This window comes from Paraburkholderia atlantica (assembly GCF_009362785.1).
Classification (GTDB): Bacteria; Pseudomonadota; Gammaproteobacteria; order Burkholderiales; family Burkholderiaceae; genus Paraburkholderia; species Paraburkholderia atlantica.
On the sequence record NZ_WHNQ01000002.1, the window covers coordinates 57,168 to 113,758 of the forward strand.

Below are 56,591 nucleotides of genomic sequence, written 5' to 3' on the forward strand. Positions count from 1 at the left end.
AGCGTGACGCCGTCCTTGGCTTGCACCGTCCTTTCGACGCGGGACGGCACAGGGTTTGCTCGATTGTCAGCGCCGCATGAGCTTTAGGAGGTCGGGCGATGAAAACCTCGACACTGTTAATCATGGTGACGCTGTCAGCCTCGTGCTTCGCCGCGCCGGTTCATACCGCGCCGGACAGCAAGGATTCCATTACGCTTGCGCAACGCGTGGACGCCGCACCGGTCGCGCCTCCTGCGCCGGACGTGGCGAGCGCCGATGCGGGCCGTCCGCAGCACTGGGAGCATATTGCGCTGCCGAAGTCCCGACATCTGGAACGCAGCCTGACCGGGCAGCACGAGCATCTGACCACGTGAGCGCGGCTGCAACGGCGGGCGATGGCGCGGCCGCGACGGCGCGCTCGCCCGGGTTGCGCCGGCTGTCATGAAGATGGGGTGGCGATGCGCGCGGGATTGCGACACACTGCGAGAAACTCATCGCGGCGAGGCGCTGGCTTTTCGCGGCGGCAATAACAACGTGACTAACTCGAGCTCGACAGGAGCATGCGCATGACCGCCTCGGACATCCCCGGCGAATCGATCGATCTGCAGATCGCCGATCTTCTCAGCGAAGTCAAATTTCCGACCAACAAGGACGCGCTCGTCGACGCGGCGCGCGAAGCCGGCGCGAGCAACGAGGTGCTGGCGATGCTCGATAGCATGCCGGAGCAGGATTATGTGGACATCGAGTCGGTCACGCGTCTGATCGGCGGCAATTATGGTCCGGGCTTAGGCATCTGAAGCCGGATTCACACACGCGTCACTTCACCCCTCAGAACTGCGACGACGCCGCGATCCGCGTGCGCGGCACCCGTGTCACACGGCGTGTCGTGCCGGTGCTTTCGAGCGCGTCTTCGGCCATGTCGCGCGCGGCGTGATCGTCGGACCCGCTCACCTGCGCTACCGCCCGCACCAGCGCCGCGCTACGCGAATCTCGCGCATGCGCGCTTTCCGGCTGAAAATGCTCGACCAGATGATCGATGAACGTCCGTACCTTCGCCGGCAGATGCAGCCGGCTTGGATACGCAATCGTGATTTCGATGGGCGGCAGGCTGTACTGGTCGAGCAGACGCACGAGCCGCCCGGCGGCCAGATCCCGCCCGATCAGGTAGCTCGGCAGAATCGCCACGCCCATGCCCAGCAGCGCGAACTGCCGCAGCATCTCGGCGTTGTTCGCCGCGATCGCGTTGGTCGGCCGCACCCGCACTTCGCCGTCCGGCCCGCTGAACACGCGCTCCTCGCCGCCGCCCTGATCGGTCGGCCGGCTTAGGCACGAATGGCTGAGCAGATCCTCGGGGCGTTTCGGCGTGCCGTGCTGCGCCAGATACTCGGGCGTCGCGCACACCGTCATGTAGCCGGTCGTGAGCCGCCGCGTGACGATGCTCGCGCTGCGCATCTGCCGCGCAACCAGGATACCGACGTCGAAGCCCTCTTCGACGAGATCGACGTGGCGGTCCGCGAGCGTGACGTCGGGCACCACGTCCGGGTAGCGCGCCGCGTACGACTGCACGACCGGCGCGAGACTATGCAGTCCGAACACGACCGGCGCGACGATGCGCAGCGTGCCGACTGGCTCGTGATTGCGCGCCACCACCATCTGCTCGACGCCTTCCAGATCGGCAAGGATGTGACGTACGCGCTCCAGATAGGTCGCGCCGGATTCGGTCAGCGACAGACGGCGGGTCGTGCGGTTCAGCAAGCGGGTGCCGAGCCGCGCTTCGAGATCCGCGACGTGCCGCGTGACGACCGCGGTGGACAAATCCAGCGCGCCCGCCGCGCCAACGAAACTGCCGAGGTCCGCCACCTTGACGAACACGCGCATCGACTGCAGTTGATTCATGGGACCACTCCTGCCTCGGTAAAGCCGGGCCGGCGCAATTGTTGCCGCCTGTATCGACCCACGCCGCATGGGCGCGGGCCTGCCCAACCCAACCGATTCTAGCTATCGGACATGTCCCAACCCTGACCCAGACATGACATTCCGGTCAGATTCGACGTGGCGTGTCGATCTCGCCACTATTGCCGCGTCTATTGTGGCTTTTATCTAGGTATAAACCCTAGTCTACTGGTAAGATAGCGGCCGAAGGAAATTACCGCCACATCGCCATGCCACATCGTTTTCATCTGCTCGAAAAAATCGCGTTTTCGCTGGTTTGCTGGTCGGCCGCCGCCAGCTCGGCGTATATCGCTTACGAGCGCTGCCCGGATATCAAGGTCGCGCTGCACGCCGGGGCAAATTTCCTCGACGCCAGCGGCCAATACGCGTTCGCGTGCACGGCGCCCGCCGCCGAAGCCTGCGCGCAACTGCCGGTCGACTGATCTTTGCGGTTTTAGCCGTATCCGACGCGCGATCCGCCGGAGTCGCGCGTTTTCACATCCGCTCCTGCGGGCTCGACGCCCACTGTCACGCATCGCGCCCGAACACCACGCGCGAGAAAAAGCCCGCCAGCACCATTTCGGCCATCTCCGTCGGCACATTCTGCGGATCGACCGTGTAGAAGAACTGCACGCCGTCGCACAGACCCATCAGGCCGATCGCGAGCTGCTCGGGCGGCATCGACATCGGCGTGCCCACGCGCTCTGAGAACTCGCGCACATAGGCGCTCAACTGTTCGATCTTTTCGTGCATGAACGCGTTGAAGCGCAGCCGGAAGCGGCCGTCGCGGACCGCCAGCAGCTTCGCCTCGACCCACAGCAGAAAACACTTGTTCTCGCGATGCAGCGAGCTGTAGTAGCGCAGCACGCGCGCCTCCATCTCCTCGCGCGACGCCGCGCTCTCGAAGATCGCATGCAGTCCCGCCTGCATCGCTTCGTGATCGCGCCGCAATAGCTCCAGAAACAGCTCGGTCTTGCTGCGGAAATTCGAATAGAACGCGCCGCGCGTATAGCCGGCCGCCGCCGCGATGTCCTCGACACTCGCCGCAACGAAGCCCTTCTTCATGAAGGTTGCCTGCGCAGCATCGAGCAGCCGCCCCCGCGTCTGGTCCTTGCTTTGCTCTCGTGTCAGTCTTTGACGTTTCATGGCCGCAAGCCTAGCATCCAAAAGAATTCAAATCCATCTATACATTCAGATACAGGAGTGTATTAGAATGCATTTCGTCATCCAAAGCCATACTTGTATGCCATTAGCATGAAGCGGCGTGCAGGTCTTCGCTGGCGGGCCGCGCGGCTTGCCGTGTTCGTTCGCTGTCTCCAGTTGGGGTAATTGTGAAGCGTCCCGGTTCTCCCGCATCGTCAGCGATGCGCCAGCAGTCTCCCCCATCCCTTCAGCTCGGTTTGTCCAGCCGGACCTGCGCGCTGGCGCTGGCAGGCGTGCTCGCGCTCGCGGCCTGCTCGAAAAAGGAAGCCGCGGCACCCGTGCCGCGCCCGGTGGTCGCGCTCGCCGTGCATGCGGACGGTCACGCGCTGCAAGCGGCGTCGCTGCCGGGCGAAGTGCAGGCGCGCTATTCGACGCCGCTGTCGTTTCGCGTCGCCGGCAAGATCATCGAGCGGCGGGTGCGGCTCGGCGACACGGTGAAGAGCGGCGAAGTCGTCGCCCTGCTCGACCCGGCAGATGCGCAGAAAAACGCCGCCAGCACGCAGGCGCAGCTCGACGCGGCGCAGCACAACCTCGCCTATGCGCAGCAACAGCTCGAACGCGACAAGGCGCAGGCCAAAGAAAACCTGATCGCGCCTGCGCAGCTGGAACAGACCACCAACGCCTACGCGTCCGCGCTCGCACAGCGCGATCAGGCGCAGCAGCAGGCGGCGCTCGCGAAGAACCAGCTGCAGTACACGACGCTCACCGCCGGTCATGCGGGCGTCATCACGGCTGAACAGGCGGATACCGGGCAAAACGTGTCGGCGGGTCAAGCCGTCTACAACCTCGCGTGGAGCGGCGACGTCGACGTGCTGTGCGACGTGCCCGAGAGCGCACTCGCCGCATTCGCGGTCGGCCAGAACGCGAGCGTCATGCTCGCCGCGCTGCCGGGCCGCAAGCTCAGCGCGCGCGTGCGCGAGCTGTCGCCGGCCGCCGATCCGCAAAGCCGCACGTGGCGTGCGCGTCTGACGCTGCTCGATGCCGGCGCCGACGTGCGCCTCGGCATGACCGCCGACGTCACGCCGGCCGTGCCGCTCGCCGTGGCGGCCGCGCAGCACGGCGTGTTCACGCTGCCCGTCACCGCGCTGTTCCACGAGGGGCGCGAACCGGCCGTGTGGGTCGTGCGCGCCGCGGACAACACGCTCGAGCTGCGTCGCGTGACCGTCACGCGCTACTACGAGCGCACGTTCGTCGTCAGCGAGGGCCTGAAAGATGGCGAAAGCGTCGTGCTGCAAGGGGTGCACACCGTGAGCGCCGGCGAGAAAGTCCGCGCGATCGCGCCGCTGCATCCCGAGGACTTCGCTTCATGAGCACGGCGCACGAAGAAGGACGCTTCAATCTATCTGCGTGGGCGCTGCGTCATCAGGCGCTGGTCGTGTTCCTGATCGCGCTTGCCACCGCGTTCGGAATCCTCGCCTACACGCGGCTCGCGCAGTCGGAAGACCCGCCCTTCACGTTCCGCGTGATGGTGATCCGCACGTTCTGGCCCGGCGCCACCGCGCGTCAGGTGCAGGAGCAGTTGACCGATCGCATCGGCCGCAAGCTGCAGGAAACGCCGCACATCGATTTCGTGCGCAGCTACTCGCGTCCCGGCGAGTCGCTGATCTTCTTCACGATGAAGGACTCGGCGCCGGTGAGCCAGGTGCCGGAGACGTGGTACCAGGTGCGCAAGAAAGTCGGCGACATCTCGGCGACCTTGCCGCCCGGCATCCAGGGCCCGTTCTTCAACGATGAATTCGGCGACGTCTACACCAACATCTACACGCTGGAAGGCGACGGCTTTTCCGCCGCGCAACTGCACGATTACGCGGACCAGCTCCGCACGGTGCTGCTGCGCGTGCCGGGCGTCGGCAAGGTCGACTATTTCGGCGACCCCGATCAGCACATCTTCATCGAGATCGCGAACACGCAGTTGACGCGTCTAGGCATCTCGCCACAACAGCTTGGCCAGGCGATCAATGCGCAGAACGCGATCGCGCCCGCGGGCACGCTGACCACCACCGACGACCGCGTGTTCGTGCGCCCGAGCGGCCAGTTCAACGACGTCAACGCGCTCGCCGACACGCTGATCCGCATCAACAACCGCACGTTCCGTCTCGGCGACATCGCGACGATCAGGCGCGGCTACGACGACCCGATCGTCACGCAGATGCGCTTCGGCGGCAAACCCGTGCTGGGCATCGGCGTGACGATGCAGCCGGGTGGCGACGTGATCCGCCTCGGCCGCGCGCTCGATCAGCAGATGACCCAACTGCGCGCCGCGCTGCCCGTCGGATTGACTCTGGTCGAAGTATCGAGCATGCCGCACGCGGTCGCGCGCTCTGTGAACGACTTCCTCGAAGCGGTCGCCGAAGCGGTCGCGATCGTGCTGATCGTGAGTCTCGTATCGCTCGGCGTGCGCACCGGCATGGTCGTCGTGATCTCGATTCCGGTGGTGCTCGCGGTCACCGCGCTGTGCATGTACCTGTTCGATATCGGCCTGCACAAGGTATCGCTCGGCACACTCGTGCTCGCGCTCGGCCTGCTCGTCGACGATGCGATCATCGCGGTCGAAATGATGTCGGTGAAGCTCGAGCAAGGCTGGAACCGCACGCGCGCCGCGGCCTTCGCGTACACCAGCACCGCATTTCCGATGTTGACCGGCACGCTCGTGACCGTGTCCGGCTTCCTGCCGATCGCGCTCGCGAAGTCGAGCACCGGCGAGTACACGCGCTCGATCTTCGAGGTGTCGGCGATCGCGCTGATCGCGTCGTGGCTCGCGGCGGTCGTGCTGATTCCGCTGCTCGGCTATCACATGCTGCCCGAGCGCAAGCGCCACGCGCACGAGCCCGACGATCACGAACACGACATCTACGACACGCGCTTCTACACGCGTTTGCGCGGCTGGGTCGGCTGGTGCATCGAGCGGCGCTTCGTCGTGCTCGCGATCACCGTGCTGCTGTTCGTGCTCGCGATGGCCGGCTTCTCGCTGGTGCCGCAGCAGTTCTTTCCGAGCTCAGACCGGCCTGAGTTGCTGGTCGACGTGCGGCTGCCCGAAGGCGCGTCGTTCGATGCAACGCTGCGCCAGGCTCAGCGCCTCGAACAGGTGCTCAAAGGGCGGCCGGAAATCGATCACTCCGTCAGCTTCGTCGGCACCGGCGCACCGCGCTTCTATCTGCCACTCGATCAGCAATTGCAGCAGCCGAACTTCGCGCAGTTCGTGATCACCGCGAAGTCGGTCAAGGATCGCGAGAAGCTCGCGCAGTGGCTCGAACCGGAGTTGCGCAACAACTTCCCGGCGATCCGCACGCGCCTGTCGCGCCTCGAGAACGGGCCGCCGGTCGGCTATCCGGTGCAATTCCGTGTGAGCGGCGACGACATCGCGACCGTGCGCTCGATCGCCGAACGCGTCGCCGCGACGATGCGCGCCAATCGCGGCACGCGCAACGTGCAGTTCGACTGGGACGAACCCGCCGAGCGCTCGGTGCGCTTCGAGATCGACCAGAAGCGCGCGCGCGAGCTCGGCGTGAGCTCCGAAGACATCTCCAGCTTCCTCGCGTTGACGATGTCCGGCTACACGGTCACGCAGTATCGCGAGCGCGACAAGCTGATCAGCGTCGATCTGCGCGCGCCGCGCGCCGAACGCGTCGACCCGTCGCAGCTGACCGCGCTCGCGATGCCGACGCCGAACGGCCCGGTGCCGCTCGGCACCCTCGGACATCTGCGCAATGACCTCGAATACGGCGTGATCTGGGAACGCGACCGTCAGCCGACCATCACCGTGCAGTCCGACGTGTCGGCCGGCGCACAAGGCATCGACGTCACGCACGCGGTGGACCGCGCGCTCGCGCCGATCCGCGCGACGCTGCCGGTCGGCTACCGGATCGAGATCGGCGGCTCCGTCGAGGAAAGCGCCAAGGGTCAAACCTCGATCAACGCGCAGATTCCGATCATGGTGATCGCGGTGCTCACGCTGTTGATGATCCAGCTGCAAAGCTTCGCGCGCGTGCTGATGGTCGTGCTGACCGCGCCGCTCGGCCTGATCGGCGTCGTGCTGACGTTGCTGCTGTTCGGCCAGCCGTTCGGCTTCGTCGCGATGCTCGGCGTGATCGCGATGTTCGGCATCATCATGCGCAACTCGGTGATTCTCGTCGATCAGATCGAGCAGGACATCGCGTCGGGGCACAAGCGTTTCGATGCGATCGTCGGCGCGACCGTGCGGCGATTCCGGCCGATCACGCTGACCGCCGCGGCCGCCGTGCTCGCGCTGATCCCGCTGCTGCGCTCGAACTTCTTCGGGCCGATGGCGACCGCGCTGATGGGCGGCATCACGAGCGCGACGATCCTCACGCTGTTCTATCTGCCCGCGTTGTACGCCGCGTCGTTCCGCGTGCGTGCCGACGAGCGCGAGCCGCAGACGCCGTCCGGTTCCGGCGCCACGCACACGGGTAACTGAGCATGAGCACGAGCATGACTATTCCCGCCCTGTCCCGCCGCCGCGCGCGCTTCGACGCGCTGGCCCGCACCACGCTTGCAGCCAGCATCGCGAGCATCACCTGCATGCTCGGCGCCTGTTCGTTCGGCCCGAACGGCGACGCGCCCGCGATGCCGCAGCCCGCGCACTACGGTGCCGAGCCGCTGCCGACGCAAACCGTGCCCGCGCAGGGCATCACGCAACAGTTCGTGACCGGGGCGCAGCCGGTGCCCGAGTGGTGGAAGCTGTATCGCTCGGAGGCGCTGAACGCACTCGTCGACGAAGGCTTGCACAACAGTCCGACACTCGACGCGACCGACCGCAGTCTCGCCGCCGCGCGCGAGCAGTTGCGCGCGCAGGTCGGCAGTTCGCTGCTGCCGACCATCGACGCCGGCGGCCAGGCCACCCGCAATCGCGCGCTCGCGATCCCCGAGATCGGACCGAACACATTTCTGTACAACGTGTTCGTCGGCCAGTTGCAGGCGCACTATACGTTCGATCTGTTCGGCTCCGCGCGCCTGGCGAACGCGGCGCTCGCCGCGCGCGTGAACGTGCAGGTCTATCAGCTCGAGGCGGCGCGGCGCGCGCTCGCGGCGAACATCGTGACCGCGACGATCACGAGCGCCGCGCTGCACGCGCAGATCGATACGACCGAGCGGCTCGTGGTCCTCGCCAACGATCAGGCGCGCGATACCGAACGGCGCTTCGCGCTCGGTGCGGTCTCGCATGCCGATCTGCTGAATGCGCAGCAGAGCGCGGCGAGCGTGTCGGCGAGTCTGCCGGCGCTGAAGCAACAGTGGCTCACTACGCGTCACGCGCTCGCGGTGCTGCTCGGCCGCACGCCCGATGCCGCGCCGAACGACATCGATCTCGCGCAATTGCATGTGCCGGAGCAGGTGCCGGTCGTGGTGCCGTCGGAGCTGCTGCGCACGCGGCCCGACATCGAGGCCGCCGACGCCGCGCTGAAGGCCGCCGCGACCGATGTCGGCGTGGCGACCGCGCAAATGTTCCCGAGTCTGTCGCTGTCGGCATCGATGGGACAAGGCGGGTTTAGCTGGCCGGTCGCGATGTCCGGTGCGGGGGCGATCTGGAGCATCGGCGCGTCGCTGTCGCAACCGCTGTTTCATGGCGGCGCGCTGCTCGCGCAGCGCCGCGCGGCGCAGCACACGTACGAAGCGAGCGTGTCGCAGTACAAACAGACCGTGCTTGCCGCGTTCCAGAACGTCGCCGATACGCTCGCCTCGCTCGAGCACGACGCGCAGTCGCTCGATGCCGCGAACATCGCCGCGCGTTCGGCACAGGGCGTGTTCAACGAGACGTCAGCGCGCTACCGGCTTGGCGCGCTGCCCGTCGCGGCGACGCGTTCGAGCGAACAGCAATGGCGCAACGCACAGCTCGACGAGATCCGCTATACGAGTGCGCGGCTGACTGACACGGCTGCGCTGTTTCAGGCGATGGGCAATCCGCCGCTCGATCAGGGCCGGACGTCGTCCGCGCCGGCGGCCGCTGCTTCTACTGCTGCTTCCGCGTCGGCGTCCGTCGGTACAACGAACACGACCGCATCCGACTAAACCAGGGATTCCCTACGGAACAGCGCGCACTTATCCCCAGTTCGTGTTGATGAGCCTGTTGAAAACTATCTGAAAAACGGGCCAACGCATTGAGCGCACTGGGATTTGTCGATGAGGCGCGAAATCGCACAGCATGTGCCGCGCGATGGAGTGTGTCGCCGCGCTAGCGCCTGGGAGCCCTCAACGTTATCCCCAGTTTGTGTTGACAGACTTGTTGATAAGCCTGGGGCGAAGCGTCTAAGTGCTTGAGGCGAATCGCTTTGTCCCGCGCGTTATCGGGCGCGGCAATTTCGAAGCATCGACGCGGCCAAGCGCAATCACGATGGGAAATTAACGGCCAGCGCCGTTATCCACAGAATGTGTTGAAAGACCTGTTGATAAGGCCTGGAGATCGCGCCCAAGTGCTTGAGCGCGCGATGGATTCGGGCGCCGATGCATTCACGCACGCATCGAGCAAAGACGGAACGATAGGTCAGGATTCCGACCCGAAGGGATGAACGCGTGCGCGGTCCGCCAAAGCCGACCACGCACGCGCAATCAAAAACATCAAGGCTTGTTCGACTCGAACAGATCCATGATCTGCTTCTTCTCGGTCGTCGACACGCTCGGCGGCGGCACCACCGGCGGCGTCATGCCCGCCGGCCCGACACCGCCCACCGCATCGGTTGCGCCGGCCATCGGATTGCCCGAATCGAGACCGATGCTCGCGACGAAGCCCTGCCCCGGCAACTTGTCGCTGAAGAACAGCTCGCCGTCCATCACCGTCACGCCGTCGGGTTGCGGCGGCTCGGCCTGCGGCACACCGCGCAGCGCGCGCTGCATGTACTCGACCCAGATCGGCAGTGCGAGCTGCGCGCCGAATTCGCGACTGCCGAGACTCTTCGGCTGGTCGTAGCCCATCCACGCGACCGCCACCAGCGACTGCTGATAGCCGGCGAACCAGCCGTCCTTCGCGTCGTTGGTCGTACCGGTTTTGCCCTGCAGGTCCGAGCGCTTCAGCACGTTGGTGCCCGCCCCCGTACCCGCGGTCGCGACCGAGTGCAACAGGCTGTTCATGATGTATGCGTTACGCGGCTCGAGCGTGCGCGGCGCGTCGTGCCCAGCGACGAGCGGCTGCGCGCGCGAGATCGCCACACCACGCGCGTCGGTCACCTCGTTGATCAGATACGGATTGATCCGGTAGCCGCCGTTCGCGAACACCGAGTACGCGCCCGCCGACTGCAGCGGCGTGACGAGGCCCGCGCCGAGCGCCATCGGCAGATACGGCGGGGTTTTGTCGGCGTCGAAGCCGAAGCGCTGCGTGACGAAGTCCTGCGCATACCTGGTGCCGATGAACGACAGGATGCGGATCGACACGAGGTTCTTCGACTTCTGCAGCGCAAGGCGCATCGACATCGGACCATCGGGCTGGTCGTCGTCCTTCGGCTCCCACGCGTCGCCGCCCGGCGTGGTCGGCGGGAAGTACAGCGGCGCGTCGTTGATGATCGTCGCCGGGGCGAGACCCTTGTCGAGCGCGGCCGAATAGATGAACGGCTTGAAGCTCGAACCCGGCTGGCGCCACGCTTGCGTCACATGGTTGAACTTGTTCTTGTTGAAGTCGAAACCGCCGATCAGCGCGCGGATCGCACCGTCCTGCGGCGTCAGCGACACCAGCGCGCCCTCGACCTGCGGCAGCTGCGTGATCTGCCAGTTGCCCTTGTCGTCGGCGATGAGGCGCACGATCGAACCCGGCCTGATATGCAGCGTCTGGTTCGCGCGCGGGCTTAGCGCGGCGGCAACGAAGCGCAGGCCGTCGCCCGACACCGTCACCTGCGTACCGTCGACCAGTTGCGCGACCACCTGTTTCGCGTTCGCGGCCGTCACCACGCCGGCGATGATCTCGCCGTTGTCCGGGTGATCGGTCAGCGCGTCGTCGATCGTCTGGTCGCGGTCGTCGCCGGCCTCCGGCAACTGCACGAAGCCTTCCGGTCCGCGATAGCCGTGGCGCCGCTCGTAGTCCATCACGCCCTTGCGCACCGCGCGATACGCGGCGTCCTGATCGGAGGAATCGATCGTCGTCGTGACGTTCAGGCCGCGCGTGTAGGTTTCGTCCTTGTACTGCGCGTACATCATCTGCCGCACCATTTCGGCGACGTACTCGGCATGCACGCTGTACTCGTTGCCCGGATTCTTCGTGTGAATCTCTTCCTTCACGGCCTGGTCGTACTGCTGCTGCGTGATGTAGCGCAGCTCGAGCATGCGTCGCAGGATGTACTCCTGACGGATCTTCGCGCGCTTCGGATTGACGACCGGGTTATACGCGGACGGCGCCTTCGGCAGGCCCGCGAGCATCGCGGCCTGGGCCAGCGAGATGTCCTTCAGGTCCTTGCCGAAGTACACGCGCGCGGCCGCGGCGAAGCCGTACGCGCGCTCGCCCAGATAGATCTGGTTCATGTACAGCTCGAGGATCTGGTCTTTCGTCAGCGCGCGCTCGATCTTGTACGCGAGCAGCATTTCGTAGATCTTGCGGGTATAGGTCTTCTCGCTGGAGAGGAAGAAGTTGCGCGCGACCTGCATCGTGATCGTGCTCGCACCCTGCGACGCGCCGCCATGCGCAAGGTCGGCGAAACCGGCGCGCAGAATGCCGAGGAAGTCGACGCCGCCGTGTTCGTAGAAGCGGTAGTCCTCGATCGCGAGCACCGCTTTTTTCATCTGATCGGGGATGTCCTGGAAGCGCACGAGGCTGCGGCGCTCCTCGCCGAACTCGCCGATCAGCACGTGATCTGCGGTGTAGACGCGCAGCGGCACTTTCGGGCGATAGTCGGTCAGCGCGTCGAGCGACGGCAACTGCGGCCCCATCACGACGAGCGCATAGCCGACGATCAGCGCGCCGATCACGGCGACGGTCGCGATCAGGCCGATAAACCACAGCACGAGCGACGCCCCGATCGAACGACGGCCGTACTCGGCGTCGCGCGAAGCGGCGTTGCGTCCAGGTGTGCGTTGATGGGAGTCCCGGTTTTCACCGGCCGGAGAGTTCGAGGAATGCGGTCGTTTGATGATTGGCATGACTGGAGTAATGGCCCGCAACTGCGCGCCTGTCTGCACGCGCACACGGCGCGCGCATGGGTCGTGATCGACATCCTGGCCGGGACGTACGCCGCCCTGCGGACCTTGCCCCCGGCCGGCCGCACGGCACGCCTCGGACCATGTCCGGCGCAACGTAACAGCGCATTTTAAAGAAATCGGCAGTGGTCCAACGCAGTTTTTTTGTAAAAATTCCCTTCGCCGGCCGCCTTTTCCTGGTAAGGCTCTGTAATTTCGCGCAGCGCGGATTGCAGCGCGGATGCGAAGCCCGGGTTATGCGGGGTTATCAACATTTTCTGTTGAAAGGGCTGTGGACAAACCGGCCGCAAACACTACAACTCTTTGATGTCATGGGATTTTCGCATCGCGCTTGTTCCGTGGCGACGCAACTCGTCATATGATGAACCCCGCGCGCGTCTTTCGATGCGCGCGACGGGGACCCCAGCGGCGGGTTCCAACGGCAGCTCCGATGACGGTTCCGACACCATATCCGGAGGCACGCGCCGACCCGCCCATGCCAACAAGACTGCGAGTCGATCATGTCCAAGCCCAGCGAGCGCATCGTCGTATTCGTCACGACCGCGCAGAAACGTGCGATTACCGCGACCGCGGAGGAACTGGGCATCAGCGTAAGTGAACTGATGCGGCGCGCGGTGCTGAGCTTCGGCGCGACCAGCGAGCAGGTCAAGGCCGCGAGCATCGTCGACCGGCTCCGCGCGCCGCGCGCGCCCGATGCGCTGAACGCGGCGCTGCAACGCGTCGCGCGCGGTACGCGCTATGCGCGGGCCGCGCTGCCCGTGTCGCTGCAAGCACCCGACAAAGATGCTGCAGGTACCGCAAGCGCGGCGGCCGGCGCGGCCGATGCCGCGGCCCCGTCCGCAATGCCGCGAGCCGGTCGCCCCGCTGACGCAACCGACGCTGCCGATTCCCCCGCCCCGCTGCTTCCTGCGGGTGTCGCGGCCGCGCTCGCCGCCGAGCAGGACGAACAGGCCGCGGCCACCGCCGAAGCTGTCGCACGGCTGACCGCGGCACGCGCCGCCAACAACGCGGAAAACGTCGAGACGGACGCAATCGACCATGCCGCGTCGCAACGGCTGTCCGGCACGTCGGCGCGTCTGCGCAACTCACTGAAGCGCCGCCCCACCGACCAGCCCGCCGACGACGAGGAACCGCACAGCGACCCGAGCGCCGAAGGCGGCCGCTTCGCGTGACGGAACGCGTGACGGAAAATTACCGCGCATCGAGCCGCCTTCACTGCATTCGAGCGACCAGGCGGGGGTATCCAACGATTGCCCGTTGCATATCGTTACATCGGTGACACCTGCATGAATCGCTGCTCGAAAACGCCCGCCGACACGCGCAAATGCGGGCTTTTGCAGCATCGTTCGAGCCTTCGAACGGCGCCATCGATCAAGCCATCTTTAAGACCGCCGATGGTGTAATATCCGCCGTCAAGTCCATGCCCATCACGGCTTTCTATCATCCAGTCAATCCTCAGCCCGCAATTGCGCCCCAGCAAAAACGGACCGCGCTATTGCAATTGGCAAGTGTGCCCCGAACTCCGGTCCGAACGTTGCGCAGCATCGCGCGCGGCGGCGTAAAGTAGCAGTAGTTCAAAGCAGTCAGGCGCGCACGCATCGTCGGCGCCGCTCACATTCTCTGGAGGTTTTCATGTCGCTTTTTGACAGCATTTCGCGCACGCTCAAAGGTCTTCTGAACGATGCGGCCGACTCGGTGCAGGATCCGTCGCGTGACTCGCGCCAGATCGTGCGCGAACTCGACGACAGCATCGGCAAGGCCGAGAACTCGCTGATCGAGATTCAGGCGCAGGTCGCCACCCAGCAAAGCAAGCGCGATGTTGCCGCGGACAAGGCGAAGAAGTACGAAGACGGTGCTCGCCGCGCGTTGCAGTCCGGTGACGAAGCGCTCGCGCGTGAAGCGCTCGGCGCGCAGGCCACCGCCGAAGCCGAACGTGATGCGCTGACGAAAGAACTGACTTCGCTGGAGCCGTCGGTCGCGCAACTGAAGAGCCAGATCGAGGACATGCGCACGCGCCGCAACGACCTGAACGCGCGCTCGAACATCCTGCAAGCCAAGCAGCAGATCGCACAGGCGAAAGATACGGCGGCCACGGCACTCGGCGGCATCGGCGGCAAGAACCTGTCCGAAGATTTCCAGAAGCTCGAAGATAAAGTCGCGCTGTCGAACGCGCGTTCCGACGCACGCCTGAACTCCGCCGATGAAAAGAGCGGCAAGGCGCTCGACGACAAGCTCGCGGATCTGAACCGCGGCCCGTCCATCGACGATCGGCTCGAAGCGCTGAAGAAGCAGCTCAATACGCCGGCGCAGTAAATGCTGAATGCGTGTACCGGCTTCACGGCAAGTTCGCACAGCAAGTACACGCGGCAATGACAACGGCAGTAGCAGTACATGCCGGTGCGGGCTCTCTGCTGAACGCACCGGCATACCGGCCGCCACAGGCAGCCACCGCTATCGACTGATGGAGACGGGCGCGCTCCGCCCGGTCTGCAAATGAAAAAACTTTTCGCAACCGCCTTCGCTTCGCTGCTGCTCGTGTCGGCCGCGGCGTTCGCGGTGCCGACCGCTCAGCAAATCGAATCGGCGATGGCGCAGGGCAACTGGCAGCAGGCCGACGCCGGCCTCACCGAAGTCTTGCAAGCGCATCCGAACAACGCACATGCGCACTATCTGTACGCCCAGGTGCTCGACCGCGAAGGCCGTTTCGCCGAGGCGCTCGCGCAGCTCCAACAGGCGAAGACGCTCGATCCGCAGATCCGTTTCACCGACCCGAGCCGCTTCGCGCAAACCGAAGCGCGCGTGCGCCGCGACGCGGAACGCGCGGGCGACAACGTCACCCGTCACGCCGCCAATCCGTTCGCGCAGCAGAATGCGCCTGCTGTGCAGCAACAGTCGGCGATGATGTCGCAAGCGCAATTACGGCATGGTCCGGGGGTGGGTATGTGGATCGGTATCGTTGTTCTGATCGTGGCGATCGCGCTCGTGCTGCGCTGGACCTTGCGTCGCGCGCGCAGCCAGGAAAACACGCGCGCTGACGACGACCGCCGCGCGCAACTGAAGCGCGCAACCGACATGCTGAACACCGTGCGATCGATCAAGCTCGACGTAAAGCTGTCCACCGCGCCGGGTCACGAGCTGCTCGAGAAAGACGTCGAAGCGACCGAGGAGCAGTTGCGCGGTACCGTCGAAACGCTGTCGAACGGCAAGAATCCGCTGCCCCCTTATGCACTCGACGAGTTCGAGCAACGCATCGCGAGCCTGCGCGCGCGTGCCGACGGCCGGCCCGATCCGACCGCCGCGTCGGTGGGCACGGGCCAGCAATCGGCGTATGCGCAGGAGGCCGAGCGCTTCGGCAATCCGCAGCCGCCTTATCCGCAACAGGGCCCGGTTCAGCAGCAGCCGCAGGTCATCGTGCAGCAAGGCGGTGGCATGGGCGGCGGCATGGGCGGTCTGCTGACCGGGGTGCTGCTTGGCGAGGCGCTCAGTCATGGGCGTGACCGCGTGATCGAGCGCGACGTGATCGTCGACCCCGACGAACTGCGCCGGCGCGGCAACGACGGCGCAAACGGCGGCGGCCTCGACTTCGGTCAAGGGTCGAACGACTGGAACGACGACGGCAGCGGCGGCGGCATCGACATGGGCAGCAACGACGATTCCGGCGGTTGGACCGATACCTGATCGAAGCCGATCGATCCGCGTCGAATGAAACACAGGCTCCTTCGCGGAGCCTGTTTTTTGCGCGCCGGCTTTGTGTAACGCCTTCGTTTAATTCAGGCCCGCGCCGACTTCGCCTGGCTACCCTCGTGCTGCGCGAGCATGTCCGCCCCCGCGAACAGCCGCACGATGAAACGCTCCGCGTAATCGATCAATGCGTCGCGGCGCGCGTCGTTCGCGTCGATGTATTCAGCGGATAGATGAAACAGTTGCAGCACGATCTGCGTGCAGACTTCGTCGACCGTCTCGCGCGCGAGTCGCGGCATCAGTTCGAGCTGCACGATGTCGTCCGCCATTTCCGCCGACACCTCGTGCAGGTTCGCGCGCACCGCTTCGCGCAAAGCCGGCGACGTGCCGTGATATTCGGCCAGCGCGCTCAGGAACGCTTCGCGATTGGCCAGCGCGAACGTGAAAAACGCGACGCACGCGCGCCGCGGCACGCTGTGCGGCTCGTCGTGCGCGGCGAGCCAGCGCTCGCGCCGCAGCATCGGCCGAAGCCGACGGCTCACGGCGGCGACCGCTTCGCGCGCGAGCTCGTCGAGCGCGCCGAAATGGCGGTAGAACGTGTTCGGATTGAGCCCCGCCTCGCGCGCGAGCTCGCGCAAGCCGAGGCTCGCGAAACTGCGGCCGCTGGCGGTCAACCGCAGCGCGGCTTCGATCAGCTTGCGCTTGCCGGGCGGCAACTCCGGTCCGGCGACGGACGATGCTTCCGGGACAGTGCTCATCGTGCGTTCAATCATCGCGCGGAATACGCGTTTAATAGCTGCACTCTAAACGATCTTGACGCGATGTGTACGGTTGTCTACCCTGCGCGTTAAGCCATGTATAGACAGGTGTAGACGCGCGATTTCGGCTCCGGCCGTCGCGCCGCTCGAGGCCGCCGCGCCGTAGCCGCTGTCGTTTCACCCCCGCTTTCGCCCCGTGCCGGAGACCGCCTTGACGCCTGCCCCTTCCGCTTCATCCGCCGCGCCGCGCATTGCGATCGTCGGCAGTGGCTTTGCCGGCATCGGCATGGCGATCCGTCTGCAGCAGATGGGCATCACATCGTTTACGGTCTACGAAGCCGCGAGCAGCATCGGCGGTACGTGGCGCGACAATACCTATCCCGGCGCGGCCTGCGACGTGCCCTCGCATCTCTATTCGTTTTCGTTCGAGGCGAATCCAGCGTGGTCGCGCTCGTTCAGCAGCCAGGCCGAAATTCTCGCGTATCTGCAGCACTGCGCGCGCAAGTACGGCGTCGATCGCTATGTGCGCTGCAATGCGAAAGTGAACACCGCGCGCTTCGACGAAGCGCGACAGGTCTGGCTCGTCGAACTCGACGCGCACGGCGCGCGCGAAATTATCGAGGCCGACGTGCTGATCGCCGCGAACGGTCCGCTGTCGCGTCCGGCGCTGCCGCGCATCGCCGGTATAGAACGTTTCGAAGGCAAGCTGTTCCATTCGGCGCGCTGGGATCACGCGTATCCGCTCGACGGCAAACGCGTCGCGGTGATCGGCACCGGCGCGAGCGCGATCCAGTTCGTGCCGAAAATCCAGCCGCGCGTCGCGCATCTGGACCTGTTCCAGCGCACCGCGCCGTGGGTGATGCCCAAGCGCGACAAGCCGATCGGCCCGCGCGCGCAATGGCTGTTCCGTACGCTGCCGTTCACGCAGCGCTTCGTTCGCAGCGCGATCTATTGGCAGCTCGAATCGCGTGGGATCGCGTTCGTCGTCAATCCGAAGCTGATGGAGATGCCGATGAAGTTCGGCCTCAGCTATCTGGAGCGACGCGTCAAGGACCCGGCGCTGCGCGCGAAGCTCACGCCGAACTACCGGCTCGGCTGCAAGCGCGTGCTGCTGTCGAGCGACTATTACCCAGCCATATGTCAGCCGAACGTCGATGTCGTGACGAGCGGCATTCGCGAGATCGTCGCGGATGGCATCGTGACCGAGGACGGCGTGCACCACCACGCGGACGCAATCATCTGCGGCACCGGCTTCCAGGTCAACGACGTGCCCGCGCCGTTCGAAGTGACCGGCCTCGACGGCACCGATCTCAGCACGCTATGGCTGCGCGATGGCCCGGAGGCCTATCTCGGCACGAGCATCGCGAACTTCCCGAACTTCTTTATGATCGTCGGCCCGAACACGGGGCTCGGCCATAACTCGATGATCTACATGATCGAGTCGCAACTGCGCTATATCGGCGATTGCCTGCGCGTGCTGCGCAAACGCAATGCGCGCACGATGACCTTGCGCGCCGACGTGCAGCGCGATTTCAATGCGCGTTTGCAGCAGGAGATGCGGCACGCGGTATGGACGAGCGGCTGCCATAGCTGGTATCAGACCCAGAGCGGCAAAGTCACCGCGATCTGGCCCGGCTTCACGTTCAGCTTTCGCAAGCGGACGCGGCGCGTGCGGCCGCAGGATTACCGCTTCGCGCGTTGAATCGGCCTCGCGCGGCGGCGGGCGCAATCACTGCCCTCCGCCACCGCTCAGCAACCGCAACAGCTCCCACAGAAACTTCACGATGATCACGATCAGTTCCCACAACCGGTAAAGCGGCTGCCAGTCCAGCACGCGCAGAAGGGACTCGATCATCGCTATCGCCAGAAGAAGTGAAGGCGTCCAATGCGTCGCGCAACCTCAAACCGCCATCACCGCCCGCTTTCGCTCCGCGCGCTGCATGAAGAAGTTCGTCGCGACGACGCCGACCGTGACGACTGCGATGAACAGCGTCGCGAGCGCATTCATCTCCGGGTTCAAGCCTAGACGCACGCGCGAGAACACGACGAGCGGCAAGGTCGTCGAGCCGGGACCCGACAGGAACGCGGACAGCACGAGGTCGTCGATCGACAGCGTGAACGACAGCAGCCAGCCGGACACCAGCGCTTGCGAAATCAGCGGCAGCGTGACGGAGAAGAACACGCGCAACGGGGTCGCGCCGAGGTCGAGCGCGGCTTCCTCGAGCGATGGATGCAGCTCCCGCACGCGCGACTGCACGATGATCGCGACGTACGAAATACACAGCATCACGTGACCGATCCAGATCGTGAAGATGCCGCGTTCGGCCGGCCAGCCGATCCAACGCGCCATTTCGATGAACAGCAGCAGCAGCGAGATGCCCTGAATCACTTCGGGGATGACCAGCGGCGCGTTGATCATGCCCGTGTACAGCGTGAAGCCGCGAAAGCGCCCCATCCGCGCGAGCACGAAGCCGGCCCACGTACCGATGATCACCGACGCGAACGCCGTCAGCAAGCCGATTCGCAGCGACAGCCACGCCGATGCGATGAGCTCGTCGTCCCGCAACAGCGCCGCGTACCAGCGCATCGAAAAGCGTGTCCACACCGTAACCAGTTGCGATTCGTTGAACGAATACACGATCAGGCTGACGATCGGGATATACAGAAACAGAAAGCCGATGCCGAGAGCAATCAGCTGCAGCATACGATTCGGCTTCATTGGCGGCCCTCCTCCAATGCCTTCGCCTGCGCATGCTGGAACAGCGCCATCGGCACCAGCAGCAGCAACACCATCGCGCAAGTGACTGCGGACGCCATCGGCCAGTCGGCGTTGTCGAAGAACTCGTTCCACATCACGCGGCCGATCATCAGCGTGTTCGCGCCGCCGAGCAGCTCAGGAATCACGTACTCGCCGACCGCCGGAATGAACACCAGCAGGCAGCCCGCGACGATGCCGTTCTTCGACAGCGGCAGCGTGATCTGCCAGAACGCCTTCCACGGCTTCGCGCCGAGGTCGTACGCGGCTTCGAGCAAGGTCAGGTCCATTTTCACGAGGTGGGCGTAAAGCGGCATCACGAGAAACGGCAGGTACGAATAGACCATGCCGATGTAGACCGCCGTGTTCGTGTGATACAGCTCGATCGGCGTATGGATCAGGCCGACCGACATCAGGAAGTTATTCAGCAGCCCGTTGTTCTTCAGAATGCCGATCCATGCGTATACGCGGATCAGGAACGAAGTCCAGAACGGCAGCATCACGGCCATCATCAGCAGATTGCGGGTGGCTGCATTGGAGCGCGCGATGTAGTACGCCATCGGATAGCCGATCAGCAGACACAGCACGGTCGATATCGCCGCGACGACGACTGAATTCACATAGGTCGCGAAGTACAGGCTGTCGGTCAGCAGAAATGCGTAGTGCGACAGATCCAGCGTGATGTGCAGCGCGCCTTCCGCGAAGGTGACGAGCTGCGTGTACGGCGGAATGCCGAGCTGCGAATCGGCGAAGCTGATCTTCACGACCAGCAGGAACGGCACGAGGAAAAACAGCAGCAGCCAGATGAACGGCCCCGCCACCACCGCGCTACGTCCCGTGAGCTTCAGACGCCGCACGGGCCACGTGAAAAACGAGCCAAGCGCTTCTTTCATGATGTCAGCACCACGCCGGCCGATGCGCTCCAGCGCACGTAGACTTCGTCGCCCCAGGACGGCGGATCGATTTCGGTGAGCGCGAGGCTCGTCACGTTCGCGATCACGGTCTTGCCGCCGTCGAGCTTCACGTGATACAGCGAATAGCCGCCCATGTACGCGATATTCGTGACGACGCCCTTGCCCCAGTTGTAGGCGCCCTCGGGCGGCTTGCGCGTGAGCGCGATGCGTTCGGGCCGCACCGAGATCGTCACCGGCATGCCGAGCGGACCGGTGATGCCGTGATTGACATGCAAACGGCAGGTCAGATCCGGCGTTTCGATGAACACGTGATCGGGTTCGTCCTCGACCGTGCGGCCTTCGAACAGATTGGTCGAGCCGATGAATTCCGCCGAGAAACGGCTGTTCGGGTATTCGTAGACTTCATGCGGCGTGCCGAGCTGCACGATCTGGCCTTCGCTCATCACGGCGAGGCGGTTGGCCATCGTCATCGCTTCTTCCTGATCGTGCGTGACCATCATGCAGGTCACGCCGACCTGATCGAGGATGTTGACGAGCTCGATTTGCGTGCGCTGGCGGATCTGCTTGTCGAGCGCCGACATCGGCTCGTCGAGCAGCAGCAGCTTCGGCCGCTTGACGAGCGAGCGCGCGAGCGCGACGCGCTGCTGCTGCCCGCCCGACAGCTGATGCGGCTTGCGCTTCGCGAAGCGGCCCATCTGCACGAGTTCGAGCGCGTTGTGCACGCGGTCTTTCAGCTCGGCCTTCGGCACGCCCTCCTGCTTCAGACCGAACGCGACGTTCGCCTCGACCGTCATGTGCGGGAACAGCGCGTACGACTGGAACATCATGTTGACCGGCCGGCGATACGGCGGCAGGTGCGCGAGATCTTCGCCATCGATCAGGATCTTGCCCGACGTCACGGTTTCGAGCCCGGCCATCATGCGCAGCAGGGTCGACTTGCCGCAGCCCGAGCTGCCGAGCAGCGCGAACAGCTCGCCCTTCCTTACCGTCAGATTGACCCCTTTGACCGCGACGGTCTCGCCGAACTTCTTCACGACGTCGACGATCTGGATGAACTGTTCCGCTGCGTCTCCCGTAACGGCGCTCGGGCCCGTCGACGGCACGGCCGTCCCGGCCAGCGCGCCCGGCTGGTCACTACTCATCATAATGCTGCTTCACTCCGGCGTTTGACGAACAAAGCCCCCGGTGAACACCGAGGGCTTCATAGGCTTCTTATCTGTTTGTTGCCGCGCTTAGCGGCCGGACTTGAACTCGGTCCACAGTCGCGTTTGCAGCCGCTGGATTTCCTGCGGCAGCGGCTTCAACAGGAACAGCGTCTTGATGGTTTCCGGCGACGGGTACACGGCCGGATCGTTCGCGACGTCCTTGTCCACGTACTTGCGCGCTTCCATATTGACGCTCGGGTAGTACACGGCGTTGGTGATCGCGGCGTGCACTTGCGGCGTCTCGATGTAGTTGATCCACTCGAGCGCGGCTTCCTTGTGCTTTGCGTCCTTCGGAATCGCCATCACGTCGAACCACACCGGCGCGCCGCCCTTCGGCACGAAGTACTCGATCTTGTACGGCTTCTTCGCTTCGAGCGCGCGATGCTTGGCGATCACGACGTCGCCCGACCAGCCGTACGCGAAGCACACGTCGCCGCCGACGAGGTCGTTGATGTAGCCCGACGAGTTGAACTGCGTGATGTACGGACGGATTTTCTTCAGCATCTCGAGCGCGGCGCGGTAGTCGGCCGGGTTCGTGCTCATCGGGTCCTTGCCCATGTAGTGCAGCGCGGCCGCGAACATCTGGTCCGGCGCGTCGAGCACCGATACGCCGCAGGCCTTCAGCTTCGAGATGTTTTCCGGCTTGAACAGGATGTCCCAGTTGTCGAGCGGCACGTCCTTGCCGAGGATCTGCTGGACCTTCGTCACGTTGTAGCCGAGGCCGGTCGTGCCGTACGCCCAGGGCACCACGTACTTGTTGCCCGGATCGGCGCCGGCGACGAGCGCCATCAGCGACGGGTCGAGGTACTTCAGGTTCGGCAGCTTCGATTTGTCGAGCGGCTCGAAGATGCCCGCGGCGATCTGCTTGCCCGCGTAGTTGCTGGTCGGCACGACGATGTCGTAGCCCGAGTTGCCGGTGAGCAGCTTCGCCTGCAGCGTGTCGTCGCTGTCGTAGTTGTCGTACTTGACCTGAACGCCGGTCTGTTTCGTGAAGTTCGGGATCGTATCCTTCGCGATGTAGTCGGACCAGTTATACACGTTCAACTGCGTATCCTTCGCAGCGGCCGTCAACCACGGCGCCGCGCACAAGATCAGCGCCGCCACATGCCCCACTATCCGTTTGTTCATCCCGTTCTCCGCTCCCGTCGTCACTCAAGCCGCGCCCTCGCGCGCACGGCCCCCTGAAAACCCCGAAAACTACCACCAATTATTGCCCGCTCCAAAAAAAACCCGGAGCTGTCGCACAAACGGTACAGGCTCTGGCCGCACCCTTGCAAAATGGCCGCAATTTTAACGGGTTATCGGCGCGTGTCTACCGAAAAATACGCGGGCCGCGGTCGCGCCTGATCCGCGCTGGGCGCAGGTTGCGGGGATTTCGTCGCGTCGCTGTTATCCGGTTGTCAGGTCGGAGCCGGCTCGCACCTGGGCGGCGCGCCGCGCTCGCCCGCGCGGGTGCCGGACGGTGCATGCCGGCGCGGAGCCGCGTTGGTGCCACGGCGCACCTTTCATGCGCACCGGCTTCGCCACGACGGCTCGAATGCTCCTATCATGATCCATTGATGCGGATTGCGCGACGTCGTCGCGCGACGGCCGGCCAGCCGCTGCGCGCCTGCGATGGGCATATGACTTGCAACAGCATGCGTTTCCCAGAAGCTCTGGCACGATGAACACCAATCCTTTCGCGATGCGTCCCAACCGCCGCCGGCGTCTGCCGGGCGAGCCCACGCGTCCGGCGCACTGGTTCTCGTTCCTCGGCGCCGGCGCGCTGATCGCGGTCGGCTATATCGACCCCGGCAACTGGGCGACCGCGCTCGGCGCCGGCGCGGGCTACGGCTACGGCCTGCTCGGCATCGTGCTGCTGTCGAGCATGATGGGCATGCTGATGCAATGGCTGTCGTCGCGCCTCGGCGTCGTGACCGGGCGCGATCTCGCGCAGCTGTGCCGCGAGCGCAATGGCCGGCGCGCGACGCTGTTCCTGTGGCTGACGAGCGAAGTCGCGATCATCGCCTGCGATGTCGCCGAGGTGGTCGGCAGCGCGGTCGCGCTGCAACTGCTGCTCGGCGTGTCGCTGACGGTCGGCGTGCTGATGTCGGCGGTCTGCACGTTCGCGCTGCTGGCACTCCAGCAGGCGGGCGGCCGCAGGCTGGAGGCGGTGATCGCCGCGCTGATCGGCTTCGTCGGCCTGTGCTTCGTCGTGCAGCTCGCGCTCGCGCGGCCCGACTGGCACGCGGCGCTCGCCGGCACCGCGCCGAGCATCGAGCTGATCAGAAACGCGGGCATGCTATGGCTCGCGGCGGGTATCGTCGGCGCGACGGTCATGCCGCACAACCTGTATCTGCATTCGGCGCTCGTCAAGCATCACGCGCCCGACAGCAGCGACGCGCAGATCAAGGCCGCGCTGCACGTCGTCAATCTCGATACCTTCGGCTCGCTTGCGTTCGCGTTCGTGATCAACGCGGCGCTGCTGATCGTCGCGGCCGCCGTGTTCTATTCCAGCGGCCATCGCGACGTCACCGATCTGGCCGATGCGCATCGGCTGATCGCGCCGCTGGTCGGCAACCGCTGGGCCGGCATCCTGTTCGCGGCGGCGCTGCTCGCGTGCGGACTCAGCGCAACCGTCACCGGCACGCTGGCCGGTCAGGCGGTGATGGAGGGCTTCCTGCGGCTGCGCTTGCCGCGCTGGAAACGCGCACTGCTCACGCGTGCGCTCGCGATCGGGCCGGCCCTGCTCGCGGTGGGCATGTTCGGCCAGCACGGCTCGAATCAACTGCTGGTCGCGAGCCAGGTCGTGCTGAGCCTGCAATTGCCGCTCGCGGTCGTGCCGCTGATCCGCTGTGCGTCCGATCCGACGCTGATGCGCGGCTGGCGCGTGCACGGCGTGCCACTGGTGCTGGCTTGGCTGTCGGCGTGGTTCATCATTGCGCTCAACGGCGCGTTGTTGTGGCAACTGGCGACTGGGGCATGACGACAGCCGGACGTCCGCGCGGTTATGTGAACTTCGCATCGCGCTGAGCGCCGCGTGCAAGGCACGCGCCGCGCATCGGTTAACATAGCGGGACTTTGCCTCCCCGCCCCAAGGTTTCCGATGACTTCCAATCTCCACGATCTTCCCGACAGCCCGTGCATCGGCGTCTGCTCCACGCTCTTCGACGAGGTCTGCAAAGGCTGCGGCCGCACCGCGGCCGAGGTGTCGAACTGGGTGTTCCTCAGCGACGAGGAAAAGCGCGCGATCTGGACCCGGATCGAACGGGAAGGCACTGCGATGCGGTTTCAGAACGACAAGGTGTGAGCCGGTTGTCTGCACGCATCGCAGTTCGAGGTTGCATGCCACCATAAAAAATGCCGGGATGTCCCGGCATTTTTTATGGTTTGCGTTTTCCTCCACGCGCGTTGGCAGCGCATGTCGCCCCTGTCGCCCGGCATCTGGAAAGCGAGCCGGCCCGCGAGCCATAATCGCTCCAGATACGAATGCATCCAGACCCGAAAACGCTTCGGAACACTTCGGCTCCATGACCACCACCAGGGACTTCGTTCAGTGCCTCGCGGAATGGCGCCGAATGGCCCACGTGTTCAATCCGTGGTCCGATACCGATGAACGCGATCAGCCCGGCATCAACGCGCCACTGATTCGCCAGCAACAGCTTGCCGCCTACCTGCAAGCCCGCCAGACGAGCGTCAAGGTGATCCTGATTGCGGAGGCGCTGAGCTGCCGTGGCGGGCGTTTCACGGGCATCGCGATGACCTCCGAGCGGATTCTGCTTGGCAACGATACGAAGCTCAACAGCTTCGCCAAGGGAACGGACCGCGGCCCGGTACCGGACTATATGCCGGGTTCGGCAACCCGCACCAGTTGCCGCGATACGCTGCCTCGGATGACGGACCGCGAATACGGTGTCTACGAGAGAACCGCCTCGGTCGTCTGGCAGACGATGCTTTCCAATGGCTTCGGTCCAACCGAGTTTGCGCTATGGAATGCGTTCCCGTTTCATCCGTTCGCGGACGAAGACACCGAGAGCAACCGCCGCCCATCGAATTCAGAGCTACGCGCGACAGTCGAGATTCTGACTGACTTCATCAGCCTGTTCCCTCGCAACGTGCGCTTCGTTGCGCTTGGGCGTGAGGCGGAAAGCGCGTTGCTCGGTCATCCGATGCGTCCTCTGCACGAACTCGTGAGGCACCCTACGGCTAGAGCGGCGAACCCTGCAAATAGCGCGCTTCGAGCGAAGAATCGCCCCATGGGTAAGCTGGATGAAGTCATTCGACGGCTCGCGCTGGGCCGGTATTAGTCCAGCGCCTGGGCTACCAGTAGCCACCAAAGCAAAAAGGCCCACGCCGGCAGACTGCCGGCATGGGCCTTTGGGGATCGCTGAAAACCAGCGACCCGGCGCTTATTGAACGCCCTGACTCGTCAGGAAGTCCTCATAGTTGCCGCCGAAGTCGTTCAGCGTGCCGTCCGTGCGCACTTCGATGATCCGGTTCGCCAACCCGCTGACGAATTCACGGTCGTGCGACACGAAAATCAGCGTGCCTTCAAACTTGTCCAGCGCGATCTGCAGCGATTCGATCGACTCCATGTCCATGTGGTTGGTCGGCTCGTCCATCAGCAGCACGTTGTGGCGGCCGAGCATCAGCTTGCCCCAGATCATGCGGCCCTTCTCGCCGCCCGACAGCACCTTGACCGACTTGCGGATGTCGTCCGCATTGAACAGCAGGCGGCCGAGGGTGCCGCGCACCATCTGCTCGTCGTCGCCTTCCTTGCGGTACTGGTCGATCCAGTCCATCAGCGTGACGTCGTTCGGAAACTCTTCGTACGTGTCCTGCGGCATGTAGCCGACGTTCGCGTTTTCCGCCCACTTCACCGTGCCGTGATCGAGCTGCAGATTGCCGAGCAGCGAGCGCAGCAGCGTGGTCTTGCCCGCGCCGTTCTCCCCGATGATCGCGATACGCTCGCCCGGCTGCACGCTGATGCTGAAGTTATTGAAGATCGAGCGCTCGTACTTCTTCGAAATGCTGTCGGCGACCACCGCGATGTTGTGCAGCTTCTTCTCGAACTCGAAGCGGATGAACGGGTTCTGCCGCGACGACGGCTTGAATTCCTCGATCTTGATCTTGTCGATCATCTTCAGACGGCTGGTCGCCTGGCGTGCCTTCGACTTATTCGCCGAGAAGCGGCGCACGAAGTCCTGCAGATCGGCCACGCGCTCCTTCGCCTTCGCGTTGGCAGCCTGCTGACGCTCGCGCGCCTGGGTGCTGGCGAGCATGTAGTCGTCGTAGTTGCCCGGATAGACCTTCAGCGTGCCGTAGTCCATGTCGGCCATGTGCGTGCAGACCTGGTTCAGGAAGTGCCGGTCGTGCGAGATGATGATCATCGTCGAGTTGTACTGGTTCAGAATATCTTCCAGCCAACGGATCGAGTTGATGTCCAGGTTGTTGGTCGGCTCATCGAGCAGCAGCACGTCCGGCTTCGAGAACAGCGCCTGCGCGAGCAGCACGCGCAGCTTCCAGCCCGGTGCGACGTTGCTCATCGGGCCGTTGTGGTCTTCGATCGCGATGCCGATACCGAGCAGCAGTTCGCCCGCGCGCGCTTCGGCCGTGTAGCCGTCGTACTCGGCGAACTTCGCTTCGAGTTCGGCCGCGTGCATGTAGTCGTCGTCGGTCGCGTCGGGGTTCGCGTAGATCGCGTCGCGCTCGGTCATCGCGGCCCACATTTCGGTGTGGCCCATCATCACGACGTCCAGCACGCGCACGTCTTCGTATGCGAACTGGTCCTGGCGCAGCTTGCCCAGACGCACGTTCGGCTCGAGCATCACGTTGCCCGAGCTCGGCTCCAGATCCGAACCGAGAATCTTCATGAAGGTGGATTTACCGCAGCCGTTCGCACCGATCAGGCCATAGCGGTTCCCTTCCCCGAATTTGACCGAAATGTTCTCGAAGAGGGGCTTCGGCCCGAATTGCATGGTGATATTGGCAGTAGACAGCACGGCGCGTCCCTTTGAATGTGATATCGGCGAAAAACCCAATATTTTAGCAGGTTTAGAGATTTCAACCCGACAGTTCGCCCGCCGCGGCGCGCGTCACCCGTTCGAGCCGTCGCGCGGCGTCTGCAGAATGTCGATGAAGGCCGAAAAATCCGCGTCGGCGAGGCCCATCGCGGCACCGAGTCGCAGCAATTGCTGGACCGTCGATGCGACCGGCATCGGCGTTCCGGTCTCGTAGGCGGTCGCCGCGACGGTATCGACGTCCTTCTGGAACGTGCGCAACGCGCCGATCGGCGCGAGGTCGCTTTGCGTCATCCGCGGCACGAAGGTCCGCAGCAGCACCGAATCGGCCCAGCCGCCGGCGAGCGCCTCGGGCAGCTTCGCGGCGTCGATGCCGCTGCGCTGCGCGAGGCTCACCGCCTCCGCGATCGCGGCGACGGTCGCGGTGACGATCGCCTGATTGCACAGCTTCGCGGTTTGCCCGGCGCCAATTTCGCCCATGTGCGTGACGCGGGCGGCATATGCATCGAGCAAGGGGCGCACCGCGGCGAGATCGCTGGCCGCGCCGCCGGCCATGATCGCGAGCGTGCCCGCCGTGGCGCCGGCGACGCCGCCCGACACCGGCGCGTCGATCCAGCCGATCGAAGCGCCGTCCCCACAAGCTCCCGTGCCGGCCGCGCCGCCCTGCCCGGCGAAATCCGCCACCCGTCGCGCCAGCGCGCGCGTGGCGGCGGGCGGAATGCTCGAATGATCGACGATCCAGCGCACGCGGCGCGGCGTCGAAGGATCGCCATCGAGCAGCCCCGCCGCGCCGAACACGGTCTGTTCGACCGCCGCCGCGTCCGCGACGCACAGCAGCACCGCGTCGCAGCGCGCGGCCAGCTCACGCGGCGTATCGACGACGTGCGCGCCCTCGGCCCGCAACGCCTCGGCCTTCGCTCGCGTGCGGTTCCACACATGCACGGTATGACCCGCGCGCAGCAGGTGCCGGATCATCGGCGCGCCCATCAGACCGGGGCCGCAAAAACCAGTTTCCACGTTCGAACCTCGTTGGCTATCAGATTGAATGGATTATGTTGCGTACACATGATAACGACCATGCGATGCGCCGAAGTCACGCGCTATCGGGCACGCGACGTGCGGCATCCATGGTTCGGGCGGCGACGTTTGATCCGCCGCGCAGACGGTGACGCTCACGACCACGCATATGTCCGACGGACTGCGCGAACCGTTGCCTATACTTTTTCCATGCGCGTTTCCGAGCAGCGTTTCACTGACCAGCGGCGCACACCAAGGAGGAATTCATGTCAGAACATGTTTACAAGAAGATCGAACTGACCGGTTCGTCGAAGAAATCGATCGACGACGCGATCACCACCGCGATTGCCAAAGCGTCGGAAACGCTGCGCAATCTGCACTGGTTCGAGGTCACGGAAACGCGCGGCCAGATCGAGAACGGCAAGGTCGCGTACTGGCAGGTGACGCTGAAGGTCGGCCTGCGCATCGAGGACTGAGCAGCGACCGCACGACACGCTTGCGCGCTGCCACGTGCAGGCCGCAAATAGAAAAGCTGCGTCCAGCCCACGCTGGACGCAGCTTTTTTCAACAGAGGAACGCCCGATTTACTTCGGCAACGACCCGTCGACACCCTCGACGTACCAGTTCAGGCGCTGCAACTCCGGATCGGTCAAGGTCTTGCCTTCCGGCACCTTCACCGTGCCCGACTGATCCTTGATCGGGCCCGTGAACACGTCGCGCTTGCCGGTCGCGAGTTCTTCGCGCCTGGCGGCGACCTGCTTCTGCCCATCGGCCGGAATCGCCGACGTGTTCAGGTTCTCGAGGTTGACGGCCTTCTGCGGAATACCCCACCACACCGGCTCGTTCTTCCACTTGCCGTCGAGCACCTGCTGGATCACCGCGCTGTAGTACACGCCCCAGTGAGCGACCACCGAGCCGAGATGCGCGTCAGGACCGAACTTCTTCATGTCCGAATCCCAGCCGAACGCGTGCACGTGCTTCTCCGAAGCTGTGGCGAGCGTCGCGCTCGAATCGGTGTTCTGCAGCAGCACGTCGGCGCCCTGGCCGATCAGGGTTTCGGCGGCCTGCTTTTCCTTGCCCGGATCGAACCAGCTGTTGATCCAGATCACCTTCGTATGCACCTTCGGATTCACCGAGCGCGCGCCGAGCGTGAACGCGTTGATATTGCGCACCACTTCCGGAATCGGCACCGACGCGACGAAGCCGAGCGTGTTGCTCTTCGTCACATAGCCCGCGGCGACGCCTGCCAGATATGCGCCCTGGTACATGCGCACGTCGTAGGTGCCGAAGTTCGGCGCCTTCTTGTAACCGGTCGCGTGCAGGAAGATGGTGTCCGGGAAGTCCTTCGCGACCTTCAGCTGGAAGTCCTGGAAGCCGAAGCTCGTGCCGAAGATGATCTTGTTGCCCTTGTTGGCGAGATCGCGGAACACGCGCTCGGAGTCGGCCGATTCCGGCACGTTCTCGACGCGCGTGATCTTGATCCTGTTGCCGAACTTCGCTTCGGCTTCACGCGAGCCCTGGTCGTGCGCGAAGGTCCAGCCGGCATCGCCCGGATTGCCCAGATAGACGAACGCGACGCCCGGCACGTCGGCGGCCTGCGCGGTTTGCGCGAGCGGTGCGGCGAGCGCGAGCGACGCCGCGCCCCACGCGAAAGCGGTCAGCAGATTTCTTCTCTTCATGTTTTCCCCTGTCGTGATGAGCGAATAGTAGTGAGCGGATCGAAAAAACCTGTGTCGCCGTCAGCCCGCCGAAAAAAACGGCTTGCCGAGCGACGCGGGCGCATTCAGGCGAATCGTGTTCGGATTGCGCGAGATCAGCGCCAGCACGACGATCGTCGCGACATACGGCAGCATCGCGAGGAACTGCGTCGGCACCGGCACGCCGATCGCCTGCGCGTAGAACTGCAGCCCCGTCACCGCGCCGAACAGCAGCGAACCGATCAGCAGACGCCCGGGGCGCCACGTCGCGAACACGACGAGCGCCAACGCGATCCACCCGCGGCCCGACGTCAGGTTCTCCTGCCACAGGTGCAGATTGACGATCGAATAGTAGCCGCCCGCGAGCCCCGCCATGCCGCCGCCGAACGCGACCGCCCCATAGCGCACGCCGACCACCGGAAAGCCGACCGAGTGCGCGACCTGCGGCGATTCGCCGACCGAGCGCAGCACGAGCCCCGCGCGCGTGCGATACAGGAACCAGCCGATCGCGGCGAACATCAGGAACGCGAGGTAATCGAGCGGCGTGAGGGTGAAGAGCGCGGGGCCGAGCACCGGGATTTTCGACAGGCCGGGGATCGTCCATGTATCGATCGTCGCGCGCACCGCGGCCGATGTGTACGGCTTGCCGACGTACGCGGACAGACCGATGCCGAAGATCGTCAGCGACAGGCCGGTCGCGACCTGGTTGGCGAGCATCGTCAGCGTCAGGAACCCGAACAGCAGCGACATCGCGAGACCGGCGCCGATCGCGGCGAGCACGCCGAGCCACGGGCTGCCGCTAATCGAAGTGACCGCGTAGCCGCTGACGGCGCCCATCAGCATCATCCCTTCCACGCCAAGGTTGAGCACGCCCGATTTTTCGGCGACGAGTTCACCGGCGCCCGCGAACATCAGCGGGATCGACGCGGTGATCGCGCTCGACGTGAGCGCGCTGGCTTGCTGGATATCCATATCGAGTCTGAAAGCGGATTAGCGAGCTGATTGGCAAACTTAATGACCCACCGCCACGGCCGAGCGGCGCCGCACACGGTAGTTCACGAACAGGTCGGCGCCGAGCAGGCAGAACAGCAGCAACCCCTGAAATACGCCCGACAACGCCTGCGGCAATTGCATCGAGGTCTGCACCGCTTCGCCGCCGAGATACAGCAGCGCCATCAGCAGACTGGCGAGCACGATGCCGAGCGGATGCAAGCGGCCGACGAACACGACGATGATCGCGGTGAAGCCGTACCCCGGCGACCACGTCGCCTGCAACTGGCCGATCGGACCGGCGATCTCGCCCATGCCGGCGAGACCCGCGAGGCCGCCGCTGATGAGCAGCGAGGTCCAGATCGTTTTCTTGTCGGAGAAGCCGGCGTAGCGCGCGGCGAGCGGCGCGAGTCCGCCGACGTTCATCCGGTAGCCCGCGAAGCTCTTGCGCATGAACAGCCAGACCAGCGGAATCGCGATCAGCGTGAGGAACACGGACGCGTTCAGGCGCGTGCCACGCAGAAATTTCCAGCGCCAGTCGCCGTACAGCGTCGGAAACAGCGCGTCGCCGCTGAACATCTCCGACAGCGGGAAGTTCATGCCCTGCGGATCGCGCCATGGACCACTCACCAGGTAGATCAGCAGTTGCGTCGCGACGTACGTGAGCATCAGGCTCACGAGAATCTCGTTGGTATTGAAACGGCTCTTCAGGAAGGCGGGAATCGCGGCCCATGCCATGCCACCGAGGATGCCCGCGAGCATCATCGTCGGCAGGATCCACCAGCCGCTCGCCTGATCGAAATAGATCGCGACGCCGCTCGCCGCAATGCCGCCGAGCAGCATCTGCCCCTCGGCGCCGATGTTCCACACGTTCGCGCGATAACCGATCGCGAGACCAAGGCCGATCAGGCACAACGGCGACGCCTTCAGCAACAGCTCCGACCAGCCGTTGATGCTCGACAGCGGCTCGATGAAGAACGCGTGCATCGCCTGCAACGGGTCGCGGCCGACGAGGCCGAAAATCAGAAAGCCGATCGCCAGCGTCAGCACTGCGGCGATCAGCGGCACGGCGAGCTGCATCGTGCGCGAGGGCGTCGTGCGGGCTTCGAGTCGATAGGGAAGCATCATGGGTAGCGTGGGTTTGTTCGGGTTCTGTTCTTCAGGGTCCGCATTCGCGTGCGTGTTCAACGTTTTGGCGTGGCCAGCGGGCAACGCCTCGCGTCACGCATGCGCCGGCTGGTCCGCCGCGGGCGCCGCGCCCTCACGGTCGCCGAATAGCCCCGCCATCCAGCGGCCGATTTCCTCGGCGTTGGTCGCACCGGTCGCGCGCACCGGCGACAACCGCCCGCCCGCGAGCACCGCGATGCGGTCGCAGATATCGAACAGCTCTTCCAGCTCCTCCGAGATCACCAGAATCGCGACGCCGCGCGCCGACAGATCGAGCAGTTGCTGACGGATGAACGCGGACGCGCCGACATCGACGCCCCACGTCGGCTGCGCGACCACCAGCACCTTCGGCGCCTGCAAAATCTCGCGGCCCATGATGTATTTCTGCAGATTGCCGCCCGACAGACTTTGCGCGAGCGCGTCGGGGCCGCCGCAGCGCACGTCGAACGCGTCGATGCAGCGCTTCGCGAACGCGCGCATCGCGCCCGTTCTGATCCAGCCCGACTTGACCATGTTCTGCCGATGCGCGGTCAGCAACGCGTTGTCGGCAAGGCTCATCGCTGGCACCGCGCCGCGGCCGAGCCGCTCCTCGGGCACGAAGCCAAAGCCGAGCGCGCGCCGCCGTCCGGCGCCGAGACGCGCGGCCGGCTTGCCGCAGATCGTGATCGCGTCGGCGGGCAGGCTGCGTTTTTCAGCGCGCTTTTCTCCGGACAACGCCGCGAGCAGTTCCGCCTGGCCGTTGCCCGACACACCGGCGATGCCGAAGATTTCGCCCGCATGCACGCTGAACGACACGTCGCGCAACGACGTGCCGAACGGATCGTCGCTCGCGACCGACAGCTGCCTGACATCGAGCAGCACCGCGCCCGGCTTGTGCTCGCGCCGCGTGTAGTCGGGCAGCGAGTGGCCGACCATCAACTGCGCGAGCGACGCATGCGTCTCGTTCTTCGGCGTCACGTTGCCGGTCACGCGGCCACCGCGCATCACGGTCGCGGTGTCGCACAACTCCTGGATTTCGTCGAGCTTGTGGCTGATGTACAGAATGCTGCAGCCTTCGGCGGCGAGCCGGCGCAGCGTCGTGAACAGCTTGCGAACCGCCTGCGGCGTCAGCACCGAAGTCGGTTCGTCCATGATCAGCAGACGCGGATTCTGCAGCAGGCAGCGCACGATTTCGACGCGCTGGCGCTCGCCGACGGTGAGGCTGTGCACGTGCCGTTGCGGATCGATGTCGAGCCCGTAGTCGACCGACACCTCGCGAATGCGTTTCGCAAGGGACTTGAGATCGAAGGGTTCGTCGAGCGCGAGCGCGATGTTTTCGCCGACCGTCAGCGTCTCGAACAGCGAGAAGTGCTGGAACACCATGCCGACGCCGAGCTTGCGCGCGGCCGCCGGGCTCGCGATGTCGACCGTCTCGCCTTCCCAGCGAATCTCGCCGGCGTCGGGTCGCACCGCGCCGTAGATGATCTTCATCAGCGTGCTCTTGCCCGCGCCGTTCTCGCCCAGCACCGCGTGGATTTCGCCGGGTGCGACGACGAGGGTGACGTCGTCGTTGGCGCGCACGGCCGGGTACTGCTTGGTGATGCCCGTCAGCGCGAGCCGGGGCACCGGCTGTCCGGTGAGTCGTGCGCCGTCGCTAAGTGGAGTGTCGCTCATGAGATTCCATAGTGCGTTTGAGACGCCGCTTGCTGCCGTGAATACCGCCGGGTCGACGTCGATGACGTCCACCGTGCCGACGGGCGATCCGTCACCACAACCGGATGACGATACCTAATTCGACCCACTCAGTCGAGTTGACAAAATTCCCGCAAACCCGCGCCGCTACAAGCTCTGCGGGTATGTCACCCTTGACGTCGTTTTTCGTCCATATTAAAACGCATATACCTCTACGTCCGTTCGATCAGCCAGCACATATATTTGGGAGAATCCATGAGCCAGCAACGCGAGGCGATCGACACATACCTGCTGCGCGTGTTGCACACGCTACTGATGGAGCGCAGCGTCACGCGCGCCGCCGTCAAACTGAACCAGTCCCAACCCGCGATCAGCGCGGCGCTGCGCCGTCTGCGCGACATCACCGGCGACCCGCTGCTGGTGCGCGGCAAGTCCGGCATGGTGCCGACGGAGTACGGCCTGCGCCTGCTCGAACCGGTGCAGAACGCGCTGCGCGAAATCGAGCGCATCAAGTTCCAGCAGCACAACTTCGATCCGGCCACGTCGATCCGTTGCTACCGGATCGGCTGTCCCGACTACCTGAACGTGCTGTTCGTGCCGACGGTCGTCGAACGTTTCCGCCAGGCCGCGCCGAACGCGACGCTCGAATTCCATTCGCTCGGCCCCGCGTTCGACTACGAACTCGCGCTCGAGGACGGCAAGCTCGACATCGTGGTCGGCAACTGGCCGGAGCCGCCTGAGCAGTTGCATCTGTCGAACCTGTTCGTCGATCAGATCGTCTGCCTGATGAGCAACACGCATCCGTTCGCCAAACGCGGCGGGCTCACGCTCGACCAGTACCTGAACGCACCGCATCTCGCGCCGACGCCGTACTCGGTCGGCCAGCGCGGCGCGATCGACGTGCATCTCGCGCGCGAGCGGCTCAAGCGCCATGTGGTCGTCACGCTGCCCTACTTCAATCTCGCGCCGTACGTGCTGATCAAGTCCGATCTGATCTTCACGACGACGCGCCTCTTTGCCGACTACTACGCGAAGTTTTTGCCGCTGACCGTGGTGCCCGCGCCGCTCGACTTCCCGCCGATGCAGTACTACCAGCTATGGCACGAGCGCGTGCACTACTCCGACGAAGTGCGCTGGCTGCGCGGTCTGGTTGGCGAGGCGACCCGCACGTTGATCGACAAGCCCTGAGCCCGCATGCGGCGCCGCTCAGATAGCGACGACTCGCGGCACCCGCCCATCGGAGCGTGAATGCCGCCCGTTCCGCTCGAGCTCAAGCCGCCGCCTCGTAAAGCTGCCGCGCAAGCGCGTTATGCCGCTCGATCACCGGCCCGAGTTCGAGCGTCGCCAACTGCCCCTCCTTCACCACCACCTTGCCGTCGATCACGCTATAGCTGACCTGCGACGGCGCGCAGAATACCAGAGCCGCCACCGGATCGTGCAGTGCGCCGGCAAAGTGCGGCGCACGCAAATCGAACGCGACGAAATCCGCGGCCATGCCAGGCGCGAGCGCGCCGATGTCGTCGCGATTGAGCACGCGCGCGCCGCCCAGGGTCGCGATTTCGAGCGCCTCGCGCGCGGTCATCGCGTCGGGCCCGAAACCGACGCGCTGCAACAGCAGCGCCTGGCGCACTTCGGCGATCATCTGCGCAGCATCGTTCGACGCCGAGCCGTCGACGCCGAGTCCAACCGGCACGCCCGCGAGCCGCATGCGCTTGACCGGCGCGATGCCCGACGCGAGCCGCATGTTCGAGCACGGACAGTGCGCGACGCCGGTGCCGGTGCGCGCGAACAGCGCAATGCCTGCATCGTCGAGTTGCACACAGTGCGCATGCCATACGTCATGGCCGACCCAGCCGAGATCGTGCGCATACTCGGCCGGCGTCATGCCGAACTTCTCGCGGCTGTACTCGACGTCGTTCACGTTTTCCGCCAGATGCGTGTGCAGCGACACGCCGTACTGACGCGCGAGCGCCGCCGATTCGCGCATCAGGTCGCGGCTCACCGAAAACGGCGAGCACGGCGCCACGACGACGCGCAGCATCGCGTAACGGCCGTCGTCGTGATATGTCTCGATCAGACGCTGCGTATCCTTCAGGATGTCCGCTTCGCGCTCGACCACCGAATCCGGCGGCAGGCCGCCGTCTTTGCGTCCCACGCTCATGCTGCCGCGCGCCGCATGAAAGCGCATGCCGATGCGGCGCGCCGCGGCGATGCTGTCGTCGAGACGGCTGCCGTTCGGATAGATATACAGATGGTCGCTCGACGTCGTGCAGCCCGACAGCAACAGCTCGGCCATCGCGGTCAGCGTCGATACTTCGATCATGTCGGGCGTGAGGTTCGCCCACACGTTGTACAGATTCGTCAGCCAGCCGAACAGCTCGGCGTTCTGCGCGGCGGGAATCGCACGCGTGAGGCTCTGGTACATGTGGTGATGCGTATTGACGAGGCCCGGAATCACCAGATGGCCGCGCAGGTCGAGTACCTGGTCGGCCGTTTGCGGCAGTTGCGCGCTCGCTCCGACCGCGACGATCCGGTTGTCCTCGATATACAGCCCGGCGTCGCGCAGTTCGCGCCGCTCGCCATCCATCGTAACCAGCACGTCCGCGTGCTTTACGAGCATCGTTTTGCCGGGTTGTTTCAGTGCTTCATTCATCGTCATTCGTCTGTCCGCCTGATTGCCTGCATGCAAAGCCGTTCGAACGCGATGCGGCGGCACGCCACCGCGCCGCCGCGTTCGGTTGAACGCCGTTGGCCCGGTTACCCAGCGTGAATCGCCGTCTTCGGGGTTTGCCGTGCCTAAGCACGTGTGTCGCACAGCGCTTACCTTCGGTAGCCAAAATCCCGCTGGCAACTCGCGCGGTTGCGATACCCAACTTCACGCCGCCAATATAGTGGTCCATTTTTGGCGCCGGTACGATCGGCCGATCAGCCGGCGCGGCTTTCGACTGGCTGTCCATCATGCGCGAACTATTATCTTTCCTATCGCTCGCGCGCTGAACGGGGCATCCTTTTTACAATGGCTGCCACGGCGCTCGCTTCAATTCGCCGACGGGTATGTAGCCACTGACGTGGAGCCTCGATCCGCCGCAAACGTAATGGATCGGGCCGCCGCCGACACCTCGCATTCACACAAGGACAATTGCGAATGGGCAAGCTCACTACCCACGTGCTCGACACCGCGAACGGCCGTCCCGGCGCAGGCATCAAGGTCGAACTCTTCGCGCTCGCCGGAGACACGCGCCGCGCACTCAAAACCACTGTCACCAATCACGACGGCCGCTGCGACGAGCCGCTGCTCGAAGGCGACGCGCTCGTCGCGGGCGAGTACGAACTCGTGTTCGGCGCGGGCGACTACTTCGCGTCGCTCGGCGCGAAGTTGCCGGAACCGCGCTTCGTCGATCGCGTCGTGCTGCGCTTCGGCGTCGCGGATGCCAACGCGCACTATCACGTGCCATTGCTGGTGTCGCCGTTTTCGTACAGCACGTATCGGGGCAGCTAGCCCTGCCGGATGCAAGCCGCCGCGTCCCCGCCGGCACGCACAGACACAAATACGCACAAGCGCCCCGCGACACCCATAACAACCCGCGCTGCGTCTTCTATCCGCAGTCGGCGCGATGACCGGCGACGTCGAACGTCATCGCGCGCACAACGAATCAGAAGTGGAGGAGTTTCATGGAAGGCTTTATCACCGACTGGTTGAACCTCGCGATTCGCTGGTTCCACGTCATCGCCGCCATCGCATGGATCGGCGAATCGTTCTATTTCGTCGCGCTCGACAACAGCCTGAAACCGCCGACCGATCCGAACCAGCGCCGTCGCGGCGTGTTCGGCGAGCTATGGCACGTGCATGGCGGCGGCTTCTACAACATGCAGAAGTACACGGTCGCGCCGCCCGAAATGCCCGAAGACCTGCACTGGTCGAAATGGCCGTCGTATACGACGTGGCTCTCGGGCTTCGGTCTCTTTACCGTGCTGTATCTGTTCTCCCCGAGCACCTACCTGATCGACAAGAACGTGCTCGACATGGGGCCGGTGGTCGCGGTCGCCTCGGCGATCGGCTTCCTCGCGGCCGGCTGGATCGTCTACGACTCGCTGTGCCGCATTCTCGGCACGCGCGACAAACTGCTCGGCATCTGCGTCGGCGTTTATGTGCTGATCGCGGCGTATCTCGCCTGTCATATCTTCGCGGGCCGCGCGGCGTATCTGATCATGGGCGCCATGCTCGCGACGATCATGTCGGCCAACGTGTTCTTCGTGATCATTCCGGGCCAGCGCAAGATGGTCGACGCGATGCTGAAGGGCGACACGCCGAACCCGATCTACGGCAAGCGTGGCAAGCAGCGCTCGGTGCACAACACCTACTTCACGCTGCCGGTCGTGTTCGCGATGCTGTCGAACCACTACGCGATGACCTACACGCATCCGTACAACTGGGCGGTGCTCGTCGTCATCATGCTGGCCGGCGCGCTGATCCGGCAGTTCTTCGTGATGCGTCATCGCGGCCAGGTGCTGTGGTATCTGCCGCTCGTCGGCGTCGCGCTGATGTGCACGGCGCTCGTGTGGACCATGCCGCGTCCGGTGGTGCCGCAGGCGCAGGCCGCCAACGCGCCGACGCTGAAGGTCGCCGATATCGCGCCGGTGCTGCAGCAGCGCTGCGTGGCCTGCCACTCCGCGCATCCGACGATGATGGGCAGCGCGCCCGCGGGCGTGCTGATGGATACCCCCGACGAAATCTCGCAGAACGCACAGCGCATTTACCAGCAGGCGGTCACGTTGAAGGCGATGCCGCTCGGCAACGTCACGCACATGACCGACGACGAGCGGATGAAGATCGCCGCGTGGTTCGAAGGCGGCGCGGTGAAGTAAGGAGGACTGTCCGGATCACGGATCATCCGGTGCCGAGGTAGAGGCTGCAGGGAGAAGCGGGCTTGTCGCGACAGCGGCAAGCCCGTTGTCGTTTTGGGGAGGGTGGCGGGTGCAGTCAGCGGCATCGATACATCGAATCTGTCGCCCTTGGGCTACAAAAAGCGCCGAAGGAACGTAAAATGTAGCCCTGAAGGCACAAATACGGAATACCTTGTTGTGTCTCTTGGGCTACAATACCCGTCAAATGCGCTAAATTGATGCCTTGAGGCTACAAATGACCAACCTCGCCGATGTCTCGGACATGCTGAAAGCCGTCCGACGCGACAGCAAGCTATCGCAGGAAGAGCTTGCGCGCCGCGCGGGCGTGGCCCGCACGACCGTCGCGCGGATGGAGACGCTCGCCAAAAACGATATGAGCGTGTCAGTGCTGGTGCGCCTGCTCGAAGCCGCCGGTTACGACCTCAAGTTCGTCGCGCATGGACATGGCCGCACGCTCGAAGACATCCTCGCTGAACAGCGCAGCCCGGACGCGCAGCCATGAAGCTCGACGTTCAGGTACTAGGCAAGAACGTTGCCACGCTGTTTCGCGAGCGCGACGACTATGTCCTCAAATACAACCGCGATGCGAGCGCGGCCGACTTCGTCAGTCTGACGATGCCGGTACGCGAAGAGGCCTGGCGCTGGCCGCGCGACCTGCATCCGTTTTTCCGGCAGAACCTGCCCGAGGGCTATCTGCTGAATCTGATCCGCGAGCAATTCGGGCCCTTGCTCGACGGAACCGATCTGTCGCTGCTCGCCGTCGTGGGCTCGATGGGGATCGGCCGGGTCACCGTGACGCCAGAAGGCGTGGCGCCGGGCACCGAACTGGAGGCGCTCGACGTCCAGCACATCCTGCACGGCGACAACACCGCCGAACATTTCGCGCAACTGGTACGTGAATACGCGCGGGCGGCCATTTCAGGTGTCGTGCCGAAGTTCATCGCGCCGGAAGCGCAGTCTGCCGCATCGACACCGTTGCAGCTCGGTAAGCCGACGATTCGAACGAGCCGTCACATCGTCAAAGGTTCGGACGACAACACGCCCTTTCTCGGTTTCAACGAGTTCCATTCGATGCGGGTGCTGGAGCGGCTCGGGGTGGCGCCGGTTGCGCGCACGCAGATGTCGGACGATGGCCGGGCGCTCGTCGTCGAGCGCTTCGATGTCGACGAAGATGGACTACCGGCGTACGGCGTCGAAGACCTGTGCGGCCTGCTCGGTTTGCCGCCGCACGAAAAATACAATTCGACCAGCGAGAAAATGCTCAACGCGGCGAGAGCGTATCTGCTCGATCGCGACACCGTGCGGGTGCAGCTCCAGCAGCTCGGCTGGCATCTGCTGACGAACTACGTCGTGCGCAATGCGGACTGCCACACGAAGAACGTTGCGTTGTTCTATACGTCGGTCGACGATGTCGCGTTCACGCCCGTCTACGATGTCGTGACGACCCAGGCTTATCCGCGCTTCGCCGCCAATCCGCCGGGCCTCGCCATCGACGGCCGCAAAACCTGGGCAGCCGGCAAAACGCTGGAACGATTTTTCAACACGCGCATGGGCATCGCCCCCCGGCAATATGCGCAGATGGTTGAAGCGCTGTGCGACTCGGCTGTCGACGTCGGCCACGAGTTGATCGAAGCAGCGCGCAACGAACCGCAGTGGCGCACGGTCGCCAAGCAGATGCTGCATGCGTGGGACGACGGCATGACATCGCTGCGTTCGCCAAAGAAGAGTCTGCAATTCAGGGGGCTCAAGCCGGCCATCGAAGCAGCGGGATTTTCGGCGCCGGAGCCGCCCGAGCGGTCGAGGGAAGTCATCGGGCATTCGCCGCTGCTGGGCCGGCGCAAGTGAGCGCCATCGATGCGAAAAAGCCCGCGACGTAGCGCACGTCGCGGGCTTTTCTTTCCAACCACAACGCTACCAGAGCCCCGGTAGCTGCGTTGCCATCAAACCGCCACCGCGCTCAACGCATCTTCCGTGAGCCACAGCGACTCCGCCAGATCCTGCTCGTTCAGATTGAGCCCCTCGCCGCCACGATCGACGACGATAAAGTCGCTCACCTCGCCCAACGCGATCAGCGGATGGTGCCATACGCCCTTCGCGTAGTTGACGCCCTGCCAGCCACTCGTGACGAAGGCGCGGATCTTCGCCGCGTCGAGTTCGCCCGCTGGCGCGACGACGACCAGATACGGCTTGTCGTTCAGCGGCACGAACGCCTGGCTGCCGAGCGGATGCCGCTCGAGCATCTTCACTTCGAACGGCAGCGTGCGCGGCTGGCCACGAAACAGATTGACGAGCGTGCGGCCGTGCTCGTCGGTCACGTCGACTTTCGCGAGGTCGTGATAGCGGATCGTCGTGCCGAGGTTGATCGGAATCTGCTTCGCGCCTTCGAGTTCGATCACGTCGCCGAATGCGGCGAACGCCTCTTTCGTCAGCGGTTCGATGGCGAGCGTTTTCATTCGAGCGTACCCCACAGACGCAGACGCGACACCCCGCCGTCCGGATAGATGTTGAAGCGCACATGCGTGACGGGCCCGAGCGCCGCGATCTCGCTTTCGAAGAAGTGCTGCTTGTCCATCTGCAGTTTCTGTTCGCCGAGCAGCACCGGCCAGAACATCGCCTGCGTGACGAGCGAGCTGTCGGTGCCGCCCTTCACGTACGCGGCCTGGATCGAGCAGCGATCCGGATAGTTGCCCTTGAAGTGCGCGGTGTCGACTTCGATCTTGCGGATCACCCCCGGCTGCGCGAGTGCGATGATCGCCCAGTCGTTGCCCGGCTCGCGACGACGACGCGTTTCCCAGCCGTCGCCCATATTCACGCCGCGACCCGGCATCAGCAGCGTCGAGGCCGCGCCGAAATGCTGGTTGTTCGCGCTAACCAGATACGCGCCGTTTTCCATCGCAGCGAGATCGAACTGCTCGGTGCGGCTCGCGCCCGCCCAGTCGACCTGCGGCTGACCGTATACACGCAGACGCGCGATCCCACCGTCCGGATAGATGTTCACGCGCAGATGCGTGTACGCGTTCGCGTCACCGACTTCGAGGTAGTGGTGGCTATTGCCCTGCAACGTGGTGGACGGCACGATCTCGGTCCATTGCGTGGACTGGTTCGGCTCGCCATCGACGACGCGCGCCGCTTCCACCGACGCCGCCGGCGGGAAGTTGCCGGTGAAGTGGCTCGTATCGAGGTCGAGTCCCTTGATCACACCGGGCCGCGCGAGTTTGACGACGCACCAGTCGTAGCCGGTCGTACGCTTGCGGCGGGTTTCCCAGCCGTCCATCCACTTGCCGTTGTCGTCGTACTTGCCCGCAATGAAGACGGCCGGTTCCGGATTCAGCATGCGGTCCTTCGGCGCGAAGAATTCGTCGCTAGCCTCGAGCGCCTGCGCGCCCAGACGCGGGTCCGCCAGGTTCACGTAACGGCGCGTGAATTCCGGTGCGTTGGGGTCGAGAATCGGAAGTGCCATCTTTGTCGTCCTTGATATCGATTGGTGCGGAAAAAACGTTGCCGGCTCGCTGCGTGACGAGATGCGTGTCACGCGCCGATCAGGTCGTCGAGCCGGAAACGTGCAATGCGATAGATCTGATCGAGACTCGCGCGCATTTCGTCGGCGCGGCTATTGTTCACGCGCGCTTCGAAGTTCGCGATGATGCCGTGGCGGTCGTAGCCGCGCACCGCGAGAATGAACGGAAAACCGAACTTCTCGCGATACGCGTGATTGAGCGCATGCAGCTTGTCGAACTCTTCCTGCGTGCATTGCGCGAGGCCGGCGCCGCTTTGCTCGCGCGTCGATTCGGCGGTCAGCTCGCCACGCACCGCGGCCTTGCCGGCCAGCTCCGGGTGTGCGTTGATCAGCGCGAGCTGCTTGTCCTCGCCCGAGGTTTCGACGATCTGCGACATGCTCTGATGCAACTCTTCGATGCTCGCGAACGGCCGCTGTCGCGCCGCCATCTCCGCGACCCACGGCGAGTGCTCGAAGATGCCCGACAGCGTCGCAACGAACGCGTCGGTCGAGAGGCTGTTGAGTTGGTCCAGGGTGTATTGCATCGCCTTCATGCCGCAGCCTCGCGGTTGTCCTGTTGGTAAGGATGAGTCTCGTGCCAGTGCCGCGCGATATCGACGCGCCGCGATACCCATACGCGATCGTGCTGTTCGATGTGATCGAGAAAGCGCTGCAGCGCGCGGAAACGCCCCGGCCGTCCGAGCAGCCGGCAGTGCATGCCGATCGACAGCATCTTCGGCACTTCGTCGCCCTCTTCGTACAGCACGTCGAACGCGTCGCGCAGGTAGGTGAAGAAGTGGTCCGCGGTGTTGAAGCCTTGCGGCGTCGCGAAGCGCATGTCGTTGGTGTCGAGCGTGTACGGCACGATCAGTTGCGGCACGCTCTTGCCGCCCGCCACCTCGACGTCCATCCAGAACGGCAGGTCGTCGCCGTAGTAATCGGAGTCGTACAGGAAGCCGCCGTATTCGGCGACCAGCCGATGGGTGTTCGGACTGTCGCGGCCGGTGTACCAGCCAAGCGGCCGCACGCCGGTCACGCGCTCGATCGCCTCCATGCCGAGGCGCATGTGCTCCGCTTCCTTTTCCGGCGACATGTCCTGATAGTGAATCCAGCGATAGCCGTGGCACGCGATCTCGTGCCCGAGTTCGACGAACGCCCGCGCGACTTCCGGATTCCGCTCGATCGCCATGCCGACGCCGAACACCGTCAGCGCGAGGTCACGTCTCTCGAATTCGCGCAGGATGCGCCACACGCCCGCGCGCGAACCGTATTCGTAGATCGACTCCATGCTCATGTGTCGCGCCGGATACGCCGCCGCGCCGACGATCTCCGACAGGAACTGCTCGGAGCCTGGATCGCCGTGCAGCACGCAGTTTTCGCCGCCCTCTTCGTAGTTGAGGACGAATTGCACCGCGACGCGCGCGCGCCCCGGCCAGTTCGCGTGCACCGGGTGGCGGCCGTAGCCGATCAGATCGCGTGGGTAGTTCGGGTCGAGTGGCATGGTTTGACGGATGCGTAGTGACGGGACCAGGAGTTCGCGTGAAGCTCGCGCATGAAGCTCGGGCATGAAGCTCGGGCTCTAAACGCCTCGCAGCGACGGCGGGATCGGCCTTCGCAAGCGCTCGTCTGGCGGCTTCAGCGGCGGCCGAAGCCGCCGCACCGAGTTGACCCAGTGTAGCGAAAACACCCTGGTGAGCCCATACGGCCGGGCAGATAGTGCGTGTTACAGCGAGTGTATGTGCGCGTCCGCCGACTCGGCGTTTACCCGCAGCGGACCAGGGCTGAACGAGGCGAGCGCGCCGTCGTAGCGCTTCGCGAGCGGCCGTGCGTAGTCGCCGCGCTTGGCCGTCGCGAGACGCAGCGCCACCAGCGCCTCGGTCCATTTGACGGCCGCCGTCACGCCTTCGATCACCGGTGCGCCGAGCGCGTCCTCGATCTCCGCGCACAGCTCGGCCATGCCCGCGCAACCGAGCACGATCGCGTCCGAGCCGTCCTCGTCGAGCGCACGCCGGCATTCGTCGAGGATGATGCGGCGCGCCGCCGAGCCCGGCTTGTCGAGATCGAGCACGGCGACGTCGGTCGCACGCACGTTGCGGCAGAAGCGCTTCATACCGTAGCGCTCGGCCAGATGCCAGGCCATGCCGCAGGTGCGCGCGAGCGTCGTCACGACCGAAAAGCCCGGCGCGAGCACGCTCGCCGCGTGCATCGCCGCCTCGGCGATGCCGATCACCGGACCGCGCGCCAACTCGCGCGCCGCATAGAGACCGGGGTCGCCGAAGCACGCGATCACATAGCCGTCGCAGCCTTCCCGCTCCCCGGCCGCGACTTCGGCAAGCAGACCCGGTGTGGCGAGCGCTTCGTCGTAATAGCCTTCGATCGACGGCGGGCCCATCGTCGGATTGACGGCGATCACTTCGGTGCCGGGCGCGGCGACCTCGCGCGCGCAGCGCCCCATCGCCTCGGTCATGCGGCGCGTCGTGTTCGGATTGATCAGTTTGATACGCATGGCGACTCCTGTTCGACTCGTTATTGCAGCGGCGAAAACTTGACGCTCGATGAAGCTCAGCGTGCGAGCATCCGGTAAAACAATGCGCCGAGTCCCGCGCCGATGAACCACGAGAAATTCGCGAGGCCGTCGAGGCCCGGCACCATCACGCAGATCACCGCGATCAGCGCGGCCGGCAGCAACGCGGCCACCGCACGATAGTTGACGCCGTTGCGATACCAGTACGAGCCGTTCGGCGCGACCGTGTACAGATCGTCGAGCACGATCTTCTGACGCTTGACCAGGTAGAAATCGACGATCAGAACACCGTACAAAGGTCCGATGAAGCTGCCGAGCACGTCGAGCGTGTAGTGGATCACGGCGGGATTGTTGAACAGGTTCCACGGCGTGATGAATACCGACGCGACCGCCGCGAGCATGCCGCCCGCGCGCCAGCTGATCAGACGCGGCGCGACGTTCGAGAAGTCGAAGGCTGGCGACACGAAGTTCGCGACGATGTTGATGCCGATCGTCGCGATCGTGAAGGTCAGCGCGCCGAGAATCACCGCCATCGGATAGTCGATGCGGCCCACCGTCTCGACCGGGTCCGTGATCAGCTCGCCGAACACCGGCAGCGTAGCCGCGGTCGTGATCACCGTCACCAGCGAGAACGCCAGGAAGTTGACCGGCAGGCCCCAGAAGTTGCCGCGCTTGACGCTGCGAAAGCTCTTGCCGTAGCGCGAGAAGTCGCCGAAATTCAGCATCGGTCCGGAGAAGTACGACACCACCAGCGAGATCGCCGTGATCATCACCGGCACCACTTCCATGCCGTGATATTTGACACCGCCGAGGTTGATGCCGATGTTGCGCCAACCCGCGCGATACACCATGTAGCCGGCGAGAATGAACATCACGACATAGACGGCCGGCCCGGCGAAGTCGATGAACTTCTTGATGGTCTCCATGCCGTGCCAGAACACCAGCGCCTGCAGTACCCACAGCAGCATGAAGCCGGCCCAGCCGAGCGTCGACAGACCGAACAGGCCATGCCGATGCACGTCCGCATACGGCAGCAGTTGCGGCACGAACTTCAGCACGACGATCACGAGTGCGCTCGACGCGAGATAGGTCTGGATGCCATACCACGCGACCGCGATCAGGCCGCGGATCACCGCGGGAACATTCGCGCCGAGCACGCCGAAGGTCGCCCGGCACGCGACCGGGTACGGCACGCCGTTCAACTGGCTCGGCTTCGCGATCAGGTTGCACAGCACGTTCACGAGCGTGATGCCGACGAGCAACGCGACCAGCACCTGCCAGCTCGTCAGGCCGAGCGCGAAGAGACTCCCCGCGAATACGTAGCCACCCACGCTGTGCACATCCGACATCCAGAACGCGAAGATGTTGTACGCGGTCCAGTTCTGCGCGCGCAGCGGCGCGAGGTCCGCGTTGTAGAGCCGCTCGCTGTAGCCGGCCGGCATCGACGGATCGGTTTGAGCCGTGCCTTCCGGGTAGTTGGAGATGGGGTGACTGCCTGGCGCTGCACTGAACTGAGCCATGATTCCTCCTTTGGATTGGGGCCGTCGAAAGCGCATCGACGGACATTGCATCGGCCATGCCAGTTGCTCGCTTCTTGCCCTGTGGGTCGCAGAAGTCGGCGTCGTGGTCCCGGACCGTGCCGCGCGTGTCTCCGTACTGACGTACTTGTGGTTGTCGCATCGCCAGCCGCCGCGGATTTCCGGCGATGCGTCGCTACCCTGAGGTCCGTCGTCTCGCGACGGACGTGCGTGTTCAGGCCGGCGGCGCTCACGCGAGGCCGCCCTGCCGTGCATTTATCGGTTCAGCTCAATTCAGTGCGGCGCGCACCGCCAGCGGGCGCTTGCCTGCTATCTGCCTCAGCCTGGGAGTCGGCTTCGGCTCTTTACGTGGATGTTTCTTTCGGCGCGAGCGCGCCGAATACTTCATGCAGATCCGCCGCCCCGCGCGCGGGGCGCTCCAGCATCTTCAACTCGACGCTTTGCAGATGGCGCGACATCAGCGCGGCCGCCTGCTTCGCATCGCCGGCGTCGAGCGCGGCGAGAATCGCTTCGTGGTCCTCGAACGAGCACGGGCTGCGTCCGAGCGACTCGTACAACGCGGAAATCAGCGTGGAACGCGCGACCAGCCCGTTCAGGCAATCGCACAACACTGAGTTGCCGGTCAGGTTCGCGAGCTCCGTATGAAACTCGCCCGACAAGCGGATCCATGCCGGAAAATCCCGCGTTTCGAATGCCTTGCGTTCCCGGCTGATCATGCCGCCGATGTTCTTCAGGCGCCGCATGCCGTGTCCGCTACAGATCTTTTCGACGACGGCCAGCTCGATGATGCGGCGCATTTCGAACACCTCGTGCACCTCCTGCAACGACGGACTCGCGACGAACGCGCCACGGTTCGGCTCGAGATCGACGAGGCGCTCACCCGCCAGCTGCGACAGCGCCTGACGGATCGGGCCGCGCTTCACACGGAATACTTCGCATAGCTGCGCTTCGGTGAGTTTCGCGCCGGGTGCCAGCCGATGCTCCAGGATCGCGGCGCGGATGCGCTCGGCGATTGCTTCGGGCTTCGAACTGTTCGCGACTGCTTCGGTGTCGGACATGATTGGCGTCTCGGTATGTTGGTCATCATAGGACGGACACAAATATTGTCAACAATTTTTGCGTCGATCTTTGACAGTTTTTGTGCCGCGTTGCGTCAGGGGAAGCGTGAAAGTCAAGCTGCATGGCTGTCTGGCGGGAATCTTACCCCGTTTTGGCGGGGTGAAGCCGGTTGTTGGCGGCTCAGTTTTTGTCAACAAAAACTGAAGCCATTGGCGAATGGTGTGGGAGGTGGCGAGCGGATGATGCTGACAGTTAGTTGCGATGCCAATGCGAAAAAAAAGCGGGCGTTGCGCCCGCCTCTGCCCAACCCAACCGGCTTCAGCCAAGGCTCGGATAGCCCGACGCCGTCAGCCTGAAGCCATGCGCATTGGCGACCAGATGCGCATTAGCGCCGACCGGCAGCGTCACCATGTTGTGGACGTGCCCGAACTGCAGCCCCGTCACGACCGGAATGCCGATCAGCGAGCGCACTTGCTCGACCATCGCCTGCAGGTCGTAGCCGTTGTCGTAGTCGTAGGGCTTGCCGCCCGTGAAGTCGCCCAGCACGAGCGCCTGCTGCTGCGCGAGGATGCCGGCCAGATGCAGCTGATAGATCATCCGCTCGATACGGAACGGCTGCTCGTTGACGTCTTCGACGAACAGGATGCCGCCCTGCACCGGCGGCATGTACGGCGTGCCGATCAGCGACGCCACGACCGCCAGATTGCCGCCCCACAACGTGCCCGTTACGTCGACGTTCTGCGCTTGCGGCGTGTTGCTCGCGACGGTAATGGTCGGCTGCGTCAATGCCGACCAGAAATGCCGCATCGTGAATTCGCTGAGCTCCTCGGCGCCGAAATCGCTCATCAGCATCGGGCCGCCGAAGGTCTTCAGGCCGGCGCGCGCGAGCAGCGCCAGTTGGATCGCGGTGAAGTCGCTGTGACCGACCAGCGCGATCGGCTGATCGGCGAGCCGCCGCTGCAGCCCTTCGTAGTCGAGACCGTGCAGGATTCGCACCGCGCCGTAACCGCCGCGCACGGCCAGCACGACATCGGGCAACTCGCGCGAAGGATCGGCTAGCCGGTTCAGATCGGCCGCGCGCTCGCCGTCGGTGCCGGCGAAGCGCTGGTAGCGGCGCTTCGCGGCCTCCTCGCCGTCGACACGGTGCCCCTGCGCCCGCAGCCGATGCAACGCGCGATGCAGCACCTCCGGATCATGCGGATAGCCGGATGGCGCAATCAGTTCGATGGTGCGATGAGCGGTCATGGCGAGACCCGTTGGCGTTTGTTGTTTTAGAGCGGCGTGGTCGGGGGCGGTTCGCTGGTGGGCGGGGTGGCGGGGTCGGTGGCGGTGCCAGCGGACCCTTCGGCCACTTCAACCGCTTCGGTCGCTTCACCGCGAGCCGCCGCGCGCGCTGCGCGGCTCGCGCGACGCCGCTCGGCAAAAAACGACCTGAGCGCGGCACCGCATTCGGCTTCGAGGACGCCGCCGCTGACCGTCGTGTGATGGTTCAGCTGAGGATTCGCGAACGCATCGACCACGCTGCCGCACGCGCCGGTTTTCGGATCGCGCGCGCCGAACACGACACGTGCGATGCGCGCGTGCATGATCGCGCCGGCGCACATCAGGCAAGGCTCGAGCGTCACATAGAGCTCGCAACCCGGCAAACGATAGTTTTCGAGCGACTGCGCGGCGGCGCGCAGCGCGACCATTTCGGCGTGCGCGGACGGATCGTGCGCGCCGATCGGATGATTGAAGCCCGTGGCGATGACTTCGTCGCCGCGCACGAGCGCCGCGCCGACCGGTACTTCGCCGGCTGCGCGCGCTTCTTCGGCGGCGGCCTGAGCGAGCGCCATGAAGCGCAAGTCGCGTTCGGAGATGATGGGGGCTTCGGAATTTCCGGGGGGGACGGCGGGACCGGCCACAGGGTGATCAGCCCTGGGCGCGGAGACCGTGCCGATGCTGGCGTCGACGGATTTCTCGCTGTCCTCGGTTTGGGCCGAAGAGCCGATCGAGGCGGTACACGCGAGCGGCTCGTTCACTGTGAACCCGCTCCGGCCACATCGACATTACCCGCGCGTTCCGACAGACGTTCGGCGATGCGGCGGCAATATTCGCGCGGCAGGACCATCGGGCCGCCGCGCAGCGATTCGAGCGCCATATCGAGCGCGAGCATGCGCGCCTGGAGACGGCAACGGGTCGCCTGATCGCTCACGGCATTCAGCTCCGTTTGCAGGTCGCGCAACGCGCGAAGCTGCTCGAGAGCGGGCGGCACGAAGCCCGCGTTTTTCAGAATCCGGTTGGCGACGCGCACCTCTTGCGGCACCAACGCATCGTCATCGAGGGCCAGCGGCGCGCCAGTACCCGGCAAGTCGTCGAACTCTCCGCGCGCGGCGGCGGCGGCAATACGCTGTTCGACAAGCGCATCAAGCAATTTCATCTGCAATCCACTACGTTGCGGCCCGAGCATTCTATCAGGGAGCGCACGGGCGTTCAGTGCTCCCTCGACGGCATAAAAGCGCCGATTTGCCGGCTATTCGGCGTTTGACGGTGCTTCAGCGTCGACTTAGAGTAAGTCATCGAGCCGTACGACGCGCGCGGCGCTTGACTGGCGCGGCACGCCGGGGTTTTCCTGTCATCAAATCGATGCCGCAATGCCATTCAAGCCGATCGGCCGTCCCAGTACTTTTCCCGTCGTGTGTCCTCGTCCTATCTGCGCCGCGCAGCCGGTGCAAGTGTGCCCGCACAGATGCGGGCGCATCGGCGTAGGTCTCGCGCTGGCGGCGATTACCGCGGCCGTGCTGCTTTCCGGCTGCGGCGTCTTTTGCGCTGGCGCCGCGACAACCGGTGGCGCCTACGCCGCAGGCTGCGGAACGAGCGTGCGGTTCTAACCGTTGCGTCGCGAGACGGCCGAGAACTCGACACCGCCGTGGCCGACGCGCTCCCCCGCCCCTCGGCTTTACCCCACCAACGGCCACCGCGCGAGGACGATATGCTTGGTTCGTCCCAGCAGGCTGTGCATCAGCGCAAACTCGCGCACATTCCAGCACGCTGGTTCGGCCGGACGGCGCTCGATCCACGGCATCCCGTACGCCAGCGTCACGTGCGGCGTAAAACGTGCATCGGGCTCGATGCCGTCTTCGCGCAAGCTCGCTTCGAGCGCATCGTGAAGCGCCTGCAGTCCGCGCACACCGTGCTCGCCGACCAGCACCGCCGGCCCGAGCCGCGGCCTTTTCGCGAAGCTGGCGACCGCGTCGAATTCGACCGTAAACGGCGCCATGCTGACGGCGACGGCCGCCCGTTTCGCCGCCTCGACCACGTCGGCAGGCAAGCCGCCCGCGAAATTGCCAAGATGCCTCAGCGTCACATGCAAATGGTTCGCCGCGATCGCTTTGCCGCGCACGCCGCTGCGCTCGCGTGTGTCTGCGCAAAGCTGCTGCGCAAACTTCGCCATGCCGGCCGCGGTATTGGCATCCGGATAAACCGCGAAAAAGAGCCCGTCGGTGGGCGGAGGCGGCGCCTCTAGCCCGGGCAACCACAGTTGTTCAGGCATTGCGCCTCGTTCCCTCGCTAAATTTTTCTGCCGATCCGCACAACGCCGCACAAGCGGCCCACTGCAGCGATGTTACTGTATATTCATACAGTAACACAGGCCATGCGCAACTACAGTGCTACAGGCCGGACGGCTTGCCGATGCGCTTGTACCAAAGCTCGATGAAGGACTCGGCGGCGGGCGACAGCGAGTGCTCGGCGCGTCGGATCAGATTCACGTCGCGCGTAACGAGCGGCGCTTCGAGCCGGCGCGCGATCAAATCGCGGTGCGGAAACGACGCGAGCGGAATGCCCGGAAAAATCGCGATGCCAAGACCGCCCACTTGGGGTTACCGCCGAATCGTGTCGTCGAGATGGGGGCGCGGCTCGATCTGGTCTGACATGCCCGCGTCAATTGCGACGCCGTTCAAACCCTGCGAATCCAGCGGCCCAAAACAAAAAAGCCCGCGAAAACGCGGGCTTTGATGTGTGGCGTTGCTATGTCGTGCAGGCACGGTCGAGACGCCCAATCACTCCCACTCGATTGTCGCAGGCGGCTTCCCCGAGATGTCATAGACGACCCGGTTGATCCCGCGCACTTCATTGATGATCCGGTTCGACACATGCCCGAGCAGTTCGTGCGGCAGATGCGCCCAATGCGCGGTCATGAAGTCGAGCGTCTGCACCGCGCGCAGCGCGACGACGTACTCGTAGGTGCGCCCGTCGCCCATCACGCCGACGCTCTTCACCGGCAGAAACACTGCGAATGCCTGGCTCGTCAGGTCGTACCACGACTTGCCGGTTTCCTTATCGATCGTGTTGCGCAGCGTCTCGATGAAAATCGCGTCCGCGCGGCGCAGCAGGTCCGCGAAATCGCGCTTCACTTCGCCCAGAATCCGCACGCCCAGACCCGGGCCCGGGAACGGATGGCGATACACCATCGAGTGCGGCAGACCGAGCTTCACGCCAAGCTCGCGCACTTCATCCTTGAACAGCTCGCGCAGCGGCTCGAGCAGCTTCAGGTTCAGCGTCTCCGGCAGACCACCGACGTTGTGGTGGCTCTTGATGGTTTGCGCGGCCTTCTTGCCCTTGCCCGCCGATTCGATGACGTCCGGATAGATCGTGCCTTGTGCCAGCCACTTCGCGTCGGTCAGCTTGCCGGCCTCGGCCTGGAACACTTCGACGAACTCCGCGCCGATGATCTTGCGCTTCGCTTCCGGATCGGTCACGCCGGCGAGCTTGCCGAGGAAGGCTTCGCTCGCGTCGACATGAATCACCTTCACGCCAAGGTGATCGGCGAACAGCGCCATCACCTGCTCGGCTTCGTTCAGGCGCAAAAGGCCGTGATCGACGAACACGCAGGTCAGCTGATCGCCGATCGCGCGATGCAGCAGCGCCGCTGCCACCGACGAATCCACGCCGCCCGACAAGCCCAGAATGACGTGCTCGTTACCGACCTGCTCGCGAATCTTCGCGACGGCCTCGTCGATGTAGTGGCCCATTTCCCAATCTGCCTTCGCACCGCAGATCTGCAACACGAAGCGCTCGAGCATCGCGCGGCCCTGCACCGTGTGGGTGACTTCCGGATGCCATTGCAGGCCGTAGAAGCGGCGCTGTTCGTCGGCCATCGCGGCGATCGGGCACGACTCCGTCGATGCCATCAGCGCGAAGCCGGGCGGCATTTCCAGCACCTTGTCGCCGTGGCTCATCCACACCTTCAGCATGCCGTGGCCTTCGGACGTGGTGAAGTCGCTGATGCCTTCGAGCAGGCTCGTATGATTGCGCGCGCGCACTTCGGCGTAGCCGAATTCGCGCAGATGGCCGATGTCGACCTTGCCGCCCAGCTGCTGGGCCATCGCCTGCATGCCGTAGCAGATGCCGAGCACCGGCACGCCGAGTTCGAACACGGCTTGCGGCACGCGCGGCGTGTCTTCCTCGGTGACCGAGCTCGGGCCGCCCGACAGAATCACGCCCTTCGGCGCGAAGTCGCGGATAAACGACGCGTCGACGTCGTACGGATGGATTTCAGAATACACGTTGGCTTCGCGAACGCGACGTGCAATCAGTTGGGTGACTTGCGAACCGAAGTCGAGAATCAGGATCTTGTCATGCATGGCAGCGGACGGAATCAGAAGTGAGCGGATACGGAATGCCGCGCACGAGGCGCGGCGATGAATTCAAAGCGGTCAACGCGGCGACGGCGCGACAGCAAACATTACGGTGAAGCACAAAGGCGCGACCAACGGCGAAACTCGCCGCCAGCGATGCGCGCGAACGAAACCCGGTAGCTTCGGCAAACGGCCTGGCGCGCGGCGGTTCAGCCATGAAACGGCGGGCGCGGTGCGCCGGGCGCGTCGTTGCGGGTGTCGCGCGCGGTGCGTTCGGACTCGCTCGAGCCGGGCTCGCTTGCGGCCGGATGAAGCGGCGCGGTAGTGGCGACGGAAGCCGCGCCAGCCGGATTGACCGGCCGCGTGACCGGCACGACGGGCTCTGGCACCGGCTCGGCCTGATAAATCGGAAAGCCCGTTGACACACGTGGCTCGCGCGCGTTGTCGCGTTCGAGTTCACGCTTCTGTGCGGCATCCTGTTCGGCTTCTTTCGCGACACGCTTGTCAGCCCGGCTGTCGGCCTTGCTCGATGAGGACTTGACCACGCCCCCCTTCTCGCGCCGCCGCACCACACCCGACAGTCGCACGCCGCCGAGCCCGATCACCACCAGCGCGACACCGGCCAGCACCGCCACCATCTGCCCGAAGCCGGTCAGCGACGGCGTATGCAGCCCCAGCAGCCAGACCAGCATCAGCACGCCGATCAGCCAGTGCACATGCCCGACCACCTTCGCGACCGTTGAGGTCAGCGCTCCGTCGAACGACGCATGCACCGCGAGCCACGCGAGCCCGATCAGTGCAACGCCGAACGCCTGGCCGACCAGCACCGGCTCCGTTGGCACCAGTTGCAGCGCGTCGTACATCGAGGTCCACGGCGTCAGCACGAACAGCAGGCCGAACGCCAGCAGCACCAACGCATCGAGGATCAGTACAACGCGCAGCAGTGGCTTCATGGGCGTTTAGTCCACGTGGTAGTTGGGCGCTTCCTTCGTGATTTGCACGTCATGCACGTGCGACTCGCGCAGGCCCGCGCCGGTGATCTGCACGAACTCGGCCTTCTCGTTCATTTCGGCGATGGTGCGGCAACCGCAGTAGCCCATGCTCGCGCGCACGCCGCCGATCAGCTGGAACAGGATCGCGTTGACCGACCCCTTGTACGCGACGCGACCTTCGATGCCTTCCGGCACCAGCTTGTCGATGTTCGCCGAGTTGTCCTGGAAGTAGCGGTCCGCCGCGCCGTCCTTCATCGCGCCGACCGAGCCCATGCCGCGGTACGACTTGTACTGGCGGCCCTGGTACAGGAACACTTCGCCCGGCGACTCTTCGGTACCGGCGAACATGCTGCCCATCATGACCGCGCTCGCACCGGCCGCGAGCGCCTTGCTGACGTCGCCCGAGAAGCGCACGCCGCCGTCGGCGATGACCGGCACGCCGGTGCCGTTCAGCGCTTCGGACACGTTGGAGATCGCGGTGACCTGCGGCACGCCGACGCCGGCGACGATTCGCGTCGTGCAGATCGAGCCCGGGCCGATACCGACCTTGACGCCGTCCGCGCCGTATTCGACGAGCGCCTTGGCAGCCGCGGCCGTCGCGATGTTGCCGCCGATCACCTCGACGTGCGGGAAGTTCTGCTTGACCCACTTCACGCGCTCCAGCACGCCCTTGCTGTGGCCATGCGCGGTATCGACGACGATCACGTCGACGCCGGCCTGCACGAGCAGCTCGACGCGCTCTTCGTTGTCCGCGCCGACGCCGACCGCCGCACCCGCGCGCAGCTTGCCGTGCTCGTCCTTGCACGCGTCCGGGTGCTCGGTCTGCTTGGTGATGTCCTTGACGGTCATCAGGCCGCGCAGCTCGAACGAGTCGTTGACGACCAGCACGCGCTCGAGGCGGTGGCTGTGCATCAGCGCCTTCGCTTCGGCGAGCGGCGTGCCTTCCTTGACGGTGACGAGGCGCTCGCGCGGCGTCATGATGTTGCGCACCGGCTCGTCCAGACGCTCTTCGAAGCGCAGGTCGCGGTTAGTCACGATACCGACGAGCTGCGCACCCTCGACGACCGGGAAGCCCGAAATGCCATGCTGGCGCGACAGCGCGATCACGTCGCGCACTTTCATTTGCGGCGGCACGGTGATCGGATCGCGCACGACGCCTGACTCGAAACGCTTGACCTTCGCGACTTCACGCGCCTGCTCGGCCGGCGTGAGGTTCTTGTGGATGATGCCGACGCCGCCCATTTGCGCCATGGCGATTGCCAGACGTGCTTCGGTGACCGTGTCCATCGCGGCGGACACGAGCGGCATGTTGAGGGAGATGTCGCGGGTCAGCCGGGTCTTGAGGCTGGTGTCGCGCGGCAGAACATCGGAGAAGGCCGGGACGAGGAGCACGTCATCGAACGTGAGTGCTGTTTGGATCAGACGCATGGCAAATCCTATAGGCGCAAAAGCGAATTATACGCGATACCACCCCGGTTTTCACTGCGCGAACAGCAGCTTAGCGAATTTCAGACGATTTTTTACCGCTCCGGCACGCGCCGATTTCGCTTGGCTTTTCGCGTGGGGTTCGATCGGGTTTCGTTTGCGCGTTCGCAGGCAAACGCGGGACCCAGGCCGGCGGCCATCGGCGATCGAGCGACGCGAATGCAGGATCGAACAAGACGCCGCGCACGCACAACCGCTATTCTGCCGCCCATTCCAGTTTATCCAGCAGGGGCAGTCGATGCAGCGCGGTGTCATATATGGGGTCATGGCCGGAGCCTTGTGGGGCATGGTGTTTCTGGTGCCGCGCGTGCTGCCTGACTTCTCCCCTCTGCTGCTCGTCGCCGGCCGCTATTCGATGTACGGCGTCGTGTCGCTCGCCGCGGCGCTGCCGATCGCGCGCTCGCTCGCCAAACGGCTGAGCCGCGAGGACCTGGTCGCGCTCGTCAAGCTCGCGCTGGCCGGCAACATCGTCTATTACCTGCTGCTGACGGCCGCCGTGCACCTGATCGGGATCGCGCCGGCTTCCCTGATCGTCGGCGTGCTGCCGGTCACGGTCACGCTGATGGGCCGGCGCGATCACGGCGCCGTGCCCCTCGCGCGCCTCGCATGGCCGCTCGCGACCGTGATGGCGGGCATCGTCTGCATCAATATCGACGTGTTTACGGTGGCCGGCGCGGCGCCGGCGAGCATCGCGACGCGCCTGCTCGGCGTGGCCTGCGCGGTGGGCGCGCTCCTTTGCTGGACCTGGTTCGCGGTCGAAAATGCCCGCTATCTGCAGCGTCAGACGCATTTCAGCGGCAACGAGTGGTCGGTGCTGTGGGGCGTCGTGACGGGCGCGCTCGGCGGCGCGTTGTGGCTAGTGGTCGCCGCGCTGCCG

52 protein-coding genes (1 of these 52 only partly in view) are annotated in these 56,591 nt (G+C 64.9%); 20 read left to right on the forward strand and 32 right to left on the reverse strand.

Going from position 1 to position 56,591, the window contains the following annotated elements:
* Window positions 1-98 precede the first annotated feature (98 nt).
* Window positions 99-353: a hypothetical protein gene (locus GCT19_RS02580; RefSeq protein ID WP_026228712.1), complete on the forward strand. Its 255-nt coding sequence runs from the start codon at window positions 99-101 to the stop codon at window positions 351-353.
* Between the two features lie 192 nt (window positions 354-545).
* A complete protein-coding gene (locus tag GCT19_RS02585; RefSeq protein WP_013089635.1) occupies window positions 546-776 on the forward strand; it encodes a DUF2795 domain-containing protein in 231 nt (76 codons plus the stop codon).
* Window positions 777-807: 31 nt separating this feature from the next.
* Here the strand turns inward: GCT19_RS02585 and GCT19_RS02590 are convergent, their stop codons facing one another.
* A complete protein-coding gene (locus GCT19_RS02590; RefSeq protein WP_152850957.1) occupies window positions 808-1,875 on the reverse strand; it encodes a LysR family transcriptional regulator in 1,068 nt (355 codons plus the stop codon).
* A gap of 266 nt (window positions 1,876-2,141) precedes the next feature.
* On the opposite strand from GCT19_RS02590, the gene GCT19_RS02595 reads away from it, so the two are divergent.
* On the forward strand, window positions 2,142-2,354 hold the full coding sequence (locus GCT19_RS02595) for a hypothetical protein (protein WP_018435575.1): 213 nt from the start codon (window positions 2,142-2,144) through the stop codon (window positions 2,352-2,354).
* Between the two features lie 85 nt (window positions 2,355-2,439).
* Here the strand turns inward: GCT19_RS02595 and GCT19_RS02600 are convergent, their stop codons facing one another.
* Window positions 2,440-3,057, reverse strand: a complete 618-nt coding sequence (locus GCT19_RS02600; RefSeq protein ID WP_013089638.1) for a TetR/AcrR family transcriptional regulator — start codon at window positions 3,055-3,057, stop codon at window positions 2,440-2,442.
* A gap of 218 nt (window positions 3,058-3,275) precedes the next feature.
* Between GCT19_RS02600 and GCT19_RS02605 the strand changes: the two genes are divergently transcribed.
* Genes GCT19_RS02605 through GCT19_RS02615 form a run of 3 tightly spaced genes read left to right on the forward strand, consistent with a single transcriptional unit; the run spans window position 3,276 to window position 9,138 of the window.
* Window positions 3,276-4,424, forward strand: coding sequence for an efflux RND transporter periplasmic adaptor subunit (locus tag GCT19_RS02605; RefSeq protein WP_152850958.1), 1,149 nt, complete (start codon window positions 3,276-3,278; stop codon window positions 4,422-4,424).
* Window positions 4,421-7,549: an efflux RND transporter permease subunit gene (locus GCT19_RS02610; protein ID WP_018435573.1), complete on the forward strand. Its 3,129-nt coding sequence runs from the start codon at window positions 4,421-4,423 to the stop codon at window positions 7,547-7,549. Before GCT19_RS02605 ends, GCT19_RS02610 begins: the two co-directional genes overlap by 4 nt.
* Window positions 7,550-7,563: 14 nt before the next feature.
* Complete coding sequence (locus GCT19_RS02615; protein ID WP_152850959.1) at window positions 7,564-9,138, forward strand: efflux transporter outer membrane subunit; 1,575 nt, start codon at window positions 7,564-7,566, stop codon at window positions 9,136-9,138.
* 546 nt (window positions 9,139-9,684) lie between these two features.
* Here the strand turns inward: GCT19_RS02615 and GCT19_RS02620 are convergent.
* Window positions 9,685-12,186, reverse strand: coding sequence for a penicillin-binding protein 1A (locus tag GCT19_RS02620; RefSeq protein WP_152850960.1), 2,502 nt, complete (start codon window positions 12,184-12,186; stop codon window positions 9,685-9,687).
* A gap of 557 nt (window positions 12,187-12,743) precedes the next feature.
* On the opposite strand from GCT19_RS02620, the gene GCT19_RS02625 reads away from it, so the two are divergent.
* Window positions 12,744-13,415 (forward strand): hypothetical protein, encoded by a 672-nt coding sequence (locus tag GCT19_RS02625; RefSeq protein ID WP_152850961.1) that lies wholly within the window; start codon window positions 12,744-12,746, stop codon window positions 13,413-13,415.
* A 95-nt stretch (window positions 13,416-13,510) separates the two neighbouring features.
* On the opposite strand, the gene GCT19_RS42565 is transcribed toward GCT19_RS02625, so the two are convergent.
* Window positions 13,511-13,687 carry a hypothetical protein gene (locus tag GCT19_RS42565; protein WP_193727363.1) on the reverse strand — a complete coding sequence of 59 codons (177 nt, stop codon included), beginning with the start codon at window positions 13,685-13,687 and terminating at the stop codon, window positions 13,511-13,513.
* 188 nt (window positions 13,688-13,875) lie between these two features.
* Between GCT19_RS42565 and GCT19_RS02630 the strand changes: the two genes are divergently transcribed.
* Together GCT19_RS02630 and GCT19_RS02635 are read left to right on the forward strand one after the other, a co-directional pair.
* Window positions 13,876-14,556: a PspA/IM30 family protein gene (locus GCT19_RS02630; protein ID WP_013089644.1), complete on the forward strand. Its 681-nt coding sequence runs from the start codon at window positions 13,876-13,878 to the stop codon at window positions 14,554-14,556.
* Between the two features lie 180 nt (window positions 14,557-14,736).
* A complete protein-coding gene (locus GCT19_RS02635) occupies window positions 14,737-15,921 on the forward strand; it encodes a tetratricopeptide repeat protein (RefSeq protein ID WP_018435569.1) in 1,185 nt (394 codons plus the stop codon).
* Window positions 15,922-16,013: 92 nt separating this feature from the next.
* Here the strand turns inward: GCT19_RS02635 and GCT19_RS02640 are convergent, their stop codons facing one another.
* A complete protein-coding gene (locus tag GCT19_RS02640) occupies window positions 16,014-16,682 on the reverse strand; it encodes a TetR family transcriptional regulator (RefSeq protein ID WP_026228710.1) in 669 nt (222 codons plus the stop codon).
* Between the two features lie 211 nt (window positions 16,683-16,893).
* Here GCT19_RS02640 and GCT19_RS02645 point away from each other — a divergent pair, with 211 nt between their 5' ends.
* A complete protein-coding gene (locus tag GCT19_RS02645; RefSeq protein WP_152850962.1) occupies window positions 16,894-18,384 on the forward strand; it encodes a flavin-containing monooxygenase in 1,491 nt (496 codons plus the stop codon).
* Between the two features lie 27 nt (window positions 18,385-18,411).
* On the opposite strand, the gene GCT19_RS44320 is transcribed toward GCT19_RS02645, so the two are convergent.
* The 5 genes from GCT19_RS44320 to GCT19_RS02665 form a co-directional block, all read right to left on the reverse strand.
* The gene (locus GCT19_RS44320) at window positions 18,412-18,537 is read right to left on the reverse strand and encodes a hypothetical protein (RefSeq protein ID WP_013089648.1); all 126 of its coding nucleotides are present in this window, start codon (window positions 18,535-18,537) and stop codon (window positions 18,412-18,414) included.
* A gap of 45 nt (window positions 18,538-18,582) precedes the next feature.
* Window positions 18,583-19,401, reverse strand: a complete 819-nt coding sequence (locus GCT19_RS02650) for an ABC transporter permease subunit (protein ID WP_013089649.1) — start codon at window positions 19,399-19,401, stop codon at window positions 18,583-18,585.
* Window positions 19,398-20,330 carry an ABC transporter permease subunit gene (locus GCT19_RS02655; RefSeq protein WP_018435566.1) on the reverse strand — a complete coding sequence of 311 codons (933 nt, stop codon included), beginning with the start codon at window positions 20,328-20,330 and terminating at the stop codon, window positions 19,398-19,400. The genes GCT19_RS02650 and GCT19_RS02655 overlap by 4 nt, the downstream gene beginning before the upstream one ends.
* Window positions 20,327-21,493 (reverse strand): ABC transporter ATP-binding protein, encoded by a 1,167-nt coding sequence (locus tag GCT19_RS02660; RefSeq protein WP_026228709.1) that lies wholly within the window; start codon window positions 21,491-21,493, stop codon window positions 20,327-20,329. Before GCT19_RS02660 ends, GCT19_RS02655 begins: the two co-directional genes overlap by 4 nt.
* Before the next feature lie 90 nt (window positions 21,494-21,583).
* Window positions 21,584-22,684: a polyamine ABC transporter substrate-binding protein gene (locus GCT19_RS02665; RefSeq protein WP_026228708.1), complete on the reverse strand. Its 1,101-nt coding sequence runs from the start codon at window positions 22,682-22,684 to the stop codon at window positions 21,584-21,586.
* 535 nt (window positions 22,685-23,219) lie between these two features.
* Between GCT19_RS02665 and GCT19_RS02670 the strand changes: the two genes are divergently transcribed.
* From GCT19_RS02670 to GCT19_RS02680, 3 genes are all read left to right on the forward strand, one after another.
* On the forward strand, window positions 23,220-24,521 hold the full coding sequence (locus GCT19_RS02670; protein WP_018435563.1) for an Nramp family divalent metal transporter: 1,302 nt from the start codon (window positions 23,220-23,222) through the stop codon (window positions 24,519-24,521).
* A gap of 120 nt (window positions 24,522-24,641) precedes the next feature.
* Window positions 24,642-24,845: a DUF1289 domain-containing protein gene (locus GCT19_RS02675; protein ID WP_013089654.1), complete on the forward strand. Its 204-nt coding sequence runs from the start codon at window positions 24,642-24,644 to the stop codon at window positions 24,843-24,845.
* Between the two features lie 220 nt (window positions 24,846-25,065).
* Complete coding sequence (locus GCT19_RS02680; RefSeq protein ID WP_227749163.1) at window positions 25,066-25,842, forward strand: uracil-DNA glycosylase; 777 nt, start codon at window positions 25,066-25,068, stop codon at window positions 25,840-25,842.
* Between the two features lie 102 nt (window positions 25,843-25,944).
* Here the strand turns inward: GCT19_RS02680 and GCT19_RS02685 are convergent, their stop codons facing one another.
* Both GCT19_RS02685 and GCT19_RS02690 read right to left on the reverse strand, forming a co-directional pair.
* Complete coding sequence (locus GCT19_RS02685; protein ID WP_013089656.1) at window positions 25,945-27,537, reverse strand: ABC-F family ATPase; 1,593 nt, start codon at window positions 27,535-27,537, stop codon at window positions 25,945-25,947.
* 93 nt (window positions 27,538-27,630) lie between these two features.
* On the reverse strand, window positions 27,631-28,572 hold the full coding sequence (locus tag GCT19_RS02690; protein WP_184250859.1) for an NAD(P)-dependent oxidoreductase: 942 nt from the start codon (window positions 28,570-28,572) through the stop codon (window positions 27,631-27,633).
* Window positions 28,573-28,838: 266 nt separating this feature from the next.
* Here GCT19_RS02690 and GCT19_RS02695 point away from each other — a divergent pair, with 266 nt between their 5' ends.
* Window positions 28,839-29,048 (forward strand): dodecin, encoded by a 210-nt coding sequence (locus GCT19_RS02695; RefSeq protein ID WP_018435559.1) that lies wholly within the window; start codon window positions 28,839-28,841, stop codon window positions 29,046-29,048.
* 108 nt (window positions 29,049-29,156) lie between these two features.
* On the opposite strand, the gene GCT19_RS02700 is transcribed toward GCT19_RS02695, so the two are convergent.
* From GCT19_RS02700 to GCT19_RS02715, 4 genes are all read right to left on the reverse strand, one after another.
* Window positions 29,157-30,251 (reverse strand): BMP family ABC transporter substrate-binding protein, encoded by a 1,095-nt coding sequence (locus tag GCT19_RS02700; RefSeq protein ID WP_018435558.1) that lies wholly within the window; start codon window positions 30,249-30,251, stop codon window positions 29,157-29,159.
* 60 nt (window positions 30,252-30,311) lie between these two features.
* Complete coding sequence (locus GCT19_RS02705; RefSeq protein ID WP_013089660.1) at window positions 30,312-31,241, reverse strand: ABC transporter permease; 930 nt, start codon at window positions 31,239-31,241, stop codon at window positions 30,312-30,314.
* 39 nt (window positions 31,242-31,280) lie between these two features.
* Window positions 31,281-32,387: an ABC transporter permease gene (locus GCT19_RS02710; RefSeq protein ID WP_152850964.1), complete on the reverse strand. Its 1,107-nt coding sequence runs from the start codon at window positions 32,385-32,387 to the stop codon at window positions 31,281-31,283.
* Window positions 32,388-32,480: 93 nt separating this feature from the next.
* A complete protein-coding gene (locus tag GCT19_RS02715; RefSeq protein WP_026228706.1) occupies window positions 32,481-34,079 on the reverse strand; it encodes an ABC transporter ATP-binding protein in 1,599 nt (532 codons plus the stop codon).
* Between the two features lie 273 nt (window positions 34,080-34,352).
* On the opposite strand from GCT19_RS02715, the gene GCT19_RS02720 reads away from it, so the two are divergent.
* Window positions 34,353-35,285, forward strand: a complete 933-nt coding sequence (locus GCT19_RS02720) for a LysR substrate-binding domain-containing protein (RefSeq protein WP_129960693.1) — start codon at window positions 34,353-34,355, stop codon at window positions 35,283-35,285.
* Between the two features lie 82 nt (window positions 35,286-35,367).
* Here the strand turns inward: GCT19_RS02720 and GCT19_RS02725 are convergent, their stop codons facing one another.
* Complete coding sequence (locus GCT19_RS02725; protein WP_152850965.1) at window positions 35,368-36,756, reverse strand: 8-oxoguanine deaminase; 1,389 nt, start codon at window positions 36,754-36,756, stop codon at window positions 35,368-35,370.
* Between the two features lie 486 nt (window positions 36,757-37,242).
* On the opposite strand from GCT19_RS02725, the gene uraH reads away from it, so the two are divergent.
* From uraH to GCT19_RS02745, 4 genes are all read left to right on the forward strand, one after another.
* On the forward strand, window positions 37,243-37,596 hold the full coding sequence (gene uraH / locus GCT19_RS02730; RefSeq protein ID WP_152850966.1) for a hydroxyisourate hydrolase: 354 nt from the start codon (window positions 37,243-37,245) through the stop codon (window positions 37,594-37,596).
* A 173-nt stretch (window positions 37,597-37,769) separates the two neighbouring features.
* Entirely contained in the window at window positions 37,770-38,963 is a 1,194-nt protein-coding gene (locus tag GCT19_RS02735) for a urate hydroxylase PuuD (RefSeq protein WP_018435552.1), read from the forward strand.
* Between the two features lie 274 nt (window positions 38,964-39,237).
* Window positions 39,238-39,504, forward strand: a complete 267-nt coding sequence (locus GCT19_RS02740; protein WP_008920757.1) for a helix-turn-helix domain-containing protein — start codon at window positions 39,238-39,240, stop codon at window positions 39,502-39,504.
* The gene (locus GCT19_RS02745; protein ID WP_018435550.1) at window positions 39,501-40,847 is read left to right on the forward strand and encodes a type II toxin-antitoxin system HipA family toxin; all 1,347 of its coding nucleotides are present in this window, start codon (window positions 39,501-39,503) and stop codon (window positions 40,845-40,847) included. Before GCT19_RS02740 ends, GCT19_RS02745 begins: the two co-directional genes overlap by 4 nt.
* A 95-nt stretch (window positions 40,848-40,942) precedes the next feature.
* Here the strand turns inward: GCT19_RS02745 and GCT19_RS02750 are convergent, their stop codons facing one another.
* The 15 genes from GCT19_RS02750 to guaB form a co-directional block, all read right to left on the reverse strand.
* Window positions 40,943-41,455, reverse strand: a complete 513-nt coding sequence (locus GCT19_RS02750; protein WP_152850967.1) for an ureidoglycolate lyase — start codon at window positions 41,453-41,455, stop codon at window positions 40,943-40,945.
* The gene (alc, locus tag GCT19_RS02755) at window positions 41,452-42,462 is read right to left on the reverse strand and encodes an allantoicase (RefSeq protein ID WP_018435548.1); all 1,011 of its coding nucleotides are present in this window, start codon (window positions 42,460-42,462) and stop codon (window positions 41,452-41,454) included. The genes GCT19_RS02750 and alc overlap by 4 nt, the downstream gene beginning before the upstream one ends.
* A 68-nt stretch (window positions 42,463-42,530) precedes the next feature.
* Window positions 42,531-43,052, reverse strand: coding sequence for a 2-oxo-4-hydroxy-4-carboxy-5-ureidoimidazoline decarboxylase (uraD, locus tag GCT19_RS02760; RefSeq protein ID WP_018435547.1), 522 nt, complete (start codon window positions 43,050-43,052; stop codon window positions 42,531-42,533).
* Window positions 43,049-43,999 (reverse strand): allantoinase PuuE, encoded by a 951-nt coding sequence (puuE, locus tag GCT19_RS02765; RefSeq protein ID WP_018435546.1) that lies wholly within the window; start codon window positions 43,997-43,999, stop codon window positions 43,049-43,051. Before puuE ends, uraD begins: the two co-directional genes overlap by 4 nt.
* 222 nt (window positions 44,000-44,221) lie before the next feature.
* Complete coding sequence (locus tag GCT19_RS02770; protein WP_018435545.1) at window positions 44,222-45,004, reverse strand: aspartate/glutamate racemase family protein; 783 nt, start codon at window positions 45,002-45,004, stop codon at window positions 44,222-44,224.
* A gap of 56 nt (window positions 45,005-45,060) precedes the next feature.
* Window positions 45,061-46,542, reverse strand: coding sequence for an NCS1 family nucleobase:cation symporter-1 (locus GCT19_RS02775; protein ID WP_018435544.1), 1,482 nt, complete (start codon window positions 46,540-46,542; stop codon window positions 45,061-45,063).
* A gap of 362 nt (window positions 46,543-46,904) precedes the next feature.
* On the reverse strand, window positions 46,905-47,618 hold the full coding sequence (locus GCT19_RS02780) for a GntR family transcriptional regulator (RefSeq protein WP_152850968.1): 714 nt from the start codon (window positions 47,616-47,618) through the stop codon (window positions 46,905-46,907).
* 319 nt (window positions 47,619-47,937) lie between these two features.
* Window positions 47,938-48,864, reverse strand: a complete 927-nt coding sequence (gene ldcA, locus GCT19_RS02785; RefSeq protein ID WP_018435542.1) for a muramoyltetrapeptide carboxypeptidase — start codon at window positions 48,862-48,864, stop codon at window positions 47,938-47,940.
* Between the two features lie 26 nt (window positions 48,865-48,890).
* On the reverse strand, window positions 48,891-49,640 hold the full coding sequence (gene tadA, locus GCT19_RS02790; RefSeq protein WP_408582367.1) for a tRNA adenosine(34) deaminase TadA: 750 nt from the start codon (window positions 49,638-49,640) through the stop codon (window positions 48,891-48,893).
* On the reverse strand, window positions 49,637-50,038 hold the full coding sequence (locus GCT19_RS02795) for a DnaJ family domain-containing protein (protein ID WP_018435540.1): 402 nt from the start codon (window positions 50,036-50,038) through the stop codon (window positions 49,637-49,639). Before GCT19_RS02795 ends, tadA begins: the two co-directional genes overlap by 4 nt.
* A gap of 519 nt (window positions 50,039-50,557) precedes the next feature.
* A complete protein-coding gene (locus tag GCT19_RS02805; RefSeq protein ID WP_018435538.1) occupies window positions 50,558-51,151 on the reverse strand; it encodes a 2'-5' RNA ligase family protein in 594 nt (197 codons plus the stop codon).
* A 118-nt stretch (window positions 51,152-51,269) separates the two neighbouring features.
* Window positions 51,270-51,473, reverse strand: coding sequence for a LysR substrate-binding domain-containing protein (locus GCT19_RS02810; RefSeq protein ID WP_152850969.1), 204 nt, complete (start codon window positions 51,471-51,473; stop codon window positions 51,270-51,272).
* A gap of 186 nt (window positions 51,474-51,659) precedes the next feature.
* Complete coding sequence (gene guaA / locus GCT19_RS02815) at window positions 51,660-53,243, reverse strand: glutamine-hydrolyzing GMP synthase (protein WP_013089680.1); 1,584 nt, start codon at window positions 53,241-53,243, stop codon at window positions 51,660-51,662.
* A gap of 203 nt (window positions 53,244-53,446) precedes the next feature.
* The gene (locus GCT19_RS02820) at window positions 53,447-54,190 is read right to left on the reverse strand and encodes a hypothetical protein (protein WP_152850970.1); all 744 of its coding nucleotides are present in this window, start codon (window positions 54,188-54,190) and stop codon (window positions 53,447-53,449) included.
* A gap of 6 nt (window positions 54,191-54,196) precedes the next feature.
* The gene (guaB, locus tag GCT19_RS02825) at window positions 54,197-55,657 is read right to left on the reverse strand and encodes an IMP dehydrogenase (protein WP_152850971.1); all 1,461 of its coding nucleotides are present in this window, start codon (window positions 55,655-55,657) and stop codon (window positions 54,197-54,199) included.
* A 295-nt stretch (window positions 55,658-55,952) separates the two neighbouring features.
* Here guaB and GCT19_RS02830 point away from each other — a divergent pair, with 295 nt between their 5' ends.
* On the forward strand, window positions 55,953-56,591 hold the 5' portion of the coding sequence (locus tag GCT19_RS02830) for a DMT family transporter (protein WP_152850972.1). Its footprint extends 348 nt past the window's final position; the window shows 639 of its 987 coding nt (coding positions 1-639); the start codon lies at window positions 55,953-55,955; its stop codon lies off the right edge, out of view.

Excerpts from the sequence above, each read along its gene's own strand:
- GCT19_RS02595 (WP_018435575.1), top strand. The coding sequence starts at position 2,142 with ATGCCACATCGTTTTCATCTGCTCGAAAAAATCGCGTTTTCGCTGGTT.
- GCT19_RS02660 (WP_026228709.1), bottom strand. The coding sequence starts at position 21,493 with ATGAGTAGTGACCAGCCGGGCGCGCTGGCCGGGACGGCCGTGCCGTCG.
- GCT19_RS02780 (WP_152850968.1), bottom strand. The coding sequence starts at position 47,618 with ATGTCCGACACCGAAGCAGTCGCGAACAGTTCGAAGCCCGAAGCAATC.
- GCT19_RS02665 (WP_026228708.1), bottom strand. The coding sequence starts at position 22,684 with ATGAACAAACGGATAGTGGGGCATGTGGCGGCGCTGATCTTGTGCGCG.
- GCT19_RS02720 (WP_129960693.1), top strand. The coding sequence starts at position 34,353 with ATGAGCCAGCAACGCGAGGCGATCGACACATACCTGCTGCGCGTGTTG.
- GCT19_RS44320 (WP_013089648.1), bottom strand. The coding sequence starts at position 18,537 with ATGATCGAGTCCCTTCTGCGCGTGCTGGACTGGCAGCCGCTTTACCGG.
- GCT19_RS02775 (WP_018435544.1), bottom strand. The coding sequence starts at position 46,542 with ATGGCTCAGTTCAGTGCAGCGCCAGGCAGTCACCCCATCTCCAACTAC.
- GCT19_RS02610 (WP_018435573.1), top strand. The coding sequence starts at position 4,421 with ATGAGCACGGCGCACGAAGAAGGACGCTTCAATCTATCTGCGTGGGCG.
- GCT19_RS02670 (WP_018435563.1), top strand. The coding sequence starts at position 23,220 with ATGAACACCAATCCTTTCGCGATGCGTCCCAACCGCCGCCGGCGTCTG.
- GCT19_RS02795 (WP_018435540.1), bottom strand. The coding sequence starts at position 50,038 with ATGAAATTGCTTGATGCGCTTGTCGAACAGCGTATTGCCGCCGCCGCC.
- GCT19_RS02605 (WP_152850958.1), top strand. The coding sequence starts at position 3,276 with ATGCGCCAGCAGTCTCCCCCATCCCTTCAGCTCGGTTTGTCCAGCCGG.
- GCT19_RS02820 (WP_152850970.1), bottom strand. The coding sequence starts at position 54,190 with ATGAAGCCACTGCTGCGCGTTGTACTGATCCTCGATGCGTTGGTGCTG.
- GCT19_RS02715 (WP_026228706.1), bottom strand. The coding sequence starts at position 34,079 with ATGAGCGACACTCCACTTAGCGACGGCGCACGACTCACCGGACAGCCG.
- guaB (WP_152850971.1), bottom strand. The coding sequence starts at position 55,657 with ATGCGTCTGATCCAAACAGCACTCACGTTCGATGACGTGCTCCTCGTC.
- GCT19_RS02640 (WP_026228710.1), bottom strand. The coding sequence starts at position 16,682 with ATGAGCACTGTCCCGGAAGCATCGTCCGTCGCCGGACCGGAGTTGCCG.
- GCT19_RS02680 (WP_227749163.1), top strand. The coding sequence starts at position 25,066 with ATGACCACCACCAGGGACTTCGTTCAGTGCCTCGCGGAATGGCGCCGA.
- GCT19_RS02735 (WP_018435552.1), top strand. The coding sequence starts at position 37,770 with ATGGAAGGCTTTATCACCGACTGGTTGAACCTCGCGATTCGCTGGTTC.
- GCT19_RS02770 (WP_018435545.1), bottom strand. The coding sequence starts at position 45,004 with ATGCGTATCAAACTGATCAATCCGAACACGACGCGCCGCATGACCGAG.
- GCT19_RS02705 (WP_013089660.1), bottom strand. The coding sequence starts at position 31,241 with ATGGATATCCAGCAAGCCAGCGCGCTCACGTCGAGCGCGATCACCGCG.
- GCT19_RS42565 (WP_193727363.1), bottom strand. The coding sequence starts at position 13,687 with ATGATAGAAAGCCGTGATGGGCATGGACTTGACGGCGGATATTACACC.
- GCT19_RS02675 (WP_013089654.1), top strand. The coding sequence starts at position 24,642 with ATGACTTCCAATCTCCACGATCTTCCCGACAGCCCGTGCATCGGCGTC.
- uraD (WP_018435547.1), bottom strand. The coding sequence starts at position 43,052 with ATGAAGGCGATGCAATACACCCTGGACCAACTCAACAGCCTCTCGACC.
- guaA (WP_013089680.1), bottom strand. The coding sequence starts at position 53,243 with ATGCATGACAAGATCCTGATTCTCGACTTCGGTTCGCAAGTCACCCAA.
- GCT19_RS02625 (WP_152850961.1), top strand. The coding sequence starts at position 12,744 with ATGTCCAAGCCCAGCGAGCGCATCGTCGTATTCGTCACGACCGCGCAG.
- GCT19_RS02745 (WP_018435550.1), top strand. The coding sequence starts at position 39,501 with ATGAAGCTCGACGTTCAGGTACTAGGCAAGAACGTTGCCACGCTGTTT.
- GCT19_RS02725 (WP_152850965.1), bottom strand. The coding sequence starts at position 36,756 with ATGACGATGAATGAAGCACTGAAACAACCCGGCAAAACGATGCTCGTA.
- GCT19_RS02750 (WP_152850967.1), bottom strand. The coding sequence starts at position 41,455 with ATGAAAACGCTCGCCATCGAACCGCTGACGAAAGAGGCGTTCGCCGCA.
- alc (WP_018435548.1), bottom strand. The coding sequence starts at position 42,462 with ATGGCACTTCCGATTCTCGACCCCAACGCACCGGAATTCACGCGCCGT.
- GCT19_RS02710 (WP_152850964.1), bottom strand. The coding sequence starts at position 32,387 with ATGATGCTTCCCTATCGACTCGAAGCCCGCACGACGCCCTCGCGCACG.
- GCT19_RS02635 (WP_018435569.1), top strand. The coding sequence starts at position 14,737 with ATGAAAAAACTTTTCGCAACCGCCTTCGCTTCGCTGCTGCTCGTGTCG.
- GCT19_RS02580 (WP_026228712.1), top strand. The coding sequence starts at position 99 with ATGAAAACCTCGACACTGTTAATCATGGTGACGCTGTCAGCCTCGTGC.
- GCT19_RS02655 (WP_018435566.1), bottom strand. The coding sequence starts at position 20,330 with ATGAAAGAAGCGCTTGGCTCGTTTTTCACGTGGCCCGTGCGGCGTCTG.
- GCT19_RS02650 (WP_013089649.1), bottom strand. The coding sequence starts at position 19,401 with ATGAAGCCGAATCGTATGCTGCAGCTGATTGCTCTCGGCATCGGCTTT.
- uraH (WP_152850966.1), top strand. The coding sequence starts at position 37,243 with ATGGGCAAGCTCACTACCCACGTGCTCGACACCGCGAACGGCCGTCCC.
- GCT19_RS02700 (WP_018435558.1), bottom strand. The coding sequence starts at position 30,251 with ATGAAGAGAAGAAATCTGCTGACCGCTTTCGCGTGGGGCGCGGCGTCG.
- GCT19_RS02600 (WP_013089638.1), bottom strand. The coding sequence starts at position 3,057 with ATGAAACGTCAAAGACTGACACGAGAGCAAAGCAAGGACCAGACGCGG.
- puuE (WP_018435546.1), bottom strand. The coding sequence starts at position 43,999 with ATGCCACTCGACCCGAACTACCCACGCGATCTGATCGGCTACGGCCGC.
- GCT19_RS02740 (WP_008920757.1), top strand. The coding sequence starts at position 39,238 with ATGACCAACCTCGCCGATGTCTCGGACATGCTGAAAGCCGTCCGACGC.
- GCT19_RS02695 (WP_018435559.1), top strand. The coding sequence starts at position 28,839 with ATGTCAGAACATGTTTACAAGAAGATCGAACTGACCGGTTCGTCGAAG.
- GCT19_RS02805 (WP_018435538.1), bottom strand. The coding sequence starts at position 51,151 with ATGCCTGAACAACTGTGGTTGCCCGGGCTAGAGGCGCCGCCTCCGCCC.
- GCT19_RS02585 (WP_013089635.1), top strand. The coding sequence starts at position 546 with ATGACCGCCTCGGACATCCCCGGCGAATCGATCGATCTGCAGATCGCC.
- GCT19_RS02630 (WP_013089644.1), top strand. The coding sequence starts at position 13,876 with ATGTCGCTTTTTGACAGCATTTCGCGCACGCTCAAAGGTCTTCTGAAC.
- GCT19_RS02615 (WP_152850959.1), top strand. The coding sequence starts at position 7,564 with ATGACTATTCCCGCCCTGTCCCGCCGCCGCGCGCGCTTCGACGCGCTG.
- GCT19_RS02590 (WP_152850957.1), bottom strand. The coding sequence starts at position 1,875 with ATGAATCAACTGCAGTCGATGCGCGTGTTCGTCAAGGTGGCGGACCTC.
- ldcA (WP_018435542.1), bottom strand. The coding sequence starts at position 48,864 with ATGACCGCTCATCGCACCATCGAACTGATTGCGCCATCCGGCTATCCG.
- GCT19_RS02620 (WP_152850960.1), bottom strand. The coding sequence starts at position 12,186 with ATGCCAATCATCAAACGACCGCATTCCTCGAACTCTCCGGCCGGTGAA.